General features: G+C 68.8%; 47 protein-coding genes and 2 tRNA genes (1 of these 49 running past the window's edge). 35 read left to right on the forward strand and 14 right to left on the reverse strand.

Going from position 1 to position 57,391, the window contains the following annotated elements; genetic code table 11:
* The first annotated feature begins 177 nt into the window (after window positions 1–177).
* From ACV22V_RS03765 to ACV22V_RS03780, 4 genes are read left to right on the forward strand one after another with little or no spacing between them, the layout of a single operon-like run.
* The gene (locus tag ACV22V_RS03765) at window positions 178–1,287 is read left to right on the forward strand and encodes a DUF1214 domain-containing protein (protein ID WP_448013054.1); all 1,110 of its coding nucleotides are present in this window, start codon (window positions 178–180) and stop codon (window positions 1,285–1,287) included.
* On the forward strand, window positions 1,284–2,477 hold the full coding sequence (locus ACV22V_RS03770) for a sulfotransferase family protein (RefSeq protein WP_448013055.1): 1,194 nt from the start codon (window positions 1,284–1,286) through the stop codon (window positions 2,475–2,477). The genes ACV22V_RS03765 and ACV22V_RS03770 overlap by 4 nt, the downstream gene beginning before the upstream one ends.
* A gap of 40 nt (window positions 2,478–2,517) precedes the next feature.
* Window positions 2,518–3,309, forward strand: a complete 792-nt coding sequence (locus ACV22V_RS03775) for an SDR family oxidoreductase (RefSeq protein WP_059701638.1) — start codon at window positions 2,518–2,520, stop codon at window positions 3,307–3,309.
* A 17-nt stretch (window positions 3,310–3,326) separates the two neighbouring features.
* Window positions 3,327–4,313 carry a hypothetical protein gene (locus tag ACV22V_RS03780; protein WP_059689198.1) on the forward strand — a complete coding sequence of 329 codons (987 nt, stop codon included), beginning with the start codon at window positions 3,327–3,329 and terminating at the stop codon, window positions 4,311–4,313.
* Between the two features lie 25 nt (window positions 4,314–4,338).
* Here ACV22V_RS03780 and ACV22V_RS03785 read toward each other — a convergent pair whose 3' ends face one another.
* A complete protein-coding gene (locus tag ACV22V_RS03785; RefSeq protein WP_448013057.1) occupies window positions 4,339–4,818 on the reverse strand; it encodes an SRPBCC domain-containing protein in 480 nt (159 codons plus the stop codon).
* Window positions 4,819–5,136: 318 nt separating this feature from the next.
* Between ACV22V_RS03785 and ACV22V_RS03790 the strand changes: the two genes are divergently transcribed.
* Window positions 5,137–6,615 (forward strand): cryptochrome/photolyase family protein, encoded by a 1,479-nt coding sequence (locus ACV22V_RS03790; protein ID WP_448013059.1) that lies wholly within the window; start codon window positions 5,137–5,139, stop codon window positions 6,613–6,615.
* Window positions 6,616–6,666: 51 nt separating this feature from the next.
* Here ACV22V_RS03790 and ACV22V_RS03795 read toward each other — a convergent pair whose 3' ends face one another.
* The 3 genes from ACV22V_RS03795 to ACV22V_RS03805 form a co-directional block, all read right to left on the reverse strand.
* The gene (locus ACV22V_RS03795) at window positions 6,667–6,789 is read right to left on the reverse strand and encodes a hypothetical protein (protein WP_059817902.1); all 123 of its coding nucleotides are present in this window, start codon (window positions 6,787–6,789) and stop codon (window positions 6,667–6,669) included.
* A complete protein-coding gene (locus ACV22V_RS03800) occupies window positions 6,780–8,012 on the reverse strand; it encodes an MFS transporter (RefSeq protein ID WP_448013061.1) in 1,233 nt (410 codons plus the stop codon). The genes ACV22V_RS03795 and ACV22V_RS03800 overlap by 10 nt, the downstream gene beginning before the upstream one ends.
* Window positions 8,013–8,320: 308 nt before the next feature.
* The gene (locus ACV22V_RS03805; protein WP_448013062.1) at window positions 8,321–9,262 is read right to left on the reverse strand and encodes a LysR substrate-binding domain-containing protein; all 942 of its coding nucleotides are present in this window, start codon (window positions 9,260–9,262) and stop codon (window positions 8,321–8,323) included.
* A 119-nt stretch (window positions 9,263–9,381) separates the two neighbouring features.
* Here ACV22V_RS03805 and ACV22V_RS03810 point away from each other — a divergent pair, with 119 nt between their 5' ends.
* Together ACV22V_RS03810 and ACV22V_RS03815 are read left to right on the forward strand one after the other, a co-directional pair.
* Entirely contained in the window at window positions 9,382–10,425 is a 1,044-nt protein-coding gene (locus ACV22V_RS03810; RefSeq protein WP_448013064.1) for an alpha/beta hydrolase family protein, read from the forward strand.
* 117 nt (window positions 10,426–10,542) lie between these two features.
* Window positions 10,543–11,295 carry a 4'-phosphopantetheinyl transferase family protein gene (locus tag ACV22V_RS03815; protein ID WP_448013065.1) on the forward strand — a complete coding sequence of 251 codons (753 nt, stop codon included), beginning with the start codon at window positions 10,543–10,545 and terminating at the stop codon, window positions 11,293–11,295.
* Window positions 11,296–11,316: 21 nt separating this feature from the next.
* On the opposite strand, the gene ACV22V_RS03820 is transcribed toward ACV22V_RS03815, so the two are convergent.
* Complete coding sequence (locus tag ACV22V_RS03820) at window positions 11,317–12,237, reverse strand: glutamate/aspartate ABC transporter substrate-binding protein (protein ID WP_448013067.1); 921 nt, start codon at window positions 12,235–12,237, stop codon at window positions 11,317–11,319.
* 226 nt (window positions 12,238–12,463) lie between these two features.
* Here ACV22V_RS03820 and hutH point away from each other — a divergent pair, with 226 nt between their 5' ends.
* The 10 genes from hutH to ACV22V_RS03870 all read left to right on the forward strand — a co-directional run bounded on the left by hutH (window position 12,464) and on the right by ACV22V_RS03870 (window position 24,829).
* On the forward strand, window positions 12,464–13,987 hold the full coding sequence (gene hutH, locus ACV22V_RS03825) for a histidine ammonia-lyase (RefSeq protein WP_059701623.1): 1,524 nt from the start codon (window positions 12,464–12,466) through the stop codon (window positions 13,985–13,987).
* Window positions 13,988–13,991: 4 nt separating this feature from the next.
* On the forward strand, window positions 13,992–14,687 hold the full coding sequence (gene hutC, locus ACV22V_RS03830; protein ID WP_044847652.1) for a histidine utilization repressor: 696 nt from the start codon (window positions 13,992–13,994) through the stop codon (window positions 14,685–14,687).
* A gap of 40 nt (window positions 14,688–14,727) precedes the next feature.
* Window positions 14,728–16,416, forward strand: coding sequence for a urocanate hydratase (gene hutU / locus ACV22V_RS03835; protein ID WP_059535688.1), 1,689 nt, complete (start codon window positions 14,728–14,730; stop codon window positions 16,414–16,416).
* A gap of 2 nt (window positions 16,417–16,418) precedes the next feature.
* Window positions 16,419–17,030, forward strand: coding sequence for a HutD/Ves family protein (locus tag ACV22V_RS03840; RefSeq protein ID WP_448013069.1), 612 nt, complete (start codon window positions 16,419–16,421; stop codon window positions 17,028–17,030).
* Window positions 17,031–17,034: 4 nt separating this feature from the next.
* Entirely contained in the window at window positions 17,035–18,258 is a 1,224-nt protein-coding gene (hutI, locus tag ACV22V_RS03845) for an imidazolonepropionase (RefSeq protein ID WP_448013071.1), read from the forward strand.
* Window positions 18,259–18,281: 23 nt separating this feature from the next.
* Complete coding sequence (locus tag ACV22V_RS03850) at window positions 18,282–19,658, forward strand: formimidoylglutamate deiminase (RefSeq protein ID WP_448013072.1); 1,377 nt, start codon at window positions 18,282–18,284, stop codon at window positions 19,656–19,658.
* Window positions 19,659–19,716: 58 nt separating this feature from the next.
* Window positions 19,717–20,514 (forward strand): N-formylglutamate deformylase, encoded by a 798-nt coding sequence (gene hutG, locus ACV22V_RS03855; RefSeq protein ID WP_059817882.1) that lies wholly within the window; start codon window positions 19,717–19,719, stop codon window positions 20,512–20,514.
* Between the two features lie 735 nt (window positions 20,515–21,249).
* Window positions 21,250–22,056, forward strand: a complete 807-nt coding sequence (locus ACV22V_RS03860) for a gamma-glutamyl-gamma-aminobutyrate hydrolase family protein (RefSeq protein WP_448013074.1) — start codon at window positions 21,250–21,252, stop codon at window positions 22,054–22,056.
* 12 nt (window positions 22,057–22,068) lie between these two features.
* Window positions 22,069–23,406, forward strand: coding sequence for a glutamine synthetase family protein (locus tag ACV22V_RS03865; RefSeq protein ID WP_059689197.1), 1,338 nt, complete (start codon window positions 22,069–22,071; stop codon window positions 23,404–23,406).
* Between the two features lie 28 nt (window positions 23,407–23,434).
* A complete protein-coding gene (locus ACV22V_RS03870; RefSeq protein ID WP_448013076.1) occupies window positions 23,435–24,829 on the forward strand; it encodes an aspartate aminotransferase family protein in 1,395 nt (464 codons plus the stop codon).
* Window positions 24,830–24,989: 160 nt separating this feature from the next.
* Here the strand turns inward: ACV22V_RS03870 and ACV22V_RS03875 are convergent.
* Both ACV22V_RS03875 and ACV22V_RS03880 read right to left on the reverse strand, forming a co-directional pair.
* A tRNA-Val gene (locus ACV22V_RS03875) sits at window positions 24,990–25,064 on the reverse strand.
* 83 nt (window positions 25,065–25,147) lie between these two features.
* Window positions 25,148–25,630, reverse strand: coding sequence for an Lrp/AsnC family transcriptional regulator (locus tag ACV22V_RS03880; RefSeq protein WP_059535916.1), 483 nt, complete (start codon window positions 25,628–25,630; stop codon window positions 25,148–25,150).
* Window positions 25,631–25,821: 191 nt separating this feature from the next.
* Here ACV22V_RS03880 and ACV22V_RS03885 point away from each other — a divergent pair, with 191 nt between their 5' ends.
* From ACV22V_RS03885 to ACV22V_RS03900, 4 genes are all read left to right on the forward strand, one after another.
* Window positions 25,822–27,036, forward strand: coding sequence for an amino acid aminotransferase (locus ACV22V_RS03885; protein ID WP_448013313.1), 1,215 nt, complete (start codon window positions 25,822–25,824; stop codon window positions 27,034–27,036).
* Window positions 27,037–27,066: 30 nt separating this feature from the next.
* Window positions 27,067–27,453 carry a RidA family protein gene (locus ACV22V_RS03890; RefSeq protein ID WP_059535912.1) on the forward strand — a complete coding sequence of 129 codons (387 nt, stop codon included), beginning with the start codon at window positions 27,067–27,069 and terminating at the stop codon, window positions 27,451–27,453.
* A 101-nt stretch (window positions 27,454–27,554) separates the two neighbouring features.
* The gene (locus ACV22V_RS03895; protein ID WP_448013080.1) at window positions 27,555–28,625 is read left to right on the forward strand and encodes a porin; all 1,071 of its coding nucleotides are present in this window, start codon (window positions 27,555–27,557) and stop codon (window positions 28,623–28,625) included.
* A gap of 92 nt (window positions 28,626–28,717) precedes the next feature.
* Window positions 28,718–30,136, forward strand: coding sequence for an amino acid permease (locus ACV22V_RS03900; RefSeq protein ID WP_059535908.1), 1,419 nt, complete (start codon window positions 28,718–28,720; stop codon window positions 30,134–30,136).
* Between the two features lie 47 nt (window positions 30,137–30,183).
* Here ACV22V_RS03900 and ACV22V_RS03905 read toward each other — a convergent pair whose 3' ends face one another.
* Entirely contained in the window at window positions 30,184–31,086 is a 903-nt protein-coding gene (locus ACV22V_RS03905) for a LysR family transcriptional regulator (RefSeq protein WP_059535906.1), read from the reverse strand.
* A 173-nt stretch (window positions 31,087–31,259) separates the two neighbouring features.
* Between ACV22V_RS03905 and ACV22V_RS03910 the strand changes: the two genes are divergently transcribed.
* The 3 genes from ACV22V_RS03910 (at window position 31,260) to ACV22V_RS03920 (ending at window position 35,829) form a co-directional block, all read left to right on the forward strand.
* Window positions 31,260–33,014, forward strand: coding sequence for an acyl-CoA dehydrogenase family protein (locus ACV22V_RS03910; RefSeq protein WP_448013082.1), 1,755 nt, complete (start codon window positions 31,260–31,262; stop codon window positions 33,012–33,014).
* Between the two features lie 14 nt (window positions 33,015–33,028).
* Window positions 33,029–34,231, forward strand: a complete 1,203-nt coding sequence (locus ACV22V_RS03915; RefSeq protein WP_448013314.1) for a CaiB/BaiF CoA transferase family protein — start codon at window positions 33,029–33,031, stop codon at window positions 34,229–34,231.
* Window positions 34,232–34,416: 185 nt separating this feature from the next.
* Window positions 34,417–35,829: an MFS transporter gene (locus tag ACV22V_RS03920; protein WP_448013084.1), complete on the forward strand. Its 1,413-nt coding sequence runs from the start codon at window positions 34,417–34,419 to the stop codon at window positions 35,827–35,829.
* A 175-nt stretch (window positions 35,830–36,004) separates the two neighbouring features.
* On the opposite strand, the gene ACV22V_RS03925 is transcribed toward ACV22V_RS03920, so the two are convergent.
* Together ACV22V_RS03925 and argA are read right to left on the reverse strand one after the other, a co-directional pair.
* A complete protein-coding gene (locus ACV22V_RS03925; protein ID WP_006478357.1) occupies window positions 36,005–36,280 on the reverse strand; it encodes an oxidative damage protection protein in 276 nt (91 codons plus the stop codon).
* 49 nt (window positions 36,281–36,329) lie between these two features.
* Window positions 36,330–37,709, reverse strand: a complete 1,380-nt coding sequence (argA, locus tag ACV22V_RS03930) for an amino-acid N-acetyltransferase (RefSeq protein ID WP_044847668.1) — start codon at window positions 37,707–37,709, stop codon at window positions 36,330–36,332.
* A gap of 23 nt (window positions 37,710–37,732) precedes the next feature.
* Between argA and hrpA the strand changes: the two genes are divergently transcribed.
* From hrpA to ACV22V_RS03955, 5 genes are all read left to right on the forward strand, one after another.
* Window positions 37,733–41,893 (forward strand): ATP-dependent RNA helicase HrpA, encoded by a 4,161-nt coding sequence (hrpA, locus tag ACV22V_RS03935; RefSeq protein WP_448013087.1) that lies wholly within the window; start codon window positions 37,733–37,735, stop codon window positions 41,891–41,893.
* A 161-nt stretch (window positions 41,894–42,054) separates the two neighbouring features.
* A complete protein-coding gene (locus tag ACV22V_RS03940; protein ID WP_059535900.1) occupies window positions 42,055–43,044 on the forward strand; it encodes a YVTN family beta-propeller repeat protein in 990 nt (329 codons plus the stop codon).
* 16 nt (window positions 43,045–43,060) lie between these two features.
* A complete protein-coding gene (locus ACV22V_RS03945) occupies window positions 43,061–44,035 on the forward strand; it encodes a sterol desaturase family protein (protein ID WP_059690959.1) in 975 nt (324 codons plus the stop codon).
* A gap of 111 nt (window positions 44,036–44,146) precedes the next feature.
* Window positions 44,147–44,974, forward strand: coding sequence for an EI24 domain-containing protein (locus ACV22V_RS03950; RefSeq protein WP_059535897.1), 828 nt, complete (start codon window positions 44,147–44,149; stop codon window positions 44,972–44,974).
* Complete coding sequence (locus tag ACV22V_RS03955) at window positions 44,971–45,786, forward strand: competence/damage-inducible protein A (RefSeq protein WP_223965410.1); 816 nt, start codon at window positions 44,971–44,973, stop codon at window positions 45,784–45,786. Before ACV22V_RS03950 ends, ACV22V_RS03955 begins: the two co-directional genes overlap by 4 nt.
* 136 nt (window positions 45,787–45,922) lie before the next feature.
* On the opposite strand, the gene ACV22V_RS03960 is transcribed toward ACV22V_RS03955, so the two are convergent.
* A complete protein-coding gene (locus tag ACV22V_RS03960; protein ID WP_059535893.1) occupies window positions 45,923–46,387 on the reverse strand; it encodes a rhodanese-like domain-containing protein in 465 nt (154 codons plus the stop codon).
* A gap of 406 nt (window positions 46,388–46,793) precedes the next feature.
* Between ACV22V_RS03960 and glnA the strand changes: the two genes are divergently transcribed.
* The 4 genes from glnA to ACV22V_RS03980 all read left to right on the forward strand — a co-directional run bounded on the left by glnA (window position 46,794) and on the right by ACV22V_RS03980 (window position 53,295).
* Window positions 46,794–48,209, forward strand: coding sequence for a type I glutamate--ammonia ligase (glnA, locus tag ACV22V_RS03965; RefSeq protein ID WP_059535891.1), 1,416 nt, complete (start codon window positions 46,794–46,796; stop codon window positions 48,207–48,209).
* A gap of 161 nt (window positions 48,210–48,370) precedes the next feature.
* On the forward strand, window positions 48,371–49,513 hold the full coding sequence (gene glnL / locus ACV22V_RS03970) for a nitrogen regulation protein NR(II) (protein WP_448013090.1): 1,143 nt from the start codon (window positions 48,371–48,373) through the stop codon (window positions 49,511–49,513).
* Between the two features lie 46 nt (window positions 49,514–49,559).
* Window positions 49,560–51,089, forward strand: a complete 1,530-nt coding sequence (gene ntrC / locus ACV22V_RS03975; RefSeq protein WP_448013091.1) for a nitrogen regulation protein NR(I) — start codon at window positions 49,560–49,562, stop codon at window positions 51,087–51,089.
* Between the two features lie 79 nt (window positions 51,090–51,168).
* Window positions 51,169–53,295, forward strand: a complete 2,127-nt coding sequence (locus ACV22V_RS03980) for a prolyl oligopeptidase family serine peptidase (RefSeq protein WP_448013093.1) — start codon at window positions 51,169–51,171, stop codon at window positions 53,293–53,295.
* Between the two features lie 25 nt (window positions 53,296–53,320).
* On the opposite strand, the gene xth is transcribed toward ACV22V_RS03980, so the two are convergent.
* A complete protein-coding gene (gene xth / locus ACV22V_RS03985) occupies window positions 53,321–54,097 on the reverse strand; it encodes an exodeoxyribonuclease III (RefSeq protein ID WP_218921273.1) in 777 nt (258 codons plus the stop codon).
* Between the two features lie 181 nt (window positions 54,098–54,278).
* Here xth and ACV22V_RS03990 point away from each other — a divergent pair.
* Window positions 54,279–54,355, forward strand: a tRNA-Met gene (locus tag ACV22V_RS03990).
* Between the two features lie 82 nt (window positions 54,356–54,437).
* On the opposite strand, the gene ACV22V_RS03995 is transcribed toward ACV22V_RS03990, so the two are convergent.
* Window positions 54,438–55,130, reverse strand: coding sequence for an aspartate/glutamate racemase family protein (locus ACV22V_RS03995; protein WP_448013095.1), 693 nt, complete (start codon window positions 55,128–55,130; stop codon window positions 54,438–54,440).
* Window positions 55,131–55,300: 170 nt separating this feature from the next.
* Between ACV22V_RS03995 and dinB the strand changes: the two genes are divergently transcribed.
* A complete protein-coding gene (gene dinB / locus ACV22V_RS04000; protein ID WP_448013097.1) occupies window positions 55,301–56,506 on the forward strand; it encodes a DNA polymerase IV in 1,206 nt (401 codons plus the stop codon).
* A gap of 59 nt (window positions 56,507–56,565) precedes the next feature.
* On the opposite strand, the gene ACV22V_RS04005 is transcribed toward dinB, so the two are convergent.
* Window positions 56,566–57,391 carry the end of a M3 family metallopeptidase gene (locus ACV22V_RS04005; protein ID WP_059535876.1) on the reverse strand. 1,262 nt of this gene lie beyond the right edge of the window, so only the last 826 of its 2,088 coding nucleotides appear in the window; its start codon lies beyond the right edge, outside the window; its stop codon occupies window positions 56,566–56,568.

A 57,391-nucleotide genomic window follows, 5' to 3' on the forward strand; every position in this document is an offset into this window, starting at 1 on the left:
TGTGCGGCGTTGCGTGCATGACGCCAACGGTATCGAGCGACGGCGGTGCCGCTCTTCGTCCGTGTGGACTAAACCGCGGCACGGCGGCGCAGCGGATCTTTCCTTAGTCCACCCGGACGAAGTGGCGCGTGGAGCGCTCGCTTAAGGTGAGCGCTCGACCACCGGCGGAGACGACACATGACGGACGACACACGTGCCACGCAACTGCTTTCGGGCCAGACCTGGGCCGATTTCTGCGACACCCTGAAACGCAGCGGACAGCAGATCCTGCGCGCCGAGGCGCCGGGCGATCCGCTCACGCGCGCGGAAGGGTTCCGCTACCTGAGCCGGCTGATGCGCATCGCGCTCGAAATGCACGTCGAGTTCGCGGACGGCGCATGGCCCGGCTTCTTCTCGCCGTCGCACGAGACCGCGAAGATCGGCGCCGACAATCCCGACAACCTGTACCAGTACGCGCGCCTCGACGGCCGCTGCGACTATCGCGTGACGGGGCGGCGCGGCACGGTCGCGTACCTGAGCTTCGGCACGCAGAAGGGCGGCTACGAGACGGACGGCAAGATGCTGCAGACCGGGTTTCTCGATGCGAAGCAGCTCGAGATCGCGCCGGACGGCAGCTTCGAGATCGTGCTGAGCGCGACGCCGCGCGCGGGCAACTGGGTACGCATGGCGCCGGATACGAACGCGCTGCTGGTGCGCCAGACCTTCCTCGACCGGCGCGCGGAGACGCCCGCGCAACTGAAGATCGAGCGCCTCGGCGCGCACGAGCGCCCGGCGCCGCTCGACCCGCTCGTGCTGCAGGGCGGCTTCATGCGCGCCGCGCGGTTCGTCGAGCAGACGTCGAAGCTGTTCGCCGACTGGGCCGCGAGCTACGGGGCGCACGTGAACGCGCTGCCGCCCGCGGACCAGGCGCTGTGCCAGTCGGTCGGCGGCGATCCGAACATCTACTACTACCACTCGTGCTGGTCGCTGGCCGACGACGAGGCGCTCGTGATCGACGTCGACACGGTGCCCGACTGCGACTTCTGGAACGTGCAGCTCAACAACTACTGGATGGAGTCGCTCGACTACCGGCACTTCGACATCTGCGTGAACAAGCACGGCGCGCGCCTGAATGCCGACGGCGGCGTGACGGTGGTGGTCGCCGCGTCGCGGCCGGGCGACGCGAACTGGCTCGATACGGCCGGGCATCGCACCGGCACGATCTGCTGGCGCTGGGTCGGCGCCGCGCGGCCGGTGCATCCGCGCACGCGCGTCGTCAAGCTCGCCGCGCTGAGGGAGGCCGCATGAACGCGCCGCTCGACCGGACCCGCACGCTGCTCGATGCCGACGGGCTGATCGCCGAGGCCGTGTCGCGCACGGGCGGCCTCGCCGCGTTCGGCGACGGCCCGTATCGCGAGGCGCTCGACGTGATGTGCGCATCGCTGATCGACGAGGCGCGGCTCTCCGCGCGCGGCGCGGAGATGATGCGGGAGAAGCTCGTCGGCCAGCTCGCGAACCGGCTCGTCGTCGAGGATTACTGCCGTCGTCATCCGGAGATCGCCGACATCGAGATCGACGATCCGCTCGTGATCGTCGGCCTGCCGCGCACCGGCACGACGCTGCTGCAGCGGCTGCTCGCGGTCGACCCGCGCTTTCATTCGGCCGCGTGGTGGGAAACGCGTTATCCGGCGCCGCTCGCCGGCGAGACGCTCGACGCGCCGACCGTGCGCATCGCGCGCGCGCGGGCCGAGGTCGCGACGATGATCGACTGCATTCCGCAGATCCTGACGATCCATCCGCTCGACGCGATGCTCGCCGACGAGGAGTTCATGCTGATGGAGCATTCGTTCGTGTGCGCGATGGATTCGTACGCGAACGTGCCGGGCTATACGGCGTGGCTCGCGAAGCAGGACCTGACGCCCGTCTATACGTACCTGAAGCGGATGCTGCAGTTCCTGCAGTGGCAGAAGGCGCGGCGCGGCGTCGCGCCGGCCGAGCGCTGGCTGCTGAAGACGCCGCAGCACCTGCATGCGCTCGACGTGCTGTGCCGCGTGTTTCCGCGCGCGCAGGTGGTGCTCACGCATCGCGATCCGGCGCAGACGATTCCGTCGATGGCGAGCATGGCACACACGCTGTGGCAGATGTACGCGGACGACCCCGATCCGCGCACGGTCGGCGCGCAGTGGAACGCGGGGATGGCGCGCGCGATCGGCGCGGCGATGGCGGCGCGCGACGCGCTGCCGCCCGAGCGGTTTCTCGACGTGCGTTTCGAGGACACCGTGTCGAATCCGCTCGGCGTCGCGCAAGCCGTGTACCGATTCGCCGGCATGCCGCTCGATGCACGGCAGCGCGCGGCGATGACGGACTGGATCGCGCGCAACGGCCGCGACAAGCGCGCCGCGCACGACTATTCGATCGCGCGCTTCGGCTTCACCGATGCGCAACTGGCGCACGACTTCGCCGCGTATCGCGCGCGGCACCTGCGGGCGGCCGGCTGACGGCGCGCCCGCGACACCAACGACAACCAGGAGACAACCCATGTTGCTGAAGGACAAGATCGTCGTGATTTCCGGAATCGGGCCGGGGCTCGGCGTGAAGCTCGCCGTCGAGGCGGCACGCGAGGGCGCGCGCGGCGTGGTCGTCGCGGCACGCACGATGGAAAAGCTCGACGACGCGGAAACGCGAATCCGCGCACTCGGCGTCGCGTGCGACGTGCTGAAGGTGCGAACCGACATCGCCGAGCGCGCGCAGTGCCGGCAGCTCGCGACGCAGGCGGTCGAGCGCTTCGGCCGGATCGACGCGCTCGTAAACAGCGCGTTCGTGCACGGCACGTTTCCGGAGGCGGTCGAGGAAGCCGATCTCGATGGCTGGCGCGCGGTGTTCGACACCAACGTGTTCGGCACGATGACGCTCACGCAGGAAATCGTCCCGCACATGAAGCGGCAGAAACGCGGCGCGATCGTGATGATCAACACGCAGGCGACCCGCAAGCCGTTTGCAGGGGAATCGGGCTACGCTATGTCGAAGGGCGCGCTCGCCGTTGCGGCAAAATACCTGGCACGCGAGCTCGGCGTGCACGGGATCCGCGCGAACAGCATCCACATGGGCTGGATGTGGGGCGTGCCGACGCAGACGTATTTCCGGCAGGCCGCAGCCGAGTACGGGGTGACGGAGGAGGAGATCGTCGCGCCGATCGCGTCGAACATCGCGCTCGCGAAATTGCCGACCGACGACGACTGCGCGCGCGCGGCGCTGTTCCTCGCGTCGGATTACGCGAACGCGGTGACCGGCGCGACGCTGGACGCGAACGGCGGCGACTTCATGCCCTGAGGACGGAGCGACGGATGATGCAGGAACGGGAACCCCGGCGGGGACGACATTTCTTCGCGTTCAACGGCGACGCGGACGGCCTGTGCGCGCTGCAGCAACTGCGGCTCGCGGAGGGCGAACGCGGCACGCTCGTGACCGGCGTGAAGCGCGACATCAGGCTGCTCGAGCGAATCGACGCACGAGCCGGCGACCGCGTGACCGTGCTCGACGTGTCGCACGACCAGAACCGCGACGCCTGCGCGCGGCTGCTGCGCGACGGCGCGGCGGTCCGCTACTTCGACCATCACTTCGCGGGCGAGCTGCCGGGCGATCCGCGCTTCGACGCGTATATCGACACGGCCGCCGACGTCTGCACGAGCGCGCTCGTGAATCGCCATCTCGGCGGCCGCCATGTGCGCTGGGCGATCGTCGCGGCGTTCGGCGACGAACTGCCGGCGCTCGGCGACGCGCTTGCGCGCGAATATGCGCTCGACGAGGCCGAGCGCGGCACGCTCGCCGAACTCGGGCTCTACCTGAACTACAACGCATACGGCGACTGCGTCGACGATCTGCATTTCGATCCGGCCGTGCTGGCCGATGCGATGCTGCCGTGCGCGGATCCGCTCGACTTCGTGCGCGGCACGCCGGTGTTCGCCGCGCTGCGCGACGGCTATCGCGACGACATGGCGCGTGCATGCGCGCTCGCGCCGCTGCGCGACGTGCCGGGCGCGACGCTGATCAGGATGCCGGATCATCCGTGGGCGCGACGCGCGACGGGGATGCTCGCGAACGAGCGGATGCGCAATGCACCGCATGCGGCGCTCGCGGTACTGTCGCCGCGTGCGCAGGGCGGGCTCGTCGTCAGCGTGCGCGTGCCCGACGGCCGGCCGCTCGGCGCCGACGAATTCTGCCGCGGTTTCCCGACCGGCGGCGGGCGCAAGCGCGCGGGCGGCATCAACCATCTGCCGGAAAGCGAGTTCGACGCGTTCGCCGAGCGTTTCGAGGCGGCCTTCCGTCTCGACTGAACGCGCGGACATCGGCCGTGCTCCGTCACGCGCTTTTGCGCCGACGTGACGCGTGCAGCGCTTCCGCGCGCCGCTTCACGTCGCGCGCGCACTGGTCGAACCCCTGTTTCACCCATCCGCCGTGCTCGCGCATGATCGTTTCCGCGTTGATGCCGAGAAACTGATCGGTCGTGAAGTAGCGGCAGCGTTCGGCGCCGTCGGCTTCGACGTACTGGTCGCGGCGCGCGGCGTCCTTGTTGTCGTCGGTCGGGCGCTGCTCCCACGACAGCAGACGCTCGGGCTCGCACGCGACGAGGATTTCGTTGACGGGAATCACCGTCTCCGTGCCCGGAATGCGCACCTGCATGTACACGAAGTCGCCGATCCGGCCGGTCGTTTCGAGGCCGACGCAGAAGGTGTTCCATTCGCCGTAGCGGGGGAAGTCGGTCAGCACTTCCCAGACGACGGCAGCGGGGGCGTTGATCGCGACGGTGATTGAGGTGACGAGATTGGCGGGTTTGGTCATGGCGGGTATCGGGTGAGGTTGACGGTGAGGACGGGACCGCGGGCGCGCCCGGGCGGATGGGTGGCGCGATGCGCGTGGCCGACCGGCGGCCGGCGCGTGCCGCACATCGCGGCGAACCCGACATCGAGCGTAGGCCGGCGCGTGCGGCGAAGAATCGTCGGAATGGACTAAGGCGTTTCACCGGGCTCGCGATCCGGCGGGGCGGCGGCGTCGGTACGCGACGCGTTTGCGTGCGCCGGTTGCGCGTCGGACATCGACATCGCGCGACCATGCCGCGACAATACCGGTCACTCTTCCGTTTCCTGCCCCGAGGTGCCCGTGCCAGCGAAGTCGTCCGTTGCTCCTGCCGTCGTGTGGTTCCGCGACGATCTGCGCGTGACCGACCAGCCCGCGCTGACGCGCGCGGTCGCGTCGGGCCGGCCGCTCGTGTGCGTGTACGTCGACGATACGGGCGAAAGCGCGGGGCGCGCGCTCGGCGGCGCGGCGCGCTGGTGGTTGCACGGGGCGCTCGCCGGACTCGACGCGGCGCTCGCGCGTCATGGCGGCCGCCTGCTGCTGCTGCGCGGCGATGCGCCGCGCGAGATCGAACGCGTCGTGCACGACACGGGCGCGGCGGCCGTGTACTGGAACCGCCGCTATGCGCTGCCGCAGCGCGATGCCGATGCCGCGTTGAAGGCGTCGCTGAAGGCGCGCGGCCTCGAGGTCGAGAGCAGCAACGGCAGCCTGCTGAACGAGCCGTGGGACGTGCTGACGGGCGCCGGCACGCCGTTCCAGGTGTTCACCGCATACTGGCGCGCGGTGCGGCGCGATCGCACGGTGGCGGCGCCGTTGCCGGCGCCCGCAAGGATCGCGTTTCACCCGTGGCCGGCCGGCGTGCGCGAACGCGCGTTGGCGCTCGACGCGCTCGCGTTGCGTCCGGGCGCGCCGGACTGGGCGAGCGGCCTGCGCGACGCATGGCCGGCACCCGACGAGGCCGGCGCGCATGCGCGGCTCGACGCGTTTTCGGTCGAGTCGCTGGCCGGCTATGCCGATACGCGCGACCGGCCCGACCGGCCGGCGACGAGCCGGCTGTCGCCGTTCCTGCGCTTCGGCAACGTGTCGCCGCGCCAGGTGTGGCATGCGGTGCAGGGGGCCGCACAGGCGGGCGGCGCGGCCTGCGCCGCCGGCGCCGAGAAATTCCTGAGCGAGCTCGGCTGGCGCGAATTCAGCCACGTGCTGCTGTATCACTTCCCGGCGCTCGCGACCGACAACTTCCGCGCGCAGTTCGACGCGATGCCGTGGCGCGACGATCCCGCCGCGCTGCGCGCCTGGCAGCGCGGGCTGACCGGCTATCCGCTCGTCGACGCGGGGATGCGCGAGCTGTGGGCGACCGGCTGGATGCACAACCGGGTGCGGATGGTCGTCGCATCGTTTCTCGTCAAGCATCTGCTGATCGACTGGCGGGCCGGCGAGCGCTGGTTTTACGACACGCTCGTCGACGCGGACGTCGCGAACAACCCGGCGAACTGGCAATGGGTCGCCGGCTGCGGCGCCGACGCCGCACCGTATTTCCGCATCTTCAATCCGGTGACGCAGGGGCGGAAGTTCGATCCGCAGGGCGCCTACGTGCGCCGCTGGGTGCCGGAACTCGCGGGCCTCGACGCGGCGACGATCCATGCGCCGTGGGAGGCGTCGCCGGTGGAACTCGCGGCGGCCGGCGTGCGGCTCGGCGTCGACTATCCGGCGCCGATCGTCGATCACGACGGCGCGCGGCGGCGTGCGCTCGATGCGCTGGCCACGCTGCCGAAGCGTCGCTAGACGTCGCGGAGCGCAGCCGGCACGCCCGTGCGCGCGGTGGCGCTTGCCATGTCAGTCGCAGAACGCCGCGTGCTCGAGCAGCGCAAGCGCGACGCCCGCATCGAAGTAGGCCGCGCCGCACCACGCGACGAACGCGAGCGCGCCGACGGCCAGCGCCGCGCGCATCACGCCCACGCGGCCTTGCCCGGCACCGGACGCGCGATGCGCGCGTCGTCGATCGGCAGGTGCAGCAGCGCGGCCAGCACGCCGAGCGCGATCGAGCCGATCCACAGCGGCAGATACGAATGCGTCGCGTCGTACACGAGCGCGCCGAGCCATACACCGAAGAAGCTGCCGAGCTGGTGCCCGAAGAAGACGAAGCCGAACAGCGTCGCGATGTAGCGCACGCCGAACACCTGCGAGATCACGCCGTTGGTCAGCGGCACGGTGCCGAGCCACGTGAAGCCCATCACGGCCGCGAACACGTAGACGCTCGCGGGCGACAACGGCGCGGCGACGAACGCGGCCATCGCCAGCGCGCGGACGAGATACAGTACGGACAGCACATACTTGCGCCGCAGCAGGCCGCCGAGATGGCCGCATGCGTAGGTGCCGGCCACGTTGGTCAACGCGATCAGTGCGAGCGCGACGCTGGCATGGCGCGCCGGCAGGCCGTGATCGAGCAGGTAGGCGGGCAGGTGGGTCGCGATGAACGCGAGCTGGAACCCGCAGGCGAAGAACCCCGCGTTCAGCAGCCAGAAGCCGCGATGCGCGAACGCTTCGCGCACCGCCGCGCCGATCGACTGGTCGGGGCCGTCCGCGCGACTCGCGGCCTGCGCGGGTCGGTCGCGCACCAGCACGGCGAGCGGCGCGAGCAGCCCGGCGACGAGCGCGAGCGCGACGAAGGCATGCTGCCAGCCGATGCCGCCGATCATCACCTGCGCGACCGGCACCATGCAGAACTGGCCGAGCCCGCCGATCGCGCCGGCGACACCGAGCGCCCAGCCGCGCCGGTCGGGCGGAAACAGCCGGCTCAGCGCGCCGTAGATCGACGCGAAGGCCGACCCCGACAGCGCGATGCCGATCACGAGCCCCGCGCCGACCGTGAATACGCCGACCGACGCGGCGAACGCCATCGTGACGAGCCCGGCCGCATACAGCAGCATGCCGGCGACGATCACGCGCACCGACCCGAAGCGGTCGGCGATCATCCCGGTGAACGGCTGCGCGATGCCCCAGATCAGGTTCTGCAGCGCGAGCGCGAGGCCGAACGCTTCGCGCGACCAGCCGTGGTCGAGCGTGACGGGAGCGAGGAACAGCCCCTGCACGTGGCGGATGCCGAGCGCGGCGCCCATGATGAGGCCGCCCGCGAGCACCGGCAGCCAGCGGCGCCGGGTGTCCTGTTCGATCGGGGTCATGCGGGTCTCCGGATGAATGCGTGCGGCACGACGCCGCGTTCGATCCGATTAGACGATCCGGCCGCGGCGCGCTCAAGCGATCATTCGGTCGCGTTCGCATGCGCGTGGGGAATGCAACGCGGTTCGGACGCGATGCCGGCGGCGAAGGCCGTACGGGCCGGATGCGTGGAGCCGCTGCGACGCATGCGGCCGGCGTGATACGCGGCGGATGCAGTGTAGTCGGGGCGTCAGTGCATCGCCGGTGGCTGCGCGCATCTCGTGCGCGACGCCGCATCGGCATCGGCTCGATGCGGAAATTCGCTCGCCGATTACCGCTGCGTCACGTCGTACGCGCGAATCGCAGCGTCGCATTCGGCCGCTTCCGCGAGAATCCAGTCGCGCACGTCGGCGACTTCGCGGCGCGGCGCCGGATCGTGCCGGAACAGCCAGTAGCCGTATGCATCCGACAACGCCTGCGAGTGCGGGCCGAGCACCGCGAGCCGGCCGTCCGCGAGCATCGGCGCGACGAGCGCGAGCCGCCCGAGCGCGACGCCCTGGCCGGCGATCGCGGCGTGGATCACCTGGTCGTACTGGTTGAAGCGCAGCACGCCCTTCGGGCGCGCGTCGCCGAGCCCGGCCGCGTGCAGGTGCGCGCGCCATTGCAGTGGCGTTTGCGGCGGCCCGTCGAATTCGAGCAGCACGTGGTCGGCGATCGCGGCCGCGTCGGTGACGGGCCGCGCGGCCAGCGCCGGGTGCGCAACCGGCACGACGACTTCGTCGAACAGGTGCAGCGCGCCGGCCGGCGCGCGCTCGCGCGGGCAGTAGCGGATTCCGAGGTCGATGCCTTCCGCGCGCAAATCGAGTACCTTGTCGTTCGCGGCCACGCGCAAGTCGACGTCGGGCAGGCGCGCCTGCAGGCGTCCGAGCCGCGGCAGCAACCACAGCGCGGTGACGCCAATGCTCGCGGTGATCGTGACGGGCTGGCGCTCGCGCGCGGCGGCGAGCGACGCGACGGTGTCCTGCAGGGTGAGCAGCGCCGCGTCGGCGGCGCGAAACAGCCGCTCGCCTTCCGGCGTGAACGCGATCTTGCGATAGCCGCGCTGCAGCAGCGCGACGCCGAGGTGCGCCTCGAGCGCGTGCACCTGGCGGCTGACCGCCGACTGCGTGACGCACAGGTCCTGCGCGGCGAGCGTGATGCTCATGCGGCGGCCGACGGCGACGAAGCCGCGCACGAGGTCCAGCGACGGGAGACGGACGAGCGGCGTTGACATGCGTAGGGCTCATGCGAACGGAGCAGCAAGATTGGTTGAGAACGCCGGGCGCGTCAAGTTCAATGGAGGCTGGCCGATCGGGCGGGCGCCGGGTGACGCGGCGCCGCACAGGAGACAGGATGACGATTTCGAACGAAGCAGCCGGGTCGGATCAGGCGGCCGGGCGCGCGGCGGGTGCGTTGCCGCCGGAGGCCGTGACGCTGACCGCGGCCGACGGTTACCAACTGCGCGGCTACGTGTGGCGGCATCGCGGCGGCGGCGCCACGCGGCCCGTGACGGTCGTCAATTGCGCGACGTCGGTGCGCTGCGACTACTACTTCCGCTTCGCGGCCTGGCTGTTCGCGCAAGGGCGTGACGTGCTCGTCTACGACTATCGCGGGATTGGCGGTTCGCGCCCCGCGCGGCTCGCGAAGCTGCGCGCGAACTGGCTCGACTGGGGGCGGCTCGATTGCGAGGCCGCGCTGCAGTACGCACGCGACGCGTTTCCCGGCCAGCCGCTCGACGTCGTCGCGCACAGCATCGGCGGCTGCGTGCTCGGGCTGGCGGCGTCGAACGCGTACGTGCGTCACGCGGTGACCGTCGGCGCGCAGTATGCGTACTGGCGCGACTATCGGCCGGAAGAGCGGCGGCGCATGTGGTGGAAGTGGCATGTCGCGATGCCGGCGCTCGCGGCCGTGTTCGGCTACGTGCCCGCGAAGCGGCTTGGCTGGATGGAGGATACGCCGCGTGGCATCGCGCTGTCGTGGGTGCGTTCGCAGGCGCGCTTCGAGGATGCCTACACGCATGGCCCGCTCGCCGAAACCGCCGCGAGCCGCGCCGCGCTGCCGGCGCGCTTCGCGCAGCTGCCGGCGCCGATGCTCGCGATCGGCCTCGACGACGACGGGTTCGGCACGGTCGACGCGATCGAGCGGCTGGTCGGCTACTACACGGGCAGCGACGTCACGCATCTGCGGATCGCGCCGCACGACATCGGCGTCGACGCGATCGGCCACTTCGCGTTCTTCCACAGCCGCTTCGCCGACACGTTGTGGCCCGTCGCGCTGTACTGGCTGCAACACGGCGCGTTGCCGGCCGATGCGCCGGGCCGCGTCCACGCGCGCCATCCGGCGCAGCGTGCGCGGCTGGCGGGGAGCGCCGCGCCGGGTGTCGTCGCGCACGGGTGACCGCGCACGCGCGTGCGACCCGGCCGTCGCGTCGATGCGGCGGCCGCGCCGCGTCGGCCTCCGCGCCGCGCGATCGATTAACATCGGACGTTTCATTCGACTGGCTGCCCCGTGCCGATGTCCATTCCGCCCGATTCCGAGATTCCCGCCGACCTGTCCCGCGCGTGGCGCATGCACCTTCTCGACGTGCCGCCGGCCGCGTCGCAGGCCGGCGTGCAGGTCGCGCGCATCGATTTCGACTGGCACGTGCCGCTCGCGTCGCCCGCCTATGCGGCGCTGAGCGAGGCCGAGCGCGCGCGCGCCGGGCGCTACCTGCGGCACGAGGATGCGGTGCGCAGCGCCGCGACGCGCGCCGCGCTGCGCGATGTGCTCGGCGCGACGCTCGACGTGGCGCCGAAGGACATCGCGATCGTCGTCGACGAATCGGGACGGCCGTCGCTCGACCCCGCGCATCGCGCATCGCTGGATTTCAACGTGTCGCACGCGGGCGATCACGCGCTCATCGCGTGGACCGGGACGGGCCGTGTCGGCGTCGATATCGAAAGCTGCAATCGGTCGACCGACTGGCGTGCGCTGACGCGCGAGGTGTGCGCGACCGCCGAGGCCGCGTATCTCGACGACCTGCCGCTCGCCGCGCGTGCCGACGCGTTCGTGCGCGTGTGGTCCGCGAAGGAAGCGTTGCTGAAGGCGCTCGGCACCGGCATCGTCGGCGGGCTGCGCGCGTTCGCGGTCGTGCCGCCGCGCGATGCCGCGACGCCCGCGACGACGATCGTCGATCCGGCCGCGCCCGCGGCCGGCGTGGCCGCGTTCGACGCGGGCTGGCTCGACGCGGCGCCCGGCTACGCGGCGTGCGTCGCGTGGACGCGCTGAACCCGTTTCAGCACGCGACGCTCACTCGAGCGGCACGTCGTTCGGCGCCGCGTAGCGCGCCTTGATCACGTCGCTCATCGGGAAGTCGAACGCGAGCCCTTTCGGCGGCACCGGCTTCATGAACCACTTGTCGTACAGCGCGTTGATCTCGCCGCTCTTCATCAGCTGCACGAGCACGCCGTCGACGAGCGCCTTGAACTGCGGATCGTCCTTGCGCAGCATGAACCCGTACGCTTCCGACGACTGCGGTGTGCCGACGATCGTCCAGTCGGCCGGCTTCGCCGCGAGCTGGCGCACGCCGGCGAGCAGCACGTCGTCCATCATGTAGGCGGCCGCGCGGCCCGATTCGAGCGTGAGGCGTCCTTCGCCGTAGTCCTTCGCGCTGATGATCTGCATGTTCATCTTCTTCTCCTCGTTCATCTTGCGCAGCAGGCGTTCGGACGTCGTGCCCTGGTTCGTCACGACCGTCTTGCCGGCCAGATCGGGGAAGTCGCGGATGCCCGAGCCCGTGCGCGTGAGCAGGCGCGTCGTCGCGACGAAGAAGGTGGTCGAGAACGCGACCTGCGCGTGGCGCGCGGCGAGGTTGGTGGTCACCCCGCATTCGAGATCGACCGTGCCGTTCTGCACCAGCGGGATGCGGTTCTGCGACGTGACCGGGACGAAGCGCACCTGCAGGTCGGGCTTGCCGGTGCGCGCCTTCACGGCGGCGATCACGCGGTCGCACAGGTCCTGCGAGAAGCCGATCACCTTGCCGCTCGCGTCGACGTAGGAGAACGGCACCGACGTCTCGCGATGGCCGATCGAGATCAGGCCGCCTTGCCGGATCTTTTCGAGCGTGCCGGACAGCGGTTCCGCGGCGAGCGACGCGCCGCACGCGAGCGCGCACGCGGCGGCGAGCAGGCTGCGGCCGAGGAGGGCGGTCAACCGGGGCGGGATGGTCATGGCAGGTCTCCGTGGGCGGATCGTGGGAAAGTGTCGATTCGTATGTTGCCAAAGACAAAATAATTGCAACATATGTTAATTCCGGAGTCCGTCGGACAACAGCGGCGGGCCGCGCCGGACATCAGGGAAACTCCCGAGTCGAAATCGTGAAAAACGGGGTTGTCTAGACAAGTTGCGATGGCTACACTGCAATCCATCACGAACTTGTCTAGACAGGATTGCTCACATGATTACGTTGACCCCCGGCCACCTGACCCTCCCGCAACTGCGCAAGATCGCTCGCGAATCCGTGCAGCTCAAGCTCGACCCGGCGAGCTTCGCGAAGATCGACGCAGGCGCGAAGGCCGTCGCCGACATCGCGGCAAAGGGCGAGCCGGCATACGGCATCAACACGGGCTTCGGCCGCCTGGCCAGCACGCACATCCCGCACGACCAGCTCGAGCTGCTGCAGAAGAACCTGGTGCTGTCGCACGCGGTCGGCGTCGGCGAGCCGATGGCGCGCTCGTCGGTGCGTCTGCTGATGGCGCTGAAGCTGTCGAGCCTCGGCCGCGGCCACTCGGGCATCCGCCGCGAAGTGATGGACGCGCTGATCACGCTGTTCAACGCCGACGTGCTGCCGCTGATCCCGGTGAAGGGCTCGGTCGGCGCATCGGGCGACCTCGCGCCGCTCGCGCACATGTCGGCCGTGCTGCTGGGCGTCGGCGAAGTGTTCATCCGCGGCGAGCGCGCCAGCGCGCTCGACGGTCTGCGCGTCGCGGGCCTCGCGCCGCTGACGCTGCAGGCGAAGGAAGGCCTCGCGCTGCTGAACGGCACGCAGGCCTCGACGGCGCTGGCGCTCGACAACATGTTCGCGATCGAAGACCTGTACCGCACCGCGCTCGTCGCGGGTGCGCTGTCGGTCGATGCGGCTGCCGGCTCGGTGAAGCCGTTCGACGCCCGCATCCACGAACTGCGCGGCCATCAAGGCCAGATCGACGCGGCCGCGTCGTACCGCGACCTGCTCGAAGGCTCGCCCATCAACCAGTCGCACCGCGACTGCGACAAGGTGCAGGATCCGTACAGCCTGCGCTGCCAGCCGCAGGTGATGGGCGCGTGCCTGGACCAGATGCGCCACGCGGCCGACGTGCTGCTGGTCGAAGCGAACGCCGTGTCGGACAACCCGCTGATCTTCCCGGATACCGGCGAAGTGCTGTCGGGCGGCAACTTCCACGCCGAACCCGTCGCGTTCGCGGCCGACAACCTCGCGCTCGCCGCATCGGAAATCGGCGCGCTGGCCGAGCGCCGCATCGCGCTGCTGATCGACGCGACGCTGTCGGGCCTGCCCCCGTTCCTCGTGAAGGACGGCGGCGTGAACTCGGGCTTCATGATCGCCCACGTGACGGCAGCCGCCCTGGCATCGGAAAACAAGACGCTCGCGCATCCGGCGTCGGTCGACTCGCTGCCGACCTCGGCGAACCAGGAAGACCACGTGTCGATGGCGACGTTCGCCGCGCGCAAGCTCGCCGACATCGCGGACAACACGAAGCACATCCTCGCGATCGAACTGCTGGCCGCCGCCCAGGGCGTCGACCTGCGCGCGCCGCACCACACGAGCCCGAAGCTTGCGCCGGTGATGGAAACGATCCGCAGCAAGGTCGCGCACTACGAACTCGACCACTACTTCGCACCGGACATCGCCGTGATCGCGAAGCTCGTCGGCGAGCGTGCGTTCGCGAAGATCGCGCCGTTCTCGTTCGCATCGGAACAGTAAGCCCATGAGCGCGCCGGTCTACCAGGAGATCAAGGATTTCATCCTGGGCCGCATTCACGCCGGCGAGTGGGCGGAGGGCGATCAGGTGCCCTCCGAGAACGAACTGGCCCGCGAGTTCAAGGTCGCGCGCATGACCGTCAACCGCGCGTTGCGCGAGTTGACGGCCGAGCAGGTGCTGACGCGCATGAAGGGCGCCGGCACCTACGTCGCGCGGCCGAAGTACGAGTCGACGCTCGTCGCGATCCGCAGCATCTCGGAGGAGGTCGACGCGCGCGGGCATGCGTACCGCGCCAGCGTGCTCGGCCTCGAGACGATCCGCGCCGACGAGGCGCTCGCCGACGAGATGCAGATGGCCGTGCGCGCGAAGCTGTTTTATTCGCAGGTGTTGCACTTCGAGAATGACGAACCCGTCCAGCTCGAAGAACGGTGGGTGAATCCGGCGGTCGCGCCGGATTATGCCGAGCAGGATTTCACGAACACGACGCCGAACCTGTATCTGATGCGCGCGGCACCGCTGCAGCGCGTCGAGTACCGGATCGAAGCGGCGGCCCCGGCGCCCGAGCGGCGCGAGCAGCTGCGGATGGACGACGTCGAGCCGTGTCTGGTTTTACATCGGCGCACCTGGTCGCAGGGCGTCGTCGCCTCGGTGGCGAATTTGTGGCACCCCGGCAGCCGTTATCGCTTCACCGGGCATTTCTGATTCCTATTTGAATATTCACTTTCCCTCGGGAGCAGCCGTCATGAACCATCCGAAACACATCGATCCCCGTCTCGATCCGACGCGCACGATCCGCGCGCCGCGCGGCAGCGAGAAGGTCTGCAAGACCTGGCTGGCCGAAGCGGCCTACCGGATGATCCAGAACAACCTGGATCCGGAAGTCGCCGAGCATCCGCACGCGCTCGTCGTGTACGGCGGCATCGGCCGCGCGGCGCGCAACTGGGAATGCTACGACCAGATCCTCGCGTCGCTGAAGGATCTCGGCGAAGACGAGACGCTGCTCGTGCAATCGGGCAAGCCGGTCGGCGTGTTCCGCACGCACAAGGATGCGCCGCGCGTGCTGCTCGCGAACTCGAACCTGGTGCCGCACTGGGCGACCTGGGAGCACTTCAACGAGCTCGACCGCAAGGGCCTGATGATGTACGGCCAGATGACGGCCGGCAGCTGGATCTACATCGGCAGCCAGGGCATCGTGCAGGGCACCTATGAAACGTTCTTCTCGGTCGCGAACCAGCACTTCAACGGCGACCCGTCGGGCCGCTGGATCCTGACGGGCGGTCTCGGCGGCATGGGCGGCGCGCAGCCGCTGGCGGCGACGATGGCCGGCTTCTCGATGATCGCGGTCGAGTGCGACGAGACGCGCATCGACTTCCGCCTGAAGACGCGCTACGTCGACAAGAAGGCGACGACGCTCGACGAGGCGCTCGGCATGATCGAGGAAGCGAAGCGCACCGGCAAGCCGGTGTCGATCGGCCTGCTCGGCAACGCGGCCGACGTGTTCACGGAGTGCGTCGAGCGCGGCATCACGCCGGACTGCGTGACCGACCAGACGAGCGCGCACGACCCGATCAACGGCTACCTGCCGCAAGGCTGGAGCGTCGCGCAATGGCGCGAGACGCAGAAGGTCGATCCGGAAGGCATCGTGCATCCGGCGAAGCAGTCGATGGCCGTGCAGGTGCGCGCGATGCTGACGCTGCAGGAGCGCGGCGCGGCCACGCTCGACTACGGCAACAACATCCGCCAGATGGCGCTGGAAATGGGCGTCGAGAACGCGTTCGACTTCCCGGGCTTCGTGCCGGCCTATATCCGCCCGCTGTTCTGCGAAGGCAAGGGCCCGTTCCGCTGGGTCGCGCTGTCGGGCGATCCGGAAGACATCTACAAGACCGACCAGAAGGTGAAGGAGCTGATCCCCGACGATCCGCACCTGCACAACTGGCTCGACATGGCACGTGAGCGCATCGCGTTCCAGGGCCTGCCGGCACGGATCTGCTGGGTCGGCGTGAAGGATCGCTATCGCCTCGGCCAGGCATTCAACGAGATGGTGAAGAACGGCGAACTGAAGGCCCCGATCGTGATCGGCCGCGACCACCTCGACACCGGTTCGGTCGCGAGCCCGAACCGCGAGACGGAATCGATGAAGGACGGCTCGGACGCCGTGAGCGACTGGCCGCTGCTGAACGCACTGCTGAACACCGCGGGCGGCGCATCGTGGGTGTCGCTGCATCACGGCGGCGGCGTCGGGATGGGCTTCTCGCAGCACTCGGGCGTCGTGATCGTCGCCGACGGTACCGCCGAAGCGCACGAGCGTCTCGGCCGCGTGCTGCTGAACGACCCGGCCACGGGCGTGATGCGCCATGCGGATGCCGGCTACGAACTCGCGCAGCAGACGGCCCGCGAAGCCGGCCTGAAGCTGCCGATGCTCGGCCGCTGAGCATGACGGCGCTCGATCAGGCGCCGGTGCACGCAACGATGATCCGCGCGGCGGATCTCGTTGCGTCGCCGTGGAAGAACGGCGGCGGCGTGACGCGCGAAATCGGCGCGTTTCCGCCGGGCGCCGCGCTCGACGCGTTCGCCTGGCGCGTGAGCGTCGCGGACGTCGGCGCGGCCGGGCCGTTCTCGCGTTTCGACGGCATCGACCGCACGCTCGTGCTGCTGTCCGGTGCGGGCATGACGCTCGCGGAAGCGGGCGGCGCGCGCCACGTGCTCGACGCGCCGCTCGCCCGCGCGGATTTCGCCGGCGAAACGGCGACCGATGCGACGCTGCACGACGGCGCCACGCGCGACTTCAACCTGATGACGCGCCGTTCGGCCGCGCGCGGGACGGTCGACGTGTGGCCCGAAGGCACGCACCGCGTCGAGCGCGCCGATACCGTGCTGCTGTTCTGCGCGACCGGCGCAGTCGGCATCGACGTCGACGGCGCGCACTATGCACTGCAGGAAATGGACACGCTGCGGCTCGACGGGCCGCGGCGTGCGTTTGACGTCGTCGTGAGCGGAGGCGGCGCGCTGCTCGCCGTGTCGCTCGCCGTCGGCGAACGAGACTGAACGCATGAAACCGATTGTCTGGCATCACCTGAGGCTGTGTCCGCACGGCCATCCCGACGAAACGATCGACGATGCGGCGATCTCCGTCGACGAAACCGGCACGATCGTGTGGCTCGGCGCGTTTTCCGCGCTGCCGCACGGTTATGCGCACTGGCGGCGGGAAGACCTGCACGGCGCGTGGGTGACGCCGGGCCTCGTCGACTGCCATACGCACCTCGTGTACGGCGGCACGCGCGCCGACGAGTTCGCGCAGCGTCTCGCCGGCGTCAGCTACGAGGAGATCGCGCGGCAGGGCGGCGGGATCGTGTCGACGGTGCGCGCCACGCGCGCGGCCGACGAGACGGCGCTGTTCGTGCAGGCGGCCGCACGCCTGCAGCCGCTGCTCGCCGAAGGCGTGACCGCGATCGAGATCAAGTCGGGCTACGGGCTCGACCTCGCGAGCGAGCGCAAGATGCTGCGCGTCGCGCGCCAGCTCGGCGAGCGCTTTCCGGTCACGGTGTACACCACGTTCCTCGGCGCGCACGCGCTGCCGCCGGAATACGCGGGCCGCGCGGATGACTACATCGACGAAGTGTGCGGGCGGATGCTGCCGGCGCTCGCCGACGAAGGCCTCGTCGATGCGGTCGACGTATTTTGCGAGCGCATCGGCTTCTCGCTCGCGCAGACCGAGCGCGTGTTCGAGGCCGCGACGCGGCGCGGCCTGCCGGTGAAGCTGCACGCGGAGCAGTTGTCGAACGCGGGCGGCACCGCGCTCGCCGCGCGGTATCGCGCGCTGTCCGCCGACCACCTCGAATTTCTCGACGAAGCCGGCATCGAGGCGATGAAGGCGGCCGGCACGGTCGCCGTGCTGTTGCCCGGCGCGTATTACTTCATTCGCGAAACGCAATTGCCGCCGATCGAGCTGCTGCGCAAGCACGGCGTGCCGATCGCGCTCGCGACCGACCACAACCCCGGCACGTCGCCGCTCGAATCGCTGCTGCTGACGATGAACATGGGCTGCACGCTGTTCCGCATGACGGTGCCCGAGGTGCTGCAGGGCGTGACGCGCCATGCGGCCGCGGCGCTCGGCCGCGCGGATCGTCACGGCGCGCTCGAGGTCGGTCGCCAGGCCGATTTCGCGGCCTGGTCGGTCGGCTCGCTGTCGGAGCTCGCTTACTGGATCGGCCGGCCGCTGTGCGAGCAGGTCGTGCGCGGCGGTACGACGGTGTTTCGCCGGATCAACGGCTAGCCTTGCAACAGACGAGACTCACGATGACCGAAATGACGCTGTTCGCGGACCATGCCCGGCTGCCCGATGGCTGGCGCCGCAACGTGCTGCTGCGCTGGGACGCGGCCGGCACGCTGACCGACGTGACGCCCGATGCCGACGCGCCGGCCGGCGTCGCGCGCGCGGCAGGGCCCGTGGTGCCCGGCATGCCGAACCTGCATTCGCACGCGTTCCAGCGCGCGATGGCGGGGCTCACCGAATACCGCGCGAATCCCGCCGACAGCTTCTGGAGCTGGCGCGACCTCATGTACCGTTTCGCGCTGAAGATCACGCCCGACGCGCTCGCGGCGATCGCGCGCTGGCTGTACGTCGAGATGCTGAAGTGCGGCTACACGTCGGTGTGCGAATTCCACTACGTGCATCACGCGCAGGACGGCTCGCGCTATCCGCAGATCGCGGAACTCGGCACGCGCGTGATCGACGCGGCCCGCTCGGCCGGCATCGGCATCACGATGCTGCCCGTGTCGTACCAGTTCGCCGGCTTCGGCAACAAGCCGCCGCGCGACGACCAGCGCCGCTTCATCAACACGCCGGACGGGCTGCTCGAACTGCTCGACGCGATGCGCCGCGTCGCGCCCGAGCATGGCGGACTGCGCTACGGCGTCGCGCCGCACTCGCTGCGCGCGGTGTCCGAGAGCGGATTGCGCGTGCTGCTCGACGGCCTGCCCGACGACGCGCCCGTGCATATCCATATCGCCGAACAGACGGCCGAAGTCGACGATTGCGTGCGTGCTTACGGCACGCGTCCCGTGCAGTGGCTGCTCGATCGCTTCGACGTCGATGCGCGCTGGTGCCTCGTGCACGCGACGCACGTCGATGCGGCCGAAACGGCCGCGCTCGCGAAGCGTCGCGCGGTGGCCGGCCTGTGCCTGACCACCGAGGCGAACCTCGGCGACGGCGTGTTCCCGGCCGTCGACTTTCTCGCGCAGGGCGGCGTGATCGGCGTCGGCTCGGACAGCCATGCGTCGGTCGACTGGCGCTCGGAGCTGCGCCTGCTCGAATACGGTCAGCGGCTCGTGCATCGCGCGCGCAACGTGCTCGCGAGCGACACGCAGGCGCATGTCGCCGACCGGCTGTTCGACGCGTCGCTCGCGGGCGGCGCGCAGGCCAGCGGGCGGCGCATCGGCGCGCTGCGTGAAGGCTGCCGCGCCGACTGGCTCGTGCTCGATCCCGATCATCCGGCGATCGCCGAACACGACAGCACGGCGTGGCTGTCGGGCGCGGTGTTCGCCGAGCATGGCGACACGCCGGTGCTCGACGTCTACACCGGCGGCGAACGCGTCGTGAGCGGGCGCCGCCATCGCGACGAAGCCGTCGCGTATGCCGACTACCGCGCCGCGCTGGCGCAACTGCTGCGCTGAACGCGCGGCACCCGGCGCGCCGCGTGCGCGCGCCGGCAGACTCTTACGGTGATGCGACATGACTGAACAACCGGCTGTTTTCACGCTGAAGCAGGGCACGCTGCCGCTGCTGATCTCGATTCCGCACGCAGGCACCCACATTCCCGACGACATCGCCGCGACGATGACGCCCGATGCGCGCTTCGTCGACGATTGCGACTGGCATCTCGAGCGGCTGTACGGGTTCGCGGCGACGCTTGGTGCGTCGATCCTCGTGCCGTCGCACGCGCGTTACGTCGTCGACCTGAACCGTCCGCCCGACAACGAGAACCTGTACCCGGGGCAGGACACGACCGGGCTCGTGCCGGTCGACACGTTCGACAAGGCGCCGCTGTATCCGGCGAACGCGCTGCCCGGCAACGACGAGATCATGCGCCGTCGCGACCGCTACTGGCGCCCGTATCATGACGCGCTGCAAGGCGAGATCGCGCGCCTGAAGCGCGAGCACGGCCGCGTGCTCGTGTGGGAAGCGCATTCGATCCGCTCGCACGTGCCGCGCTTCTTCGAAGGCCGCCTGCCTGATTTCAACTTCGGCACGTCGGGCGGCGCGAGCGCCGCGCCCGGCCTCGCCGAGGCGCTGGCGGCATGCGTGAGCGCGCACGGCGGCTATACGGCCGTCGCGAACGGGCGTTTCAAGGGCGGTTACATCACGCGTCACTATGGCGTGCCCGCCACCGGCGTCGAAGCCGTGCAGCTCGAGCTGTCGCAGATCACCTATATGGAAGAAACGCGTCCGTACGCGTACGACGAAGCGCGTGCGGCGCGGATCGTGCCGCTGCTGCAGACGCTCGTCGAAACCGCGCTCGCGCATCGCTGAGCCGCCGGCGCGCGTCGCGTGCGTGGTGTGCGGCGGCGCGGTGCCGTCTCGCGCCATGGCCTGCCAGCGGGCACTGCACGTGCCGACGCAGCGCACAAAACGGCATCGACCGGTCGGGTCGATGCCGTTTTTTTTCGTCTGATCGATGTCGGGATCGATACCTGAAAATTTGACGCAATTTTTAGGTGATATAAGCTGAATGTCAGGAAGTCGTCACGCGCGCCGGCCGCGACGGCGTCGATCAGCGCCGCACCGCGCCGGAATCCGTTGCGAAACACCTTGCCGACGTGTCGCCGCGCGGCATTGCCGCCTCCGCTTCATCGCGACACGTGTCCTGTCTTCACCAGTCAGTCGAGTACGATCGTGAAAGCCGCCAGCCCTTCGATATGCCGGACCCGAAGTCCGTCGGCGGGCGCGCCGCCTCAGGCCGGGCCGATCCGGCATGCTGATCGCGGCACGCGCGCCGCCCTCATACGCGAGCCTCGTCTCTTCGCTGTGTCCCATCGCGGCCTGCGCCGCTTCAACCTCGTGACCGCGCACGTGTTCAGCGCGGTGCAGTGCGACGGCAGCGCTTCATTGTTGCCCTAGCGTCCGTTTCCGCTTTCGCATCGGGTCGCACCGTCCGTTGCCGCGCCGTTCGCGCGGCAGGATCGCGCATGGGCGCGTGCGGCGCGACCGCGCGTGGCCATCGCCCCGCGCGGATGCCCGCGTCGCACGTTCATCCTGGAGGCGATCATGCGACCACGCCCGCTCGTAGCCGTCACCGCCGACCGCGTGATGCGCGGCGCCCATCCGAACCACACGGCCGGCGAGAAGTATCTCGTCGCGCTGGTCGACGGTGCCGGCGCGCTCGCCTTCGTGCTGCCCGCGCTCGGCACGCGCCAGCCGGTCGACGCGATCGTCGCGTCCATCGACGGGCTGCTGCTGACCGGCAGCTATTCGAACGTCGAGCCGCATCACTACGGCGGCCCGGCGAGCATGCCCGACACGCTGCACGATCCCGCGCGCGATGCGACCGCGCTGCCGCTGATCCGCGCGGCGATCGACGCGGGCGTGCCCGTGCTCGCGATCTGCCGCGGCATGCAGGAGCTGAACGTCGCGTATGGCGGCACGCTGCATCAGCGGCTGCATGCGAGCGCGAGTTTCCACGATCATCGCGAGCGCGACGGCGATCCGCTCGAGCGGCAGTACGGCCCCGCGCACCGCGTGCAGCTCGCGCCGGGCGGCCTGCTGCAACGGGTCGCGCGCGGCGCGCATGACGCGATGGTCAATTCGCTGCACGACCAGGGCATCGCGCGGCTCGGTGCGGGGCTCGTGGTCGAAGCGAGCGCGCCCGACGGGCTGATCGAGGCCGTCAGCGTGCGCGGCGCGCGTGCGTTCGCGCTCGGCGTGCAGTGGCATCCCGAATGGCGCTTCGCGGAACAGCCGCTGTCGCGCGACATCTTCGCGGCATTCGGCGCGGCGTGCCGCGCGCGCATGACACACCGCATTCATGCGGCCGGCGGCACCCTGCCGTCGCCGGCCGCATCCGACATCGACTGAACGAGGCCGATCATGCAACCCGAACTGAGCGAATTCCTGCGTCAGCACCGCATCACCGAAGTCGAGGCGATCATTCCCGACATGGCCGGCATCGCGCGCGGCAAGATCATTCCGCGCAACAAGTTCGAGTCCGGCGAATCGATGCGCCTGCCGCAGGCGGTGATGGTGCAGACCGTCACCGGCGACTATCCGGAAGACGGTTCGCTGACCGGCGTGACCGATCCCGACATGGTGTGCGTGCCCGATCCGTCGACGATCTGCCTGATTCCGTGGGCCGTCGATCCGACCGCGCAGGTGATTCACGATTGCGTGCATTTCGACGGCTCGCCGGTCGAGATCTCGCCGCGCTACGTGCTGCGCCGCGTGCTCGACCTGTACAAGGCGAAGGGGTGGAAGCCGGTCGTCGCGCCCGAACTCGAGTTCTATCTGGTCGACATGAACGCCGACCCGGACCTGCCGTTGCGTCCGCCGGTCGGCCGCACGGGCCGCGCGGAGACGGGGCGTCAGTCGTATTCGATCGAGGCGGTCAACGAGTTCGATCCGCTGTTCGAGGACATCTACGAATACTGCGAAATGCAGGGCCTCGACATCGAGACGCTGATCCACGAGGTCGGCGCCGCGCAGATGGAGATCAACTTCGTGCACGGCGACGCGCTGTCGCTCGCCGACCAGGTGTTCCTGTTCAAGCGCACGGTGCGCGAGGCCGCGCTGCGCCACAACATGTACGCGACGTTCATGGCCAAGCCGATGGAAAACGAGCCGGGCTCCGCGATGCATATCCACCAGAGCCTCGCCGATGCGCGCACCGGCCACAACCTGTTCGCCGACGAGGGCGGCGTCGTCTCGCCGATGTTCCACAGCTATCTCGCGGGGCTGCAGAAATACACGCCTGCATTGATGCCGATCTTCGCGCCGTACATCAACTCGTACCGCCGGCTGTCGCGCTTCATGGCGGCGCCGATCAACGTGCAGTGGGGCTACGACAACCGCACCGTCGGCTTTCGCATCCCGCAGTCGACGCCGGTCGCGCGGCGCATCGAGAACCGGATTCCGGGCGTCGACTGCAATCCGTACCTCGCATTCGCGGCGACGCTCGCGGCCGGGTATCTCGGTCTCACGCAGCAGCTCGCGCCGACCGAACCGATCGCGTCCGACGGCTACGACCTGCCGTACCAGCTGCCGCGCAACCTCGAGGAGGGCATCTCGCTGATGGCCGCGTGCGCGCCGCTCGCCGACATTCTCGGCAACAAGTTCGTGAAGGCGTATCTGGCGCTGAAGGAAACCGAATACGAAGCGTTTTTCCGCGTGATCAGCTCGTGGGAACGCCGCCATCTCCTGCTGCACGTGTGAGCGTGCGGCACCGACCTGCGGAGGCAACATGACAGAACGAAGCGAAGCCGTCGCCGCGCGCTCGACCGCCGAATACCGCGCGCTCGACGCCGCGCACCACATCCACCCGTTCTCCGACATGGGTGCGCTCAACCGCGCGGGCAGCCGCGTGATCGTGAAGGCCGACGGCGTCTACCTGTGGGACTCGGACGGCAACAAGGTCATCGACGGCATGGCCGGCCTCTGGTGCGTGAACGTCGGCTACGGCCGCAAGGAACTCGCCGACGCCGCGTATCGCCAGCTTCAGGAACTGCCGTTCTACAACACGTTCTTCAAGACGACGCACCCGCCGGTGATCGAACTGTCGGCGATGCTCGCCGAAGTCACGCCCGCGGGCTTCAACCACTTCTTCTATTGCAACAGCGGCTCGGAAGGCAACGACACCGTGCTGCGTCTCGTGCACCAGTACTGGCGCGTGCAGGGCAAGCCGCAGAAGAAGGTCGTGATCTCGCGCAAGAACGGCTACCACGGCTCGACGATTGCGGGCGGCACGCTCGGCGGGATGGGCTACATGCACGAGCAGATGCCGTCGCAGGTCGAGAACATCGTGCACATCGACCAGCCGTATTTCTTCGGCGAAGCGCAGGCCGGCGAGACGCCCGAAGCGTTCGGCCTCGCACGCGCGCAGCAGCTCGAAGCGAAGATCCTCGAACTCGGCGCGGAGAACGTCGCCGCGTTCATCGGCGAGCCGTTCCAGGGCGCCGGCGGCGTGATCTTCCCGCCGTCGACCTACTGGCCGGAAATCCAGCGGATCTGCCGCAAGTACGACATCCTGCTCGTCGCCGACGAAGTGATCGGCGGCTTCGGCCGCACCGGCGAATGGTTCGCGCATCAGCACTTCGGCTTCGAGCCGGACCTGATCACGATGGCCAAGGGCCTGACGTCGGGCTACGTGCCGATGGGCGCGGTGGGCATCCACGAACGCATCGCGCGGCCGATCATCGACAACGGCGAATTCAATCACGGCCTCACGTACTCGGGTCATCCGGTCGCGGCGGCGGTGGCGGTCGCGAACCTGAAGCTGCTGCGCGACGAGGGAATCGTCGAGCGCGTGAAGCGCGACATCGGGCCGTATTTCCAGCGACGGCTGCGGGAAGCGCTCGGCGATCATCCGATCGTCGGCGAGATCGCGGGGGCGGGACTGGTCGCGGGTGTCCAGCTCGCGCGCGATCGCGAGCGGCGCGAGCGGTTCGACGCCAGCGTCGATATCGGCACCATCTGCCGCGACTTCTGCTTCAACGGGAATCTGATCATGCGCGCGACCGGCGACCGGATGCTGCTGTCGCCGCCGCTGGTGATCCGGGAGGCGGAGGTCGACGAGATCGTCGACAAGGCGAAGCGCGCGTTCGATGCGACGGCGGAGCGGGTGGGGCGGGCAGGGTAGTCAGTCGTCGCGACACTGCGATTGCATGTGGTCGCAGCGTCGTTGCCCGTCGAACGGGTTCGCGAGCGCAAGGAAGCGTGCAGGGGAGGCGGGCCGCAGCAGAAAGGCGGCCGCAAAACGAAAAGGGCCTGCGTCGTGAGACGCAGGCCCTTGAATTCTTTGGTGGGCGGTACTGGGATCGAACCAGTGACCCCTGCCGTGTGAAGGCAGTGCTCTACCGCTGAGCTAACCGCCCAAAGAAGCTGAAATTATGTCAGAGCTTTTCGGGTTCGTAAAGCACTTTCTTCAAATATTTTTCAGGCCGGTGCAAAAGGTTCGTCAGCCGGCCGTCGACGGCTCGACGAGATCGAGGATCGAGCCGTCGCGCTTGAGCGTCGCGAGCACGATGCTCGAATTGATCGACATCACGCCCGTCGCGCGGTGCAGGCGGTTGATCACGAAGTCGGAATAGTGGTCGAGGTCGCGCGCCCGCACCGTCAGCACGTAGTTCGAGCCGCCCGTCACGATCTGCGCGGCGATGACTTCCGGCCACTGCTGGATCGCCTCCACGAACCGGTCGTGCCATTCGGGTACGTCCGGCCGCATCGACACGTGCACGAGCGCCTCGAATGCGACGCCGACCTTCTTCGGATCGATCGTGCAGCGGTAGCCCGAAATGGCGCCGCGTTCCTCGAGCAGCTTCACGCGCCGCAGGCACGCCGACGGCGACAGCGCGACCGCATTCGCGAGGTCCTGATTGCTGATGCGTCCGTCCCGCTCGAGATGCCGGAGGATCCGCATGTCGGTTCGATCCAGATTCATTTCGCAGAATCCCATAGTTTTTGAGATGACAAGCGCAGACTCTACTGCAATGGCGGCGATTCGTCATCGAAAAGTGAAGCTCATTCTATTTCGTCCTCGATAACATGCGCCCCATGCCTCGACCGCACGGCCTGACGCGCTGTCACGCCGCCGGCCGACTCGCCGCCTTCAACTTCCAGCGTCATTCCGCCATGTACGAACACATTCCCGCCTATCCGGGCGACCCGATCCTGTCGCTGTTCCAGGCGTTCCAGCAGGATGCCCATCCGCACAAGGTCAACCTCAGCATCGGTCTCTACTACGACGAAACGGGCCGCATCCCCGTGCTGGAGAGCACGCGTCTCGCGGCCGAGCGCGTGCGCGAAGCCGGCGCGCCGCATACGTATCTGCCGATGGAAGGGCTCGCCGCGTATCGGCAGGGCGTGCAGCGCCTCGTGTTCGGCGCCGACTGCGCGGCGCTTGCGCAAGGGCGTATCGCGACGCTGCAGACGCTCGGCGGCTCGGGCGCGCTGCGGCTCGGCGCGGAATTCGTGAAGCGCTATTTCCCCGACAGCGCGATCTGGATCAGCGATCCGACGTGGGACAACCATCGCGTGATCTTCGCGGCGGCCGGCCTCGACGTGCATACGTATCCGTACTACGACGAAGCGCGCAACGACCTGCGCGTCGACGCGATGCTCGCGGCGCTCGACGCGCTGCCCGCGCGCAGCGTCGTGCTGCTGCAGCCGTGCTGCCACAACCCGACGGGCCTCGACCTCGGCCGCGACGCATGGCGCGCGGTGATCGACGTGCTCGCGCGCCGCGGGCTGATTCCGTTCCTCGACATGGCGTACCAGGGCTTCGGCGACGGGCTCGACGACGACGCATGGGCCGTGCGCGCGATCGTCGAAGCGGGACTGCCGGCGATCGTCAGCAACTCGTTCTCGAAGAACTTCTCGCTGTACGGCGAGCGCGTCGGCGGCCTGTCGATCGTCTGCACGAGCGCGGGCGAAGCGGCGACGGTGCTGAGCCAGTTGCAGGCCGGCGTGCGCCGCACCTATTCGAGCCCGCCGCTGTTCGGCGCGCAGCTCGTGTCGGCCGTGCTGAACGACGACGTCCTGCGGGCATGCTGGGAAGACGAGGTGGCCGAGGTGCGCACGCGCATCAAGCGCATGCGCGGCGCGCTGAAGGCGCGGCTCGACGCGCGCCTGCCGGCGAGCGCGTTCGATGCGCTCGTCACGCAGCGCGGCATGTTCAGCTACACGGGCATCGCGGCGACCGACGTGGACCGGCTGCGCGCGTCGCACGGCGTCTACCTGCTGCGCTCGGGCCGCATGTGCATCGCGGGCCTGAACGACGCGAACGTCGACCACGTCGCGAACGCGATCGCCGACGTGCTCGGCGGCACGTCGCGCCAGGCCGCCTGAGCGGCCGCTCCCGAACCGAAGGAGGACACGATGGCAGACACGATCCCGGTCGACTTGCCGCAACTCGCGCAGCCGTTCTCGTGGGCGACCCGCGCGAGCGGGCTGATGTTTACCGGCCACGGGCCGGTCGATGCGTCCGGCGCGATCGCCGGCGACACGATGACCGAGCAGGCGCGCATCACGCTCGGCAATCTCGCGAAGGCCGTCGCGGCGGCCGGCGCGACGATGGACGACGTCGCGCAGGTGCTCGTCTATCTGTCCGACGTGAAGGCGATGCCCGAATTCGACGCCGAATACCGGCGCCACTTTCACGAACCGTACCCGAACCGCACGTGCGTGGGCGTGCAGGGCTTCGCGCACCCGGACATGCGCGTCGAACTCGTCGCGTACGTCGCGCTGCCGGCGGCGCGCGGCTAGCCGGCACGCGACTTCGCGACGATCGCAGCCCCCACGATTACCGACAAGCATCAACACCCCCCCGACGAACATCAAATATTCAGACAAGGATGGAGACGAAGATGAGGCGTATCACTCGATTCGCAGTACCGACGATGGCGGGCCTGCTCGCCGCGAGCGGCGCGATGGCGCAGAGCAGCGTGACGCTGTACGGCATCGTCGACCAGAGCATTCGCTACACGACGCATGCGAACGCGTCGAACGACGCGAGCGTGCAGATGACCAACGGCGCGATCACCAACAGCCGCTGGGGCCTGAAGGGCAGCGAAGCGCTTGGCGGCGGGCTGAAGGCGATCTTCCAGCTCGAGAGCGGCTTCGAGCCGCAGAACGGGCAGCTCGACGGCGCGCTGTTCGGCCGCTACGCGTATGTCGGCCTGGCGAGCGACTGGGGCACCGTGAAGCTGGGCCGGCAGGCGACCGAGGCGTTCAACCTGTTCGGCGATCTCGATCCGCTGACGGTCGGCAACTATACGGCCAACATGTGGCCGTACTTCCTCACGCAGGGCCGCGCGAGCAACGTCGTCAGCTACGACGGCACGTTCGGCGGGCTGAACGTCGGCGCGAGCTACGGCTTCGGCGGCGTCGCGGGCAGCCTCGGCGCGAATGCGTACTGGGGCACGCACGTGTCATACACGCTCGGCGGGCTGATGATCGGCGCGACCTACCAGCAGGCGCGCGACCTGAACAGCCGTGCGCAGCAGGCATGGGGCGCGGGCGCACGCTACGCGTTCGGCGCGGCGACGCTGTACGCGGGTTACCTCGGCGGCATCGACCGCACGGGCCTGCTCGACCGGCAACTGCTGAACGCGCCGGGCCGCGACGTGACCTACGGTTCGTTCGCCGACAATCCGCGCCGCGACGCGATCTTCTATACCGGCGCGAGCGTGAAGGTCACGCCGGCGGTGTCGGTGACGGGCGTCGCGTACTACGACGACATCCGCAACGTCAACGGCGTCGCAGGCAACGGCGGGAAGCGCTATACGGGCGTGCTCGAGGCCGAGTACGCTCTGTCGAAGGCGACGCAGGTCTATGCGACGGTCGACTACAACCGGGTGACCGGCGGCGCGTTCACCGAAATGCCCGGACGCGGCAACCAGACGGGTATCGCGGCCGGCTTGCGCCACATGTTCTGAGCACGCGGCGCGCGGTGGCCGGTGCGGTCCGGCACCGGTCCGTGCGCCGTCGATGTTTCGACCGGACACACGTTTTCGAACGAGGTCATTCGATGCAACCAGAAGGGCAATTCCAGCACATCGCGGCGCGCGAGCAGGGTCTGCGCCGCACGCTTTCCGCACGGCAGATGGCGATGATCGCGATCGGCGGTGCGATCGGCACGGGTCTCTTTCTCGGCAGCGGGTTCGCGATCGGCTTTGCCGGCCCGAGCGTGCTCGTCAGCTACGCGATCGGCGCGTTCATCTCGCTGCTGCTGATGGGCTGTCTCGCGGAGATGACGGTCGCGCACCCGACTTCCGGGTCGTTCGGCGCGTACGCCGAACATTACGTGAGCCCGTGGGCCGGGTTCCTCGTGCGCTATGCGTACTGGGCGTGCATCGTGCTCGCGGTCGGCACCGAAGTCACCGCGATCGCGCTGTACATGAAGTACTGGTTCCCGGGCGTGCCGGGCTGGCTGTGGATCGTCGGCTTCTCGGCGCTGCTCGTATTCGTCAACGCGCGCAGCGTCGACGTGTTCGGCGCGGTCGAATACGGCTTCTCGGTCGTGAAGATCGCGGCGATCGTCGGCTTCATCGTGCTGGGCGCGTACGTCGTGTTCGGCAATCCGGCGCTGGTCGGCGACGGCGCGGCCGGCGCGGGCTTCCACCATTACACCGAGCACGGCGGGTTCTTCCCGAAGGGGATGTGGGGGATGTGGGTCGCGGTGATCGTGTCGATCTTCAGCTACCTGAGCATCGAGATGATCGCGGTCGCGGCGGGCGAGGCGGAAGATCCCGAGCGCGCGGTGACGCGCGCGTTCCGCTCGACGATCGTGCGGCTCGTGCTGTTCTACCTCGTCACGCTCGCGCTGATGCTCGCGATCGTGCCGTGGACGGCGGCGGGGCGCGACGAAAGCCCGTTCGTGAAGGTGATGGAGGCGATCCACCTGCCGGGCGCGGCCGGGCTGATCAACTTCGTCGTGCTGATCGCCGCGCTGTCCGCGATGAACAGCCAGCTCTACATCACGACGCGGATGATGTTCAGCCTGTCGCGCGCGGGTCATGCGCCGAAGGCGCTCGGCGAGGTGAACACGCGCGGCGTGCCGTTCGGCGCGCTGATGCTGTCGACGCTCGGCATCGCGCTCGCGACGGTCCTGAGCGTGCTGTATCCGGACGCGTCGTTCACGATCATGATGTCGGTGTCGATGTTCGGCGCGCTGTTCACGTGGATGATGATCTTCGTCACGCATTACTGCTTCCGGCGGCGTCGCGCGGCGCTCGGCCTGCCGGCGCCCGCGTTCCGGATGCGCGGCTTCCCGCTGCTGACGCTGCTCGGCGCGGCGCTGATGCTCGCGGTGATGGTGACGACGTACTTCACGGCCGAATTCCACATGACGCTGATCTTCGGCATTCCGTTCCTGGTCGCGCTGTCCGTCGTGTATGCGGTGTGGTATCGGCGCGCGCAGCCGGTGCTGCAGCCGGAAGCGAAGTAGCGGAGAAGTGTCGGAGAAGTACCGGCGCGGCGTACCGGCGCGCCGGCTCAGCCCGCGAGCGCGGGCAGCGCGTCGATCGACGCGCGCACGTAGTCGGCGAAGCGCAGCGCGACCGGTTCGGCGGTGCCGCTGCGCTTCAGCTCCAGCGTGCGCGATTCGAGCGACGCATCCTTCAGCGGCCGGAACGCGAGCCGGTCGCTCTTCACCTGCTGCAGCACGCGCGGCACCAGCGCGATGCCCATCCCGAATTCGATCATCGACAGGATCGTCTGCCAGAGCCGCGCCTCGTGACGGATCAGCGGGCTGAATCCCGCGTTCACGCATTGCGCGATGATCAGGTCGTGATAGTGCGGCGCCGCGTCGCGCGGAAACAGGATGAACGGTTCCGCGGCCAGCGCGGCGAGTGCGACCTGCCGGCGCCGCGCGAGCGGATGCGCGGCCGGCAGGCAGCACACGAACGGTTCCGCGTAGACGGGCGCCGATTCGACCTCGGGCGGGCAGTGGCCCCAGTGCGCGTAGCCGAGATCGATCTGGCCGCGCTGGATCGCCTGCACCTGCGCCTGCGTGTTCATCTCGCTCAGCACGATCTCGACGCCAGGATAATCGGCCTCGAAGCGTCGCACGGCGTCGGGCAGCCCGCGATACAGCATCGAATGGACGAAGCCGATCCGCAGCCGTCCCGCGAGACCGGACGCCGAGCGCACCGTGAGACGCTCCGCCTCGGCCGCCTGCAGCAGCAGCCGGCGCGCTTCGCCGAGCAGCACCGCGCCCGCGTTGGTCAGCGCGACCGTCTTGTTGGTGCGGGAAAAAAGCTGCACGCCGAGCGCATCCTCGAACTTGCGGATGTCGAAGCTCAGCGCCGGCTGCGAGATGAACAGGCGCTTCGCCGCGCGCCCGAAATGCAGCTCCTCGGCGACCGCCACGAAGTAGCGCAACTGCCTCAGTTCCATGGTGCGTCCTCCCCGCATCGGCATCGATAAGCGTCGTCTATCGTACCGGATAAATCCTGTATTGGACGCTTATCGATCGCGCGCCTACGCTCTGCTGAACGCCTGGCACCAGCCGGCCGCGCCGCCGCGGCGCGGGCACCGGCCGGCAGCCGGGCCACCATGGAGACGCATGCATGAACGACACCGCTCGCACGCCGGACACAGGCGCGACCAACAACATCCCCGATAGCCGGGGCATCAACTTCTTCACGGCCGATCCCGATCTCGGCGCGTTGCTGAAACTGCATCTCGGCGCGACCCGCTACGCGGCACTCGAACCGCAGCTGCACGCGCTCGGCGCGCGCGTGTCGGGCGAACTCGACGCGTGGGCGTCGCGCGCGGACAAGCATCCGCCCGTGCTCGAGCATCGCAACCGGCGCGGCGAAGCCGTGCAGCGGATCGACAAGGATCCCGCGTATGTCGCGCTCGAACGGGTCGCTTACTCGGAACTCGGGCTCGCGGCGCTGAGCCACCAGCCCGAGGCGGTGGCGCCGCTCGTCAAGTACGCGCTGACGTTCCTGTTCGTGCAGGCGGAATTCGGGTTGTGCTGCCCGGTCAGCATGACCGATTCGCTGACGCGCACGCTGCGTCGTTTCGGCGACCCGGCGCTCGTCGAACACTATCTGCCGAGGCTCGCGTCGCGCGATTTCGACACGCTGTTCCAGGGCGCGATGTTCATGACCGAGCAGGCGGCCGGCTCCGACGTCGGCCGCATCGCGACGCGCGCGGTGCGTGAAACCGACGCGCAGGGCGGGGCGGTGTGGCGCCTGTACGGCGACAAGTGGTTCTGCTCGAACGCGGACGCCGACCTGGCGATGGTGCTCGCGCGGCCCGACGGCGCGCCGGACGGCATCAAGGGCCTCGCGCTGTTCCTGCTGCCGAAGACGCTGCCGGACGGCACGCGCAATCGCTACCGGATCGTGCGGCTGAAGGACAAGCTCGGCAGCCGTTCGATGGCGAGCGGCGAGATCGCGCTCGAAGGCGCGCAGGCCTGGCTGATCGGCGAGATCGGCCGCGGCTTTCACCAGATGGCCGACATGATCAACATGTCGCGGCTGTCGAACGGCGTGCGCGCGGCGGGCCTGATGCGGCGCGCGCTGAACGAGTCGCTGCACGTGGCCGCGCATCGCGCCGCGTTCGGCCGCAAGCTGATCGAGATGCCGCTGATGCAGCGTCAGTTGATGAAGATGCTGCTGCCCGCCGAGGCCGCGCGCGCGATGTTCATGCAGATCGCGCTGCTGCTGCCGCAGGCGGATGCGGGCGACGAGCAGGCCGCGCGCTGCGTGCGCATCCTCACGCCGCTGATCAAGTTCCGCGCGTGCCGCGATGCGCGCCGCGTGACGGGCGACGCGATGGAGGTGCGCGGCGGCACCGGCTACATCGAGGAATGGAGCGATGCGCGCCTCGTGCGCGACGCGCATCTCGGCTCGATCTGGGAAGGCACCAGCAACATCGTCGCGCTCGACGTCGCGCGCGCCGCGCAGCGCGAGCAGGCGCTCGACGCGCTGCGCACGTTCCTCGGCGACCGGCTCGGCGCGGCGCCGCTGCCCGACGCGAGCCGCGCGGCGCTGCGGCGCATTCTCGCGCGCGCGTGCGATGCGCTCGCGCGGGTCGCGGCGGAAGGCGACGACGCGCGCGTGCGGCAGGCCGCGTCGGCGCTTTACTACGCGAGCGCGGCTGTGCTGATGGCGTGCGAGGGCGCCCAGCTCGCACCCGATTTCCGGCGCCTCGCGCTCGCGCACCTGGTCGTGCGTCACAAGCTGCTGCCGGTCGACCCGCTCGCACCGGCGTCGCGCGACGACGAAGCGGCGGCGTTCGACGCGCTGCTGCGCGGCACACCGGTGCCGCTCGACATGGCGCTCGACCTGCTGCCGGAGGTCGAACGATGAGCGCGACGGAAGCGATGAACGCGCCGCGCGGCGCGCTCGACGGGCTCAAGATCGTCGACCTGAGCCGCGTGCTCGGCGGTCCGTACTGCACGCAGGCGCTCGCCGATCACGGCGCGACCGTGATCAAGATCGAGCCGCCGGACGGCGACGAGACGCGCGGCTGGGGGCCGCCGTTCCTCGGCGACACCGCGTGGTATTTCATGGGCGTGAACCGCAACAAGGAGGGGCTCGCGCTCGACCTGTCCCGCGACGACGGGCGCGCGATCCTGTGGCGCCTGCTGGAGGACGCCGACGTGCTCGTCGAGAACTTCAAGCCCGGCACGCTCGCGCGCTGGGGCATGGACTATGCGCGCGACCTGCAGCCGCGTTTCCCGCGCCTGATCCACTGCGCGGTGACGGGCTTCGGCGAGGACGGCCCGCTCGGCGGGCTGCCCGGCTACGACGCGGTGATCCAGGCGATGGCCGGGCTGATGAGCGTCAACGGCGAGCGCGACGGCGACGCGATGCGAATCGGGTTGCCGATCGTCGACATGGTCACGGGGCTCAATGCGCTTGCCGGCATCCTGCTGGCGCTCGCGGAGCGCGAGAAGAGCGGGCAGGGGCAGTCGATCGACATCGCGCTGTACGACTGCGGCGTGTCGCTGCTGCATCCGCACCTGCCGAACTTCTTCGGCTCGGGGCGCGTGCCCGGGCGCAGCGGCAACGCGCATCCGAACATCGCGCCGTACGACAGCTATCGCACGGCGACGGTGCCGATCTTCCTCGCGGTCGGCAACGACCGGCAGTTCGCGCGCCTCGTCGCGCATCTTGGCGCGCCGGCGCTCGCGGGCGATCCGCGCTTCGCCGACAACCGCAGCCGCTGCGCGCACCGGCCCGAACTGAAGGCCGAGCTCGAGGCACGGCTCGCCGCCCATCCGTGCGAGCCGCTGGCGCGCGACCTGATGGCGGCGGGCGTGCCGTGCGGGCCGGTGCGCACGGTCGCCGACGTCGCGCGCGACCCGCATGCGCTGCACCGCGAATTGTTCGTCGAGATCGGCGCATATCGCGGCACGGCATCGCCGGTGAAGCTGTCGCGCACGCCGGCAACCTATCGTTCGCCGCCGCCCGCGCTCGGCCGCGACACGCGCGCGGTGCTCGACCGCCTCGGCGTCGATCCCGCGCTCCAGCAACGATTGCTCGACGCCGGCGTGCTGAAGGTCGCGCCGGACCCGGCGTGACCGGCCGAGTGGTGCGCGCACGCGAGCATCCTCGGCCGGCGCATCGCAGGGACAAGCCGCTCGACGCAAGGCAATGAAAGCGCCGTAAGGCGACGTAAAGCACCACCGCCAGCCGGCGGCGCAAGGCCGGCCATCCGGCAAGGCGCGCGACAGTCGCGCCGCCGATCACAAACATGGAGACATCGATGAGCCGTCCGCAATCCCCGTCCGCCGCGCAGCCGCGGCCCGGCCGCGCCGCCCTCGCGGCGTTCGTCGGCACCACGATCGAGTGGTACGACTTCTACATCTACGGCACCGCCGCCGCGCTCGTATTCGGCAAGGTGTTCTTTTCGAGCACGATGAATCCCGGCGTCGCGACGCTGCTCGCATTCGTCACGTTCTGGGCCGGCTTCGCCGCGCGGCCGCTCGGCGGAATCGTGTTCGGGCATCTCGGCGATCGCGTCGGCCGAAAGACCGCGCTCGTGATCACGCTGGTGATGATGGGGCTGGCCACGACGGGCATCGGCCTGCTGCCCGGCTACGCGTCGATCGGTGTGTGGGCGCCGGCGGGCCTCGTCGTGCTGCGCGTGTTGCAGGGCATCGCGGTCGGCGGCGAGTGGGGCGGCGCGGTGCTGATCGCGAGCGAGAACGCGCCGAAGCATCGCAGCATCCTCTATGCGGCGTTCGCGCAGCAGGGTTCGCCCACCGGCAACCTGCTCGCCACCGCCGCCTTCTTCGCGCTGAGCGCGCTGCCGACGCCGTCGTTCCTGATGTGGGGCTGGCGCATTCCGTTCCTGCTGTCGGCGGTGCTCGTGATCATCGGGATGGTGATCCGGCTGCGGCTCGAGGAATCGATCGACATGCAGCGCGTGCTCGCGCGCAAGCGCACGGTGAAGCTGCCGCTGCGCGACGTCGTGCGCGACCACTGGCCCGTCGTGCTGCTCGCGGCCGGCACGCTGCCGGTGATCAACGTCACGTATTTCCGCAGCACCTTCGCGCTGTCGTGGGCGACGAAGGAGCTCGGCTACGCGCAGGGCACGTTTCTCGGCATCCTGTCGATCTCGCTCGTCGTGCAGTTCCTGATGCAGCCGGTCGGCGCGTGGTTCGTGTCGAAGGTCGACATGCGACGCGCGATGTGCTGGATCCTGATTCCCGAGATCGTGCTGATGCCGGTGATGTTCCATGCGCTTGCGACGCGTTCGTACTGGATCGCCGTCGCCGGGATGTGCATCTCGACGATCCCGTCGGCGATGTTCTACGGCGCGGTCGGCGGCGTGCTCGCGCGCGTGTTTCCGGCCAACATCCGCTACACGGGCCTGTCGCTCGCGTATCAGTTGAGCGCGCTCGTCGTGGGCGGCGGCACGCCGGTGCTCGCGCAGGCGATCCTGAACGCGACCGGCAGCATCGTCGGTGTCGCGATCGCGTCGGGGCTGTACGCGCTCGTGTCGCTTGCGTGCATGCTCGCGCTGCTGAATCGCACCGGCTACCGCGCGGACGAGTTGTCGACGGCCGAGCGCAGCGATGCGGCCGAATGGGATGCCGAAGGCGCGAGCGCTGAAAGTCCGATTGGCGAGACCGCGCAGGCGGGCGACCGCGGTGCGTTGAAACCGGCGGGTTGAATCCGCCGGGCCGGCGCGACTTGCCAATTCGGCGGCGGCGTACGCGCCGGACGGATCGCGTCGCCTCGATTCCGCCCTCCCAAAAGCAAACGGCACCGTGCGATACACGGTGCCGTTTGCCTTGCTTCGCTTCGCAACGCGGCCGGCGCGACCGGCCCGCGCGATTCGCGGTGCGTCAGCCTTCCGTCGGCGGCACGTAGCCGGACGCCTGGTCCGCGCCGTCGCCGAAGAAGTACTTCTCGGTCTGCTTCATCAGGTACTGGCGCGCGCGCGGGTCGGCCATGTTCAGGCGGTTCTCGTTGATCAGCATCGTCTGCTGCTTGAGCCAGCCTTGCCACGCTTCCTTCGACACGCTTTCGTAGATGCGCTTGCCGAGTTCGCCCGGCAGCGGCGGGAAATCGAGACCTTCGGCTTCCTTGCCGAGCTTCGCGCATTGGATCATTCGAGCCATCGTGTACTTCTCCTGTAATCGGTCTGGGGGAGGGCAGTCGTGCCTGCGCTCAGAGCTGCTTCATCAGCACGAGCGACTTGCGCTGCCAGTTGTAGAGCTTGCGGCGGTCTTCCGGCAGGTCGTCGACGCTGACCTTGACGAAGCCGCGCTTGAGGAACCAGTGCTCGGTGCGCGTCGTGAGCACGAAGATGTGCGTGAGGCCGCGCGCGCGGGCGCGCTGCTCGATGCGCTTGAGCAGGCGTTCGCCGTCGCCCGAGCCCTGCGCTTCCGGCGCGACCGTCAGGCACGCCATCTCGCCGATCTTCTCCTGCTGGTACGGATACAGCGCCGCGCAGCCGAACAGCACGCCATCGTGCTCGATCACCGAGAAGTGGTCGATGTCGCGTTCGATCTGGTGGCGGCCGCGCCGCACCAGCGTGCCGTCGGATTCGAGCGGCTCGATCAGCGACAGGATGCCGCCGACGTCGTCCGGCGTCGCTTCGCGCAGGCTCTCGAGGTTCTCGTACGAGATCATCGTGCCGACGCCGTCGTGCAGGAACAGTTCGAGCAGCATGCTGCCGTCGAGCGACTGCGGAATCAGGTGGGCCCGGGTCACGCCGCCGCGGCAGGCGCGGATCGAGTGCTTCAGGAAGAACGCGTCGTCGCCCTGGATGTTGCCGGAGTCGAGCAGCTCGGCGGCGGCGTCGAGCGACATTTCGCGGATCAGGCCGCCTTCGTCGTCGACGATGCCGGGCGCCTCGGTCAGGAAGATGATCTTGTCGGCGCGCAGCGCGATCGCGGCGGCCGATGCGACGTCTTCCATCGACAGGTTGAACGCCTCGCCGGTCGGCGAGAAGCCGAGCGGCGACAGCAGCACGAGCTTGCGGCTCGCGAGCGAATGACGGATCGATTCGGCGTCGATCTTGCGCACGATGCCCGTGTGCGCGAAATCGACCCCGTCGAGAATCCCCACCGGCCGGGCGGTCACGAAGTTGCCGGACACGACGCTGATGTGCGCGTGCGCCATCGGCGAGTTCGGCAGACCCTGGCTGATCGCGGCCTCGATGTCGAGACGCACTTCGCCGGCCGCTTCCTTCGCGGATTCGAGCGCGCGCGCATCGGTGATGCGCAGCCCGTGCGAAAACTCGGATTCGACACCATGCAGGCTCAGCTGCTCCTCGACCTGCGGCCGCGAGCCGTGCACGAGCACGATCTGGATGCCCATCGCCTGCAGCAGCGCGATGTCGGACACGAGCGCGTTCAGCAGCCCCTGCTGCACCACCTCGCCGCCGAACCCCACGACGAACGTGCTGTTGCGGAACTTGTGGATGTAAGGCGCGACGGAGCGCATCCAGTCGACGAACTGCGCGTGGCTGGCGGCCGAATCGTCGGCGGCCGGCGGCGTCGCGGCGCCGGTCTGGGCGGGTGGGAGGTCGGTTTGGGAATTCATGGGCGGGATTATAATGCGCCCCCATGTCGAATGTACCTAAAAGTCCCGCGCCGACGCGGGCCAAAGCGCCGTCGGACCGGCACCCGGAAGGGGCGGCCGATGCGCGTCAGCAGCAGGGTCAGCCGCCGCGCGGGCCGCGCGGCGACGAGCGGCGCCGCGAGCCGGGCCAGCCGGCCGCGCAGGGCGCGCCCCAGGCCGCCGGCGAGCGCGCGCCGCGCCGCGAGCGTCCGCCGCGCGCGGCCGTCGCGCCCAATCCCGTTCCGCCGATCACCTACCCCGAAAGCCTGCCCGTGTCGGGCAAGCGCGACGAAATCGCGCGCGCGATCGCCGGTCATCAGGTCGTCATCGTCTGCGGTGAAACGGGTTCGGGCAAGACCACCCAGCTGCCGAAGATCTGTCTCGATCTCGGCCGCGGCCTCGGCGCCGGCGGCACGGGCCTGATCGGCCATACGCAGCCGCGGCGCCTGGCCGCGTCGTCGACCGGCCGGCGCATCGCCGAGGAGCTCGGCACGCCGTTCGGCGAGGTGGTCGGCTACAAGGTGCGCTTCACCGACAATCTCGCGCCGGGCGCGTCCGTCAAGCTGATGACGGACGGCATCCTGCTCGCCGAGACGCAGACCGATCCGCTGCTGAAGGCGTACGACACGCTGATCATCGACGAGGCGCACGAACGCAGCCTGAACATCGACTTCCTGCTCGGCTACCTGAAGGAAATCCTGCCGAGGCGGCCGGACCTGAAGCTGATCGTCACGTCCGCGACGATCGACGCCGACCGCTTCGCGCGCCATTTCGGCACCGACGCGCGCCCGGCGCCCGTGATCGAGGTGAGCGGGCGGCTGTATCCGGTCGAGATGCGCTACCGGCCGGTGGCCGAGGATCGCCCGGCCGTGAAGCACGCCGAAGGCACGGGCGGCCGCGATCGCGTGAAGACCGCGCGCGAGGCCGAACGCGACCTGATGGACGCGATCGTCGACGCGGTCGACGAACTGTGCCGCGAAGGCCCCGGCGACGTGCTGGTGTTCCTGCCCGGCGAGCGCGAGATCCGCGAGGCGGCCGAGGCGCTGCGCAAGCATCATCCGCCGCATACCGAGATCCTGCCGCTGTTCGCGCGGCTGTCGGCGGCCGACCAGGACAAGGTGTTCAAGGCGTCGAACGCACGCCGCATCGTGCTCGCGACCAACGTGGCCGAAACGTCGCTGACGGTGCCGGGCATCCGCTACGTCGTCGACACCGGGCTCGCGCGCGTGAAGCGCTATTCGTACCGGAACAAGGTCGAGCAGCTGCAGGTCGAGTCGATCTCGCAGGCCGCCGCGAACCAGCGCGCGGGCCGCTGCGGCCGGGTGGCCGACGGCGTCTGCATCCGCTTGTACGAGGAAAGCGACTACCAGGCGCGCGCGCGTTTCACCGATCCGGAAATCCTGCGCTCGTCGCTCGCATCGGTGATCCTGCGGATGAAGTCGCTGCACCTGACCGCGATCGAATCGTTCCCGTTCCTCGAGCCGCCGCCCGGCCGCGCGATCGCGGACGGCTACCAGCTGCTCAACGAACTCGGCGCGGTCGACGACGACAACGCGCTGACGCCGCTCGGCCGCGAACTCGCGCGGCTGCCGCTCGATCCGCGCGTCGGCCGGATGATTCTCGCCGCGCGCGATCAGCAGTCGCTGCGCGAGGTGCTGATCATCGCGAGCGCGCTGTCCGTGCAGGACCCGCGCGACCGTCCGATCGAGGCGCAGGAGCAGGCCGACCAGGCGCACCGCCGGTTCGCCGACGAGCGCTCCGAATTCCTGCAGTGGCTGAAGATCTGGGCGTGGTTCGAGGAAGCCGTCGCGCACAAGAAGTCGAACCGCCAGCTGATCGACGCGTGCCGGCAGAACTTCCTGTCGCACCTGCGGCTGCGCGAATGGCGCGACGTCCATTCGCAGCTGCTGACGGTCGTGCGCGAGCACGGCTGGCGCCTCAACGAGGTCGAGGCGACCTACGAGCAGGTCCATCTGGCCCTGTTGACGGGCCTGCTCGGCAACCTCGGCATGAAGGCCGACGACGATCCGCATTACCTCGGCGCGCGCGGGATCAAGTTCTACCTGTGGCCGGGCTCGGCGCTCGCGAAGAAGGCAGGCCGCTGGGTGATGGCGGCCGAACTCGTCGAGACGAGCCGGCTGTATGCGCGCTGTCTCGCGAAGATCGAGCCGGAGTGGGTCGAGAAGATCGGCGCGCATCTGCTGAAGAAATCGCTGTCGGAGCCGCATTGGGAAAAGCGTCCCGCGCAGGTCAGCGCGTTCGAGCGCGCGACGCTGTACGGGCTGCCGATCTACCACCGCCGGCGCGTCGCGTTCGGCAAGCAGGATCCGGCGCGGGCGCGCGAGCTGTTCATCCGCGGCGCGCTGGTCGAGGGCGAGTTCGACACGAAGCTGCCGTTCTTCGCGCACAACCGCAAGCTGCTCGCCGACATCGAGCAGCTCGAGCACAAGTCGCGCCGCCAGGACGTGCTGGTCGACGACGAGCTGATCTACGCGTATTACGACCAGGCGATTCCGGAGGGCATCCACACCGGCGCCGCGTTCGAGCGCTGGTATCGCGACGAGGCGAAGAAGGGCGGTCAGGCGGAGGAGAAGCAGCGCCTGCTGTACCTGTCGCGCGACGACCTGATGCGCCACGAGGCGGCCGGCGTGACGACCGAGCTGTTTCCGAAGCGCGCGACGATGGCCGGTGTCGAGATGGCGCTCACGTACCATTTCGAGCCCGGCACGCCGCGCGACGGCGTGACGCTCGCGGTGCCGCTGTACGCGCTGAACCAGGTCGACGCGCGCCGCTGCGAATGGCTCGTGCCGGGGATGCTGAAGGAAAAGGTGCAGCTGCTCCTGAAGTCGCTGCCGCAGAAGCTGCGCCGGCACTGCGTACCGCTGCCCGAATACGCGGCCGGCTTCGTCGAGCGGACGGGCCGCGAGCGCTTCGGCGCGGGCGGCCTCGTCGAGGCGCTGATCGCCGACGTGCGCGGCGAGACCCAGGTCGCGATGAAGACGGCCGACTTCAAGCTCGAGACGTTGCCCGCGCACCTGTTCATGAACTTCAAGGTGATCGACGAGCACGGCCGTCAGCTCGCGATGGGGCGCAATCTGGCGCAACTGCGCCAGGAGCTCGGCGCGCAGGCGCAGCAGCAGTTCCAGAAGATCGCGGCGGCGTCGACGATCGCGCCGGGCGGCGAAGCGGGCGACGGCGACGCGGGCGGCGCGCCGGCGCTCGCCGCGGCGGCGGGTTCGACGGCGAAGGGCGGCAAGCCGGGCAAGGGCGCGGCGCCGCACACGGCCGCTCCGGCGGAAGCCGGCGCGACGGCGCTGTACGAGAACCTGACGACGTGGAACTTCGGCAAGCTCCCGGAACTGCTGGAGATCCGCCGCCGCGGCCAGACGCTGTACGGCTATCCGGCGCTCGTCGATCGCGGCACGCATTGCGACGTCGAAGTGTTCGACTCGCCGGAGGAGGCCGCGCGAATCCACCGGGCCGGCTTGCGGCGGCTGTTCGCGCTGCAGCTGAAGGAGCCGATCAAGTTCCTCGAGAAGAACCTGCCGGGGCTGCGCGAGATGGCGATGCAGTACATGTCGCTCGGCACGCAGGACGAGCTGCGCGACCAGCTGATCGACACGGCGCTCGACCGCGCGTGCCTGCAGGATCCGCTGCCCGACGACGACGCGAGCTTCCACGCGCGCCGCGACGAGGGCAGGAGCCGTCTGAACCTGCTCGCGCAGGAGATCGCGCGGCTGGTCGGGCAGATCCTCGCCGAGTATGCGGGGCTTGCGAAGAAGCTCGCGCAGGCGAAGCCGTTCGCGCAGGCCCATGCGGATCTGCAGCAGCAGCTCGCCGCGCTGGTCGGCAAGCGCTTCGTGATCGACACGCCTTACGTGCAGCTTGCACACTTCCCGCGTTACCTGAAGGGCATCGCGCTGCGGATCGACAAGCTGAAGGCCGACCCGGCGCGCGACGCGAAGCAGTCCGGCGAGCTGCTGCCGCTCGTCCAGCAGTATCAGCGCGCGGTGTCGCAGCGCGGCGGCGTCGCCGATTCGCGCCTCGCGGAATTCCGCTGGCTGCTGGAGGAGCTGCGAATTTCGCTGTTCGCGCAGGAACTGCGCACGCCGATGCCTGTCTCTGTCAAGCGTCTGCACAAGGTGTGGGAGTCGATGCAGCGTTAGCGCATCGGCGACCGGCGGGGCCCGCACCGGTTGCGGGCCCCGCCGCGGCCGGCCGCACGGCGGCCGCGACGTGCGTCGAAGTGGCGCAACCCCGCCTTCCGTCAACCGGTGGGGCCCGCCGAGCGTTTTACAATGACTGCTGTTCCACGACGTGAGTCTTCATGCGCACTTTCCTTTCCTTCGGCCGCACGCTTGCGCTGGCCGCCGCCGTGCTGGCGCCCGCCGCACACGCCAATAACGTAATCATCCTCAATTCGGCCGAAGCGACGCTTTCCCTGATCGACCAGCAGACCCGCCAGGTCGTCGGCACGATGCCGACCGGCAAGGAGCCGCACCACCTGATGGCGACGCCGGACAATTCGTCGCTGATCGTCGCGAATTCGGTCTCGAACAGCCTGATGTTCGTCGATCCGAAGACGGGCAAGCTGCAGCGCACGGTCGAAGGCATCGAGGATCCGTACCAGCTCGGCTTTTCGCCCGACAACAAGTGGTTCGTGTCGACCGGGCTGCGCCTCGACCGGCTCGACATCTACGGCTACGACGGCCGCGACCTGCATCTCGTGAAGCGCTTGCCGCTCGCGGTGATGCCGAGCCACATCGCGTTCACGAAGGACAGCAAGACCGTGCTCGTGTCGCTGCAGGTGTCCGGCGAAATCGCGGCGGTCGACCTCGCGACTCAGACTGTCAAGTGGAAGATGAAGGTCGGCAAGGTGCCGGCCGGCCTGTGGCTCACGCCGGACGACAAGTTCCTGCTGGTCGGGATGACCGGCGCGGATTACGTCGCGGTGGTCGACTGGCGCAACCAGAAGATCGTCAAGCAGATCCACACGGGCAACGGCGCGCACAACTTCCGCTCGCTCGCCGACGGCACGCACGTCGCGGTCACGAACCGGGTCGCGAACACGATCAGCATCATCGACGAGAACACGCTCACCAACGTCGGCGACATCACCGGCCTGCTGCCGGGACCGGACGACATGGAACTGTCCGCCGACAAGAAGACGCTGTGGGTGACGTTCCGCTTCGCGAAGAAGGTCGGTATCATCGATCTCGCATCGCGCAAGCTGGTGCAGACGATCGCCGTCGGCCGTTCGCCGCACGGGATCTACTTCTACGACCGCGCGCCGTGGAAGGCTGCGAACGGCGCGTGACGGGCGGAGGCGAGCGATGCTGCACCTGATCGATGCGTTCGTGTCGGACATCCAGACCTGGCTGTACGTCGACGTCGTGCAGCCGCTCCTCTTCAAGTTCAACCTGATGGGCTATGACGAGGACACCTACGACGCGCTGTACTGGGTGATCATCGGCGCGCTGCAGATGGTGCTGATGTTCGTGCTGCTGCGCCCGCTCGAGGCGCTGCTGCCGGTCGAGCGCTGGCAGAACCGCCGCGCGGTGCGGGTCGACGTGATCTATACGGCGATCGCGAAGCTCGGCATCTACGCGCTGTTCTTCTTCTTTGCGCTGCAGCCGGTGTTCGACGGCTTCCAGGCATGGCTGCGCCTGCACGGCGTCGTGAACGTCAACCTCGACTATCTGTGGCCCGGCGTGACGTCGCGGCCGATCGTCGCGTTCGCGATCTACCTCGTCGTGCTCGACTTCGCCGGCTACTGGTATCACCGCTGGCAGCACAAGTTCGGCATCTGGTGGGAACTGCACGCGGTGCATCACAGCCAGCGGCAGATGTCGCTGTGGTGCGACGACCGCAACCACCTGCTCGACGACGTGATCCAGTCGTGCTTCTTCGCGTCGATCGCGCTCGTGATCGGCGTGACGCCGTCGCAGTTCGTCGTGCTGACCGCGGTCACGAACTTCATGCAGAGCATCCAGCATACGAATGCGCGGCTGTCGTTCGGCCGGCTCGGCGAGCGCCTGCTCGTGAGCCCGACCTTCCACCGGCGCCACCACGCGGTCGGCTACGGCCACGAAGGCACCAAGTACGGCTGCAACTTCGGCGTGCTGTTCCCGTGGTGGGACATGATGTTCGGCACCGCGTCGTGGAACCGCACGGTCGAGCCGACCGGCATCCGCGAGCAGATCGAAGGCGTGTCCTACGGCGACGGCTTCTGGGCGCAGCACGGCCTCGCGTTCGTGCGCATCTTCCGGCGCCTCGTTCCCGCGAAGCGCGGCGCGGCGTCGGCCTGACCCCGTCGCTTTCCCGTTGAACGGCTCTCCTGCACGGCCCGCACGCGCTTTGGCGCATGCGGGCCGTGTGGTTTATCCTTTCCCCGTTTTTCTTCGTCGATACAGGTTCGCATGAACGACTTGCTGCGCTCCTTCGTCCGGGCCTTCGTCAGCGCGCTGCATCCGCGCATGCTGTGGCTCACCCTGATGCCGTTCGTCGTCTCGGCGCTGCTGTGGGGCGTCGTGCTGTGGTTCTCGTGGCAAACGCTGATCGACGCCGCGCGCGGCGCGCTCGACGGCTTCGTGCTCACGGCGGTGCTGTACCGCATGTTCGACGCGATCGGGATGTCGCAGCTGCATGCGGTCGTCGCGCCGTTCGTCGTCGTATCGCTCGCGATTCCGCTGATCGTGCTGACCGTGCTGCTGCTGATCGCGACGATCTCGATGCCGGTCGTGATCAAGCACCTGTCGAACCGGCAGTTCGCCGCGCTGGAGGCGAAGCGGGGCGGCACGTTCTTCGGCAGCGTGTTCAATTCGCTCGGCGCGGCCGTCGTCGGCGTCGTGCTGCTCGTCGTCACGATCCCGCTGTGGCTGATTCCGCCGTTCTTCGCGCTGCTGCCGCCCGTGATCTGGGGTTGGCTGACCTACCGCGTGATGACTTACGACGCGCTCGCGCAGCACGCGAGCCGCGACGAGCGCCGTGCGCTGGTGCGGCAGCATCGCTGGCCGCTGATCGGCATCGGCGTCGCGACAGGGCTGCTCGGTACAGTGCCGACGTTCGTGTGGGTGTCGTCGGTCTGGATGATGGTGCTGTTTCCGTTCGTGGCGGCGGCCATGATCTGGGTTTACGCTTTCATCCTCGTCTTTTCGGCGCTGTGGTTCGGGCACTATTGCCTGCGCGCGCTGGACGACCTGCGCGCGAGTTCGCGCGCCACCGCAATCGACATGGGGCAGGCATGAGCATCGGCATCATCATCATCGGCGACGAAATCCTTTCGGGCCGCCGGCAGGACAAGCACCTGGCCAAGGTCATCGAGCTGCTCGGCGCGCGCGGCCTCGCGCTCGACTGGGCCGAATACGTCGGCGACGATCCGGCGCGGATCACCGCGACGATCGCGCGCGCGGTCGCATCCGGCGACATCGTGTTTTCCACGGGCGGGATCGGCGCGACGCCGGACGACCACACGCGCCAGTGCGCGGCCGCCGCGCTCGGCGTGCCGCTCGAGCTGCACCCGGAAGCGAAGGCGCTGATCGCGGAGCGTATCCGCGAGACGCACACCGATCCGGCCCGGCCGGTCGATTTCGAATCGCCGGAAAACCAGCACCGCTTCAACATGGGCGTGTTCCCGGCCGGCGCGACGATCATCCCGAACGGCTACAACCGGATTCCCGGGTTCTCGGTCGGCGATCTCCATTTCGTGCCGGGCTTTCCGGTGATGGCGTGGCCGATGATCGAATGGGTGCTCGACACGAAGTATCAGCATCTCCATCACGCGACGCCGCACGCGGAGCGCTCGTTGTACGTGTTCGAACTGCCGGAATCGACGCTCACGCCGCTGATGGAGAAGATCGAGCGCGATTTCCCGGGCGTGCGCGTGTTCAGCCTGCCGAGCGTCGGCGATGCCGAGCGCGGCGGGATCTACGCGCGCCGGCACATCGATCTCGGCGTGAAGGGCGAGCCGGAGGCGGTCGCGGCCGCGTTCGTGAAGCTGCGCGAAGGCGTGCACCTGCTCGGCGGCGACGTGGTCGAACCGGACGTGCCGCGCGCCTGAGGCCGCGCACCGATCACCGATGCGGGCCGCGCAAGGGCCGCACAAAAACCACGGGCCGCGCAATGCGGCCCGTCATCGGGATGTCATCGCCCGGCTCGACGATGTCGCAGTCGGGCGTGCCTGGGCGGATGCGCCGTCAGGCGCCGATCCACGGCAATTTCCGGAAGCACCAGCCGTCGACCGTCTTGCGGTGGCCTTCGGCATCCTTGCCGCCCTCGAAGCCTTCGAGCAGGTCGAAGGCCTTCGTGAAGCCGGCCTGCGTCGAGGCGACCGCGGCGAGCTTCGAGCGCGCCGCGCTGCGGCACAGGAACAGGATGGGCGTATCGGCCGGGAGGGCCGCTTTCAGTTGATCGACGAATTCGGCGTTCGGCACGCCGCCCGGATAGCGCGTCCATTCGAGGTGCAGGTACTGGCCGTCGCCGACGAGCGGGCGGCCGATCCAGTCGAGCTCGGCGCGGGTGCGCACGTCGACGAGGCGTGCCGACGGGTCGAGCTGCAGCAGTTCGAACGCCTCGACCGGCAGCAGTGCGCCGGCATAGTGGAGCGCACCCTGGGCGCGGCGTTCTTCGGCCTTCGCGTAAAGCTGGTCGAGCGTACTCATGGCAGGAGGTCTCCGTATCGGTCAAACGATCATTCTAGCGCGGCGCCGCCGCGCGGATGTCCGGTCGCCCGGCAGGGTATGCACCGCCCACGCATTCACCAAAAAAGTGCAGAATGGCACGCGTGCACCAGAATGAATCTGCGGCATGGGCATGCTTCGGCATTTGCACCATGGAGGTGCGGCCATGCGATCGCCGATGCGGCGCCTGGCCCCGGAATCGCGCAGCCGGGCCCTGCCGTGGCGCGGTCTGGCGCGATTCATGTCGCTTCTGTGCATGGCTGGCACGGTTGCTGCTATATAGAATTCGGTCGACCCGGGGCGCGCTGCGCCAAAGCCAGACTCCGGGCAGCTCGATAAACGAGGCGGTTCCCAGTCCGCCGGAATTGTTCAATCAGGAGAAGAGGTTATGAGTAAAACCGTCGCCGACGTCATGCAGCTCGTGAAGGACGAGGACGTCAAGTTCGTCGATTTCCGCTTCACGGATACGCGCGGCAAGGAACAGCACGTGTCGGTGCCGGTTTCGGCGTTTGACGAAGACAAGTTCGAAAGCGGTCATGCATTCGACGGCTCGTCGATCGCCGGCTGGAAGGGCATCGAGGCGTCGGACATGCTGCTCATGCCGGACCCGACCGCCGCATTCATCGACCCGTTCTACGAAGAATCGACGCTGGTGCTGACCTGCGACGTGGTCGAGCCGGCCGACGGCAAGGGCTACGAGCGCGACCCGCGTTCGCTCGCGAAGCGCGGCGAAGCGTACCTGAAGAGCACGGGCCTGGGCGACACCGCCTACTTCGGTCCGGAGCCGGAATTCTTCATTTTCGACTCGGTCCAGTGGAACACGGACATGTCGGGCTGCTTCGTGAAGATCAACTCGGAAGAAGCGCCGTGGTCGGCAGGCAAGGAATTCGAAGGCGGCAACACGGGCCACCGTCCGGGCACGAAGGGCGGCTACTTCCCGGTCGCGCCGGTCGACACGTTCCAGGACATGCGTTCGGAAATGTGCCTGCTGCTCGAACAGCTCGGCATCCCGGTCGAAGTGCACCACCACGAAGTGGCGGGCCAGGGCCAGAACGAAATCGGCACGAAGTTCTCGACGCTGGTGCAGCGCGCCGACTGGACGCAATGGTCGAAGTACATCATCCATAACGTCGCGCACTCGTACGGCAAGACGGCGACGTTCATGCCGAAGCCGGTCGTCGGCGACAACGGTTCGGGCATGCACGTTCACCAGTCGATCTGGAAGGACGGCCAGAACCTGTTCGCGGGCAACGGCTACGCCGGCCTGTCGGAATTCGCGCTGTTCTACATCGGCGGCATCATCAAGCACGCCCGTGCGCTGAACGCGATCACGAACCCGACGACGAACTCGTACAAGCGTCTGGTTCCGCACTTCGAGGCACCGGTCAAGCTCGCCTACTCGGCACGCAACCGTTCGGCATCGATCCGCATTCCGCACGTGTCGAACCCGAAGGGCCGCCGTATCGAAACGCGCTTCCCGGACCCGATGGCCAACCCGTACCTGTGCTTCACGGCACTGATGATGGCCGGTCTCGACGGCGTGCAGAACAAGATCCACCCGGGCGAAGCAGCGGACAAGAACCTGTACGACCTGCCGCCGGAAGAGGATGCAAAGATCCCGACCGTCTGCGCAGGCCTCGACCAGGCACTGGAAGCGCTCGACAAGGATCGCGAGTTCCTGACGCGCGGTGGCGTGTTCACCGACGGCATGATCGATGCGTACCTCGCGCTGAAGGAGCAGGAGCTGGCGAAGTTCCGCATGACGACGCATCCGATCGAGTTCGAGATGTACTACTCGCTGTAATCGGCGATGGCGCTTCGATTCAGCGCCGTCATGCCGATTCGTTCCCGTCGCGCGGCTTGCGGCGGGAACCGCGGAGTCTGAAAGGGGACGGCGTCCAGCCGTCCCTTTTTTGTTCCGAGCATTTCCATTTTCCGACCCGCTGAGGCGCGACGACACGCACGATGGCTCTGAAGAATCTGATCAAGGCGAAGACGGGGCAGCCCGAGCGACTGACGGAAGACGAGCGCCTCTCGCGCTCGGGCCTGCTTGCCGGGCTGGAATCGCTGCCGACGGTCGTGATCGTGCTCGACCGCAAGACGCTGCGGGTCGCGTTCGCGAACCCGTCCGCGGAGGCGATGCTCGACATCTCGCGCCGGCAGCTCGCGCAGCGGCCGTGGGGCGAGATTTTCCCGAACGCGAACGAGCTCGCGTCGACGATCACCGCGATCGGCGAGGAGCGCTTTCACGCGACGCATCTCGATACCGTGCTCGACCGGCCCGGCCGCGAACCGCTGCACGTGCATGCGATCGTCGGCTTCCTCGAGACCGCGCCCGATTTCGTGCTCGTCGAGCTGTTCGAGAACGAACGGCAGTCGCGCACCGATCGCGAGGAGCGCATCCACGACCTGACCGCGGTCAACAAGCAACTGATCCGCAACCTCGCGCACGAAATCAAGAACCCGCTCGGCGGCATTCGCGGCGCAGCCCAGCTGCTCGAATTCGAACTGAGCGAGCGCGAGCGCGGCGAGTTGCGCGAATACACGCAAGTGATCATCAAGGAGTCCGATCGGCTGCAGACGCTCGTCGACCGGTTGCTGGAGCCGCATCGGCATCCGCACATCGTCGGCGACGTCAACATTCATGAAGTGTGCGAACGCGTGCGCGCGGTGATGCTCGCGGAATTTCCGCGCGGGCTCACCATCGAGCGCGATTACGACGTGAGCGTGCCGGACCTGCGCGGCGACAAGGAGCAGTTGATCCAGGCGCTGCTGAACATCGTGCGCAACGCCGCGCAGGCGCTGCGCGAACGGATCGCGCAGGGCGACGCGAAGATCGAGCTGCGCACGCGCGTCGCGCGCAAGGTGACGATCGCGAAGCGCCTGTACAAGCTGGCACTGGACTTGCACATAGTCGACAACGGGCCCGGCATTCCGGAGGAGATCCGCGACCGGATCTTCTACCCGCTCGTGTCCGGGCGCGACGACGGCAGCGGCCTCGGCCTCACGCTCGCGCAGACCTTCGTGCAGCAGCACGACGGGATGATCGAGGTCGAGAGCCGGCCCGGCCGTACCGAATTTCAGATCCTGCTGCCGCTCGATCACTGAGCGACGGCATGGCGATTCACCGGATTCACCCATACCTGACCGACCTATGAAGCCGATCTGGATAGTAGACGACGACCAATCGATCCGCTGGGTGCTCGAAAAGGCACTCGCCCGGGACAGCTTCGCGACGAAGAGCTTCGCGAACGTGCGCGACGCGCTGGCCGCGCTCGACCACGAGACGCCGCAGGTGCTCGTGTCCGACATCCGGATGCCGGGCGGCTCCGGCCTCGAGCTGTTGCAGGCGATGCACGAGCGCTTGCCGGGCCTGCCCGTCATCATCATGACGGCGTTCTCCGATCTCGACAGCGCCGTCGCGGCGTTCCAGGGCGGCGCGTTCGAATATCTCGCGAAGCCGTTCGACGTCGACAAGGCCGTCGAGCTGATTCGCCGAGCGGTCGAGGAGAGCCTGCGCGGCGGCGCGCCGCAGGACGAGCGCGTCGCCGAGGCGCCCGAGATGCTCGGCCAGGCGCCCGCGATGCAGGACATGTTCCGCGCGATCGGCCGCTTGTCGCATTCCGCCGCGACCGTGCTGATCACCGGCGAATCGGGCACCGGCAAGGAGCTCGTCGCGCGGGCGCTGCACCGTCACAGCCCGCGGGCGAACGGCCCGTTCATCGCGCTGAACACGGCGGCGATTCCGAAGGACCTGCTGGAATCCGAACTGTTCGGCCACGAGCGTGGCGCGTTCACCGGCGCGCAGACGACGCGCCAGGGCCGCTTCGAGCAGGCCGAGAACGGCACGCTGTTCCTCGACGAAATCGGCGACATGCCGTTCGATCTGCAGACGCGCCTGTTGCGTGTGCTGTCGGACGGCCAGTTCTATCGGGTCGGCGGCCACAATCCGCTGCGCGCGAACGTGCGCGTGATCGCCGCGACGCACCAGAATCTGGAGGCGCGCGTGCGGCAGGGACTGTTCCGCGAGGACCTTTACCACCGCCTCAACGTGATCCGGCTGCGGCTGCCGCCGCTGCGCGAACGCAGCGAGGATATCGCGCTGCTCACGCGCCATTTCCTGCAGAAGAGCGCGCGCGATCTCGGTGTCGAGCCGAAGCGCGTGTCGGACGAAGCGCTCGCGTATCTGACGTCGCTGCCGTTTCCCGGCAATGTGCGGCAGCTCGAGAACCTCGCGAACTGGCTGACCGTGATGGCGCCCGCGCAGACGGTCGAGATCAAGGACCTGCCGCCCGACCTCGTGCCGGCAGGCGCGCCGGTGCCCGCGACGGCCGATGGCGCGGATGCACTCGGCGGCGTGAGCGGCGGCGTTGCGGGCGACGCGGCGCGCGCGCAGCTGGCGGCCGGTGTCGTGCCGTTGACGGCGGCGCCCGTCGCGGCCGCACCGAACGGTGCGCCGGCCGGCTATCCGATGTGGGAAAGCGGGCTGCGCACGGAAGTCGCGCGGCTGCTGCGCGAGAATTCCGCCGACGTGATGGACGAGCTCGCGCGCCGCTTCGAGGCGGCCGTGATTCGCGAGGCGCTCGACTTCACGCGCGGCCGCAAGGTCGAGGCGGCGGAGCGGCTCGGCATCGGCCGCAACACCATCACGCGCAAGATCCAGGAACTGCATCTGGAGCCGTAAACCGCTGTCGCGGCATGCGCGGACGTCGCGCATGCCGTGATCGGACATAATCGCGGTTTGCCGTCAGGTGCGTTCCGTCATGTCCGATTCCTTCCGCTGGCCCGCCGGGGCCGATCCCTTCCGCTTTCTCGAAGCGCTCGACAGCAAGCGCGCCCGCGCCTGGGTCGACGAGCAGAACGCGCGCACGCGTGTCGCGCTGCGCGACGACGATGCGTATCGCGCGCTCACCGCGCGGCTCGCGCAGGCGTATCTGCCGCGCGAACGCCCGGTGATTCCGACCCGCTGGCGCGACTGGGCGTACGACCTGTGGCAGGACGATCTCCATCCGAAGGGACTGTGGCGCCGCGCGCGCTGGGACGACTGGCGCGCCGGCCGGCCCGAGTGGGAAACGCTGCTCGACGTCGACGCGCTCGGCGCACAAGAGGGCGAGTCGTGGGTGTTCGAGCAGGACGCGATCCTGTACCCCGACGGCGACCGCGCGCTGCTGTCGCTGTCGCCCGGCGGGGCCGACGCCGTCGTCGTGCGCGAGTTCGATCTCGTACAGCGTCGTTTTGTCGACGGCGGTTTCACGATCGACGAGCCGGGGCATCACACGGTCGGCTGGATCGACCGCGATACCGTATACGTGAGCTGGGATCGCGGCGAAGCGCATGCGACCGCGGCCGGCTATCCGTACGACGCGCGCCGCTGGGTGCGCGGCACGCCGCTCGCCGATGCGCCGGTCGTGTTTCGCGGCGAACCCGACGACATCAGCGCGGGCGCGTGGTTCGACCCGATCGATGGCCGTCACGTCGCGTGGCGCAGCGTGGATTTCTTCGACGCACACGCATACTGGCTGACCGACGCGGGCGAGTGGGCGCGCTACGACGTGCCGACGCATGTCGAGGTCGGCTTCTGGGAAGGCTGGCTCGTGCTGGAGCCGCGGCTCGACTGGGACTGCGGCGGCGCGCATCACGCGGGCGGCTCGCTGCTCGCGATCCGCGAGCAGGCGTTCCTGGCCGGGTCGCGCGAGCTCACGACGCTGTTCGCGCCGCGGCCGTCGACGTCCGCCTGCACGTGGACGCACACGCGCACGATGCTGATCGCGAGCTGGCTCGACGACGTGCACAACCGCACGATGCTGTGGCAGCCGAGCCAGGGCGAGGACGGCGCGTGGACGTGGGACGCGCGGCCGTTCGACTGGCCGGGCGATGCGCAGATCGACGTCGAGCCGGTCGAGTCGACGCTGAACGACGACGTGTACGTGGACGTCGATACCTATCTCGATCCGCCCGAATGCTGGCTCGCCGACCTGGCCGATCGCGCGGCCGATGCGCCGTCGCGCCGCGTGCTGCTCGACCGGCCGCCGGTGCGGTTCGATGCGACCGGGCTCGTCGTGCGTCGCGCGAATGCCCGTTCGCGCGACGGCACGGTGGTGCCGTACACGCTGATCGGGCCGCGTGACGCGCTCGATGCACTCGATGCGCCGGAGCGCGCCGACGGCCGCACCCGCGTCGCGCGGCCGTGCCTGCTGTCAGGCTATGGCGGCTTCGCGATTCCGAACCTGCCGGGCTACAGCGATGCACTCGGCATTGCGTGGCTCGAACGCGGCGGTGTCGCGGCGTTCGCACACATCCGGGGTGGCGGCGAATTCGGGCCGGGCTGGCACGTCGACGCGCAGCGCGAACATCGGCAGCGCTCGTTCGACGACTTCATCGCGGTGGCCGAGGACCTGATCCGCACCGGCGTGACGACGGCCGCGCAGCTCGGCATCGAGGGCGGCAGCAACGGCGGGCTATTGGTGGGCGCTTGCATGGTGCAGCGTCCGGAACTGTTCGGCGCGGTGCTGTGCCGCGTGCCGCTGCTCGACATGCGGCGCTATCCGAAGCTGCACGCGGGCGCCGCGTGGCTCGACGAGTACGGCGATCCGGACGATGCGCGCGAGGGCGCGGCGCTCGCCGCCTACTCGCCGTATCACCGCGTGCGCGACGGTGTCGTGTATCCGCCGCTGCTGCTGACGACGTCGACGCGCGACGACCGCGTGCATCCCGCGCATGCGCGCAAGATGGCCGCGCGCATGCATGCGCTCGGACACGAACGGGTGTGGTACTGGGAGAACACCGACGGCGGCCACGGCAGCGCCGACGATCTGGAGCGCGCCGAATCCGATGCGGCGGAATTCGGCTTCCTGTGGGCCCATCTCGGGCCCGCGCCCGCGCGCGATTGAGCGCGGGCGCGAGCGGGCAGGGGGCTCAGCCGACGATCGCGACGACGGGCGCGTGGTCCGACGGCTGGTCCCACGTGCGCGGCACGCGGTCGACTTCGCACGACGTGCAGGTGGCGGCGAGCGCCGGCGACAGCAGGACGTGGTCGATACGCAGCCCCGCGTTGCGGCGGAACGCGAACATCCGGTAGTCCCACCACGTGAAGGTCTTCTCCGGCTGTTCGAAACGGCGGAATGCATCGACGAAGCCGAGTTCGATCAGCTTCGCGAAGTGCGCACGCTCCTGCGGCGACACGAGGTTCTGGCCTTCCCATTTCGCCGGGTCGTGCACGTCGCGGTCTTCCGGCGCGATGTTGTAGTCGCCGAGCAGCGCGAGCTTCGGGTGGCGCTGCATCTCGGTGCTCAGCCACGCATGCAGCGCGTCGAGCCACTGCATCTTGTAGACGAACTTGTCGGAGTCTGGCGCCTGGCCGTTCGGGAAATAGGCGGACACGATGCGCACGCCGTCGACCGTCACGGCGATCACGCGCTGCTGCGGATCGTCGAAGCCGGGGATGTTGCGCACGACGTCCGATTCGTCGACGGCGAGCGTGTCGCGCACGAGGATCGCGACGCCGTTGTAGGTTTTCTGGCCCGTGAACCAGCTGCGGTAGCCGGCAGCCTCGAGATCGGCGCGCGGATACTTCTCGTCGGGCAGCTTCAGTTCCTGCAGGCACAGCACGTCGGTTCCGCTTTGCGCGAGCCAGTCGAGCACGTGCTGCTTGCGGACGTTGAGCGAGTTGACGTTCCAGGTGGCGATTTTCATGAACGGGAATGCGTGCGGGGTGAATGCGAAGGCCGCCATCTTACCGCGAGCAAGGGGCGCGAACGCGCGCGACACGCGACGCGAAGCAGGCCCGATGCATTGCGTTATCGACGACCTGCAAAGAAATTGTGACAAAAGTGTTGACGTGAGTACTTCATCACCCTATAATTTATTTCTCTGACGCGGGGTGGAGCAGTCTGGCAGCTCGTCGGGCTCATAACCCGAAGGTCGTAGGTTCAAATCCTACCCCCGCAACCAAGCACACCAGACGATGTGCAGCGCAAGTGACCGATGCGCGCTTCGTCGACAGGAACCCGGCCTCGTGCCGGGTTTTTTGTTTTCAGCCCGCCGCCCACTCGACCGCCGCCTTCGCATGCAGCGCGGTCGTATCGAACACCGGCAGCGGCGAATCGTCCGCACCGATCAGCAGCGTGATTTCCGTGCAGCCGAGTATCACCGCCTGCGCGCCGCATGTTGCCAGTTCGTCGATGATGGCCACGTAGGTCGCGCGCGACCCGGCATCGATCACGCCATGACACAGCTCGTCGTAGATGATCCGGTGCACGTCGCCGCGCGCGGATTCGTCCGGCACCAGCACGTCGAGACCGAATTTGTCGCGCAGACGCGCCGCGTAGAACGGCAGTTCCATCGTGTAGCGCGTGCCGAGCAGCGCGACGCGCTCGACGCCCGCTGCACGCAGCGCGGCGCCGGTCGGATCGGCGATGTGCAGGAACGGCAGCGTCACCGCGGCCTCGATCGCGCCGTGCACGCGGTGCATCGTGTTGGTCGTCAGCACGATGAGATCGGCGCCGGCCGCTTCGAGCCGGCGCGCGGCATCGGCCATCCGCTCGCCGAGCGCGGCCCAGTCCTGCGCGCGCTGCAGCGCTTCGATCTCCGCGAAATCCACCGTGACCAGCACGCTGTTCGCATTGTGATGGCCGCCGTGCAGCGCTTTCGAATGGCGATTGATCATCCGGTAGTACTCCGCCGACGACTCCCAGCTCATCCCGCCGATCAGTCCGATCGTCTTCATCCGTCACCCGTGCGTTGCGTAACCCGTGGCAGACGAGTATAGGAGGCGGTCCTTGCGCGCGGCGGTACGATCCGCGCGAAGCGGACCGGTACGGTGCGGCTGTCCGGAACGTGCCGGAACTGCGTGGAGGCGACCGAACGCGACAGCACGCGACAGTTGAAACGGCCACTGTGTTTTTGTACAGTATCGGCACCGTGAATCCGACCATCATCCCGCCTGCCGATCCGCGCGTGCCGCCACCCGGCGACGCGCCGTCGCGCGTGCGCAAGATCATCCATTGCGATTGCGACTGCTTTTACGCATCGGTCGAGATGCGCGACGACCCGTCGCTGCGCAACCGGCCGCTCGCGGTCGGCGGCCGGCCCGACCAGCGCGGCGTGATCGCGACCTGCAATTACGAGGCGCGGCGCTACGGCGTGCATTCGGCGATGTCGTCGGCGCTGGCGATGCGCAAGTGCCCGGACCTGCTGATCCTGCCGTCCGCGATGGACAAGTACCGCGCGGCGTCGCGGCAGATCATGGCGATCTATCGCGACTACACGCGTGACGTCGAGCCGCTGTCGCTCGACGAGGCGTACCTCGACGTCAGCGGCTCCGAACTGTGCCAGGGCAGCGCGACGCTGATTGCGCGGGAGATTCGCCAGCGCGTGTACGACACGGTCGGCGTGACGGTGTCGGCGGGCGTCGCGCCGAACAAGTTCATCGCGAAAATCGCGTCCGACTGGAACAAGCCCGACGGCCTGTTCGTCGTGCGCCCGCATGAGGTCGATGCATTCGTCGCGGCATTGCCGGTGCGCAAGCTGCACGGCGTCGGCCAGGTGACGGCCACGCGGCTCGACCGGCTCGGCATCCAGACCTGCGCGCAGCTGCGCGACTGGTCGCTGATCGATCTGCATCGCGAGTTCGGCGCGTTCGGCCGGCGGCTGTACCAGCTGGCGCGCGGAATCGACGAGCGGCCGGTGCAGGCCGATCAGGAGCGCAAGTCGGTCAGCGTCGAGACGACCTACGTGACCGACCTGACGACGCTCGAGCAATGCGCGGACGAGATTCGCCGCCTGGTCGTGCAGCTCGACGCGCGCATCGCGCGCGCGGGCGCGGCCCGCACGATCCGCAAGCTGTACGTGAAGATTCGCTTCGCCGATTTCCAGCGCACGACGGTCGAGTGCGTGGCCGACGCGACGAATGCGCAAACGGCCGTCACGCTGCTCGCGAAGGGGCTGCAGCGGCGCGCGCAGGCCGTGCGGCTGCTCGGCGTCGGCGTGCGCATCGACGAGGATACGGCCGAGCGTCACGGGCAGTTTTCGCTGTTCGACGACGAGACCGACCGCAACATCGACAACACGGACGACGCCGGCGGCGAAACGCCGGCACCATGAAAAAAGGCACCGCCGAAGCGGTGCCTTTCGATGCTCCGGACGAGCCGGGCAGCGCATGCTCAGTGCGCGGGGGAAGCCATCCCGTTGTGGCGCAGCAGCGCGTCGATTTCCGGCTCGCGGCCGCGGAACGCCTTGAACGAATCCATCGCCGGCCGGCTGCCGCCGACTTCGAGGATCTCGCGGCGATAGCGCGTGCCGGTTGCCGCGTCGAGCACGCTGCCGCTTGCGGCAGCCGCTTCCTCGAACGCCGCATACGCGTCGGCCGACAGCACCTCCGCCCACTTGTAGCTGTAATAGCCGGCCGCATAGCCGCCCGCGAAGATGTGGCTGAACGTGTTCGGCCAGCGCGAGAACGCCGCCTGCGGGATCACGTGGTAGCGCTCGTTGATCTCGCGCGCGAATGCGTTCACGCCGGTCGTGCCGGCCGGGTCGAAGTCGACGTGCAGCAGCATGTCGAACATCGAGAACACGATCTGGCGGAGCGTGCCGAGGCCGCTCTGGAAGTTCTTCGCGGCGATCATCTTGTCGAACAGCTCGCGCGGCAGCGTGGCGCCCGTATCGACGTGCGACGACATCGACGACAGCACGTCCCATTCCCAGCAGAAGTTTTCCATGAACTGCGACGGCAGTTCGACCGCATCCCATTCGACGCCGTTGATGCCCGACACGCCGAGTTCGTCGACGCGCGTGAGCATGTGATGCAGCCCGTGGCCGAATTCATGGAACAGCGTGATGACTTCGTCGTGCGTGAAGCATGCGGGCTTGCCGCCGACCGGTGCCGAGAAGTTGCAGGTCAGATACGCAACCGGCGTCTGCACGGCGTTGCCGCGCTTCGCGCGCGCACGCGCATCGTCCATCCACGCGCCGCCGCGCTTGCCTTCGCGC

The organism is Burkholderia sp. AW33-5 (genome assembly GCF_053427615.1).

What these genes read in the sequence shown, in the direction of transcription:
- ACV22V_RS03765 (WP_448013054.1), top strand. Translation starts at nt 178, where the DNA reads ATGACGGACGACACACGTGCCACGCAACTGCTTTCGGGCCAGACCTGG.
- ACV22V_RS03770 (WP_448013055.1), top strand. Translation starts at nt 1,284, where the DNA reads ATGAACGCGCCGCTCGACCGGACCCGCACGCTGCTCGATGCCGACGGG.
- ACV22V_RS03775 (WP_059701638.1), top strand. Translation starts at nt 2,518, where the DNA reads ATGTTGCTGAAGGACAAGATCGTCGTGATTTCCGGAATCGGGCCGGGG.
- ACV22V_RS03780 (WP_059689198.1), top strand. Translation starts at nt 3,327, where the DNA reads ATGCAGGAACGGGAACCCCGGCGGGGACGACATTTCTTCGCGTTCAAC.
- ACV22V_RS03785 (WP_448013057.1), bottom strand. Translation starts at nt 4,818, where the DNA reads ATGACCAAACCCGCCAATCTCGTCACCTCAATCACCGTCGCGATCAAC.
- ACV22V_RS03800 (WP_448013061.1), bottom strand. Translation starts at nt 8,012, where the DNA reads ATGACCCCGATCGAACAGGACACCCGGCGCCGCTGGCTGCCGGTGCTC.
- ACV22V_RS03805 (WP_448013062.1), bottom strand. Translation starts at nt 9,262, where the DNA reads ATGTCAACGCCGCTCGTCCGTCTCCCGTCGCTGGACCTCGTGCGCGGC.
- ACV22V_RS03810 (WP_448013064.1), top strand. Translation starts at nt 9,382, where the DNA reads ATGACGATTTCGAACGAAGCAGCCGGGTCGGATCAGGCGGCCGGGCGC.
- ACV22V_RS03815 (WP_448013065.1), top strand. Translation starts at nt 10,543, where the DNA reads ATGTCCATTCCGCCCGATTCCGAGATTCCCGCCGACCTGTCCCGCGCG.
- ACV22V_RS03820 (WP_448013067.1), bottom strand. Translation starts at nt 12,237, where the DNA reads ATGACCATCCCGCCCCGGTTGACCGCCCTCCTCGGCCGCAGCCTGCTC.
- hutH (WP_059701623.1), top strand. Translation starts at nt 12,464, where the DNA reads ATGATTACGTTGACCCCCGGCCACCTGACCCTCCCGCAACTGCGCAAG.
- hutC (WP_044847652.1), top strand. Translation starts at nt 13,992, where the DNA reads ATGAGCGCGCCGGTCTACCAGGAGATCAAGGATTTCATCCTGGGCCGC.
- hutU (WP_059535688.1), top strand. Translation starts at nt 14,728, where the DNA reads ATGAACCATCCGAAACACATCGATCCCCGTCTCGATCCGACGCGCACG.
- ACV22V_RS03840 (WP_448013069.1), top strand. Translation starts at nt 16,419, where the DNA reads ATGACGGCGCTCGATCAGGCGCCGGTGCACGCAACGATGATCCGCGCG.
- hutI (WP_448013071.1), top strand. Translation starts at nt 17,035, where the DNA reads ATGAAACCGATTGTCTGGCATCACCTGAGGCTGTGTCCGCACGGCCAT.
- ACV22V_RS03850 (WP_448013072.1), top strand. Translation starts at nt 18,282, where the DNA reads ATGACCGAAATGACGCTGTTCGCGGACCATGCCCGGCTGCCCGATGGC.
- hutG (WP_059817882.1), top strand. Translation starts at nt 19,717, where the DNA reads ATGACTGAACAACCGGCTGTTTTCACGCTGAAGCAGGGCACGCTGCCG.
- ACV22V_RS03860 (WP_448013074.1), top strand. Translation starts at nt 21,250, where the DNA reads ATGCGACCACGCCCGCTCGTAGCCGTCACCGCCGACCGCGTGATGCGC.
- ACV22V_RS03865 (WP_059689197.1), top strand. Translation starts at nt 22,069, where the DNA reads ATGCAACCCGAACTGAGCGAATTCCTGCGTCAGCACCGCATCACCGAA.
- ACV22V_RS03870 (WP_448013076.1), top strand. Translation starts at nt 23,435, where the DNA reads ATGACAGAACGAAGCGAAGCCGTCGCCGCGCGCTCGACCGCCGAATAC.
- ACV22V_RS03880 (WP_059535916.1), bottom strand. Translation starts at nt 25,630, where the DNA reads ATGAATCTGGATCGAACCGACATGCGGATCCTCCGGCATCTCGAGCGG.
- ACV22V_RS03885 (WP_448013313.1), top strand. Translation starts at nt 25,822, where the DNA reads ATGTACGAACACATTCCCGCCTATCCGGGCGACCCGATCCTGTCGCTG.
- ACV22V_RS03890 (WP_059535912.1), top strand. Translation starts at nt 27,067, where the DNA reads ATGGCAGACACGATCCCGGTCGACTTGCCGCAACTCGCGCAGCCGTTC.
- ACV22V_RS03895 (WP_448013080.1), top strand. Translation starts at nt 27,555, where the DNA reads ATGAGGCGTATCACTCGATTCGCAGTACCGACGATGGCGGGCCTGCTC.
- ACV22V_RS03900 (WP_059535908.1), top strand. Translation starts at nt 28,718, where the DNA reads ATGCAACCAGAAGGGCAATTCCAGCACATCGCGGCGCGCGAGCAGGGT.
- ACV22V_RS03905 (WP_059535906.1), bottom strand. Translation starts at nt 31,086, where the DNA reads ATGGAACTGAGGCAGTTGCGCTACTTCGTGGCGGTCGCCGAGGAGCTG.
- ACV22V_RS03910 (WP_448013082.1), top strand. Translation starts at nt 31,260, where the DNA reads ATGAACGACACCGCTCGCACGCCGGACACAGGCGCGACCAACAACATC.
- ACV22V_RS03915 (WP_448013314.1), top strand. Translation starts at nt 33,029, where the DNA reads ATGAACGCGCCGCGCGGCGCGCTCGACGGGCTCAAGATCGTCGACCTG.
- ACV22V_RS03920 (WP_448013084.1), top strand. Translation starts at nt 34,417, where the DNA reads ATGAGCCGTCCGCAATCCCCGTCCGCCGCGCAGCCGCGGCCCGGCCGC.
- ACV22V_RS03925 (WP_006478357.1), bottom strand. Translation starts at nt 36,280, where the DNA reads ATGGCTCGAATGATCCAATGCGCGAAGCTCGGCAAGGAAGCCGAAGGT.
- argA (WP_044847668.1), bottom strand. Translation starts at nt 37,709, where the DNA reads ATGAATTCCCAAACCGACCTCCCACCCGCCCAGACCGGCGCCGCGACG.
- hrpA (WP_448013087.1), top strand. Translation starts at nt 37,733, where the DNA reads ATGTCGAATGTACCTAAAAGTCCCGCGCCGACGCGGGCCAAAGCGCCG.
- ACV22V_RS03940 (WP_059535900.1), top strand. Translation starts at nt 42,055, where the DNA reads ATGCGCACTTTCCTTTCCTTCGGCCGCACGCTTGCGCTGGCCGCCGCC.
- ACV22V_RS03945 (WP_059690959.1), top strand. Translation starts at nt 43,061, where the DNA reads ATGCTGCACCTGATCGATGCGTTCGTGTCGGACATCCAGACCTGGCTG.
- ACV22V_RS03950 (WP_059535897.1), top strand. Translation starts at nt 44,147, where the DNA reads ATGAACGACTTGCTGCGCTCCTTCGTCCGGGCCTTCGTCAGCGCGCTG.
- ACV22V_RS03955 (WP_223965410.1), top strand. Translation starts at nt 44,971, where the DNA reads ATGAGCATCGGCATCATCATCATCGGCGACGAAATCCTTTCGGGCCGC.
- ACV22V_RS03960 (WP_059535893.1), bottom strand. Translation starts at nt 46,387, where the DNA reads ATGAGTACGCTCGACCAGCTTTACGCGAAGGCCGAAGAACGCCGCGCC.
- glnA (WP_059535891.1), top strand. Translation starts at nt 46,794, where the DNA reads ATGAGTAAAACCGTCGCCGACGTCATGCAGCTCGTGAAGGACGAGGAC.
- glnL (WP_448013090.1), top strand. Translation starts at nt 48,371, where the DNA reads ATGGCTCTGAAGAATCTGATCAAGGCGAAGACGGGGCAGCCCGAGCGA.
- ntrC (WP_448013091.1), top strand. Translation starts at nt 49,560, where the DNA reads ATGAAGCCGATCTGGATAGTAGACGACGACCAATCGATCCGCTGGGTG.
- ACV22V_RS03980 (WP_448013093.1), top strand. Translation starts at nt 51,169, where the DNA reads ATGTCCGATTCCTTCCGCTGGCCCGCCGGGGCCGATCCCTTCCGCTTT.
- xth (WP_218921273.1), bottom strand. Translation starts at nt 54,097, where the DNA reads ATGAAAATCGCCACCTGGAACGTCAACTCGCTCAACGTCCGCAAGCAG.
- ACV22V_RS03995 (WP_448013095.1), bottom strand. Translation starts at nt 55,130, where the DNA reads ATGAAGACGATCGGACTGATCGGCGGGATGAGCTGGGAGTCGTCGGCG.